At 60.2% G+C, this 57,671-nt stretch carries 50 protein-coding genes, 1 tRNA gene and 4 pseudogenes (1 of these 55 running past the window's edge); 32 read left to right on the forward strand and 23 right to left on the reverse strand.

Going from position 1 to position 57,671, the window contains the following annotated elements:
* Positions 1 to 629: 629 nt before the first annotated feature.
* Complete coding sequence (locus JQ575_RS28300) at positions 630 to 866, reverse strand: DUF6894 family protein (protein WP_212036497.1); 237 nt, start codon at positions 864 to 866, stop codon at positions 630 to 632.
* A gap of 960 nt (positions 867 to 1,826) precedes the next feature.
* On the opposite strand from JQ575_RS28300, the gene JQ575_RS28305 reads away from it, so the two are divergent.
* Positions 1,827 to 1,964: a hypothetical protein gene (locus JQ575_RS28305; protein WP_212036498.1), complete on the forward strand. Its 138-nt coding sequence runs from the start codon at positions 1,827 to 1,829 to the stop codon at positions 1,962 to 1,964.
* A 406-nt stretch (positions 1,965 to 2,370) separates the two neighbouring features.
* On the opposite strand, the gene JQ575_RS28310 is transcribed toward JQ575_RS28305, so the two are convergent.
* Positions 2,371 to 2,577: a hypothetical protein gene (locus tag JQ575_RS28310; protein ID WP_212036499.1), complete on the reverse strand. Its 207-nt coding sequence runs from the start codon at positions 2,575 to 2,577 to the stop codon at positions 2,371 to 2,373.
* 620 nt (positions 2,578 to 3,197) lie between these two features.
* On the opposite strand from JQ575_RS28310, the pseudogene JQ575_RS46590 reads away from it, so the two are divergent.
* Positions 3,198 to 3,302, forward strand: a pseudogene (locus tag JQ575_RS46590) (DUF6949 family protein); the annotation flags it as partial.
* Positions 3,303 to 4,179: 877 nt separating this feature from the next.
* Here the strand turns inward: JQ575_RS46590 and JQ575_RS28315 are convergent.
* Entirely contained in the window at positions 4,180 to 4,404 is a 225-nt protein-coding gene (locus JQ575_RS28315) for a hypothetical protein (RefSeq protein WP_212036500.1), read from the reverse strand.
* A 534-nt stretch (positions 4,405 to 4,938) separates the two neighbouring features.
* Positions 4,939 to 5,136, reverse strand: coding sequence for a hypothetical protein (locus JQ575_RS28320; RefSeq protein ID WP_212036501.1), 198 nt, complete (start codon positions 5,134 to 5,136; stop codon positions 4,939 to 4,941).
* 1,637 nt (positions 5,137 to 6,773) lie between these two features.
* On the opposite strand from JQ575_RS28320, the gene JQ575_RS28325 reads away from it, so the two are divergent.
* From JQ575_RS28325 to JQ575_RS28335, 3 genes are all read left to right on the forward strand, one after another.
* Positions 6,774 to 7,541 carry an alpha/beta fold hydrolase gene (locus tag JQ575_RS28325; protein WP_212036502.1) on the forward strand — a complete coding sequence of 256 codons (768 nt, stop codon included), beginning with the start codon at positions 6,774 to 6,776 and terminating at the stop codon, positions 7,539 to 7,541.
* A 179-nt stretch (positions 7,542 to 7,720) separates the two neighbouring features.
* A complete protein-coding gene (locus JQ575_RS28330; protein ID WP_212036503.1) occupies positions 7,721 to 7,894 on the forward strand; it encodes a hypothetical protein in 174 nt (57 codons plus the stop codon).
* Between the two features lie 169 nt (positions 7,895 to 8,063).
* Complete coding sequence (locus JQ575_RS28335) at positions 8,064 to 8,966, forward strand: substrate-binding domain-containing protein (RefSeq protein WP_249166945.1); 903 nt, start codon at positions 8,064 to 8,066, stop codon at positions 8,964 to 8,966.
* Positions 8,967 to 10,653: 1,687 nt separating this feature from the next.
* Here JQ575_RS28335 and JQ575_RS44980 read toward each other — a convergent pair.
* Positions 10,654 to 10,826: pseudogene (locus JQ575_RS44980) on the reverse strand (PilZ domain-containing protein).
* Positions 10,827 to 11,913: 1,087 nt separating this feature from the next.
* Complete coding sequence (locus tag JQ575_RS28340; protein ID WP_212036504.1) at positions 11,914 to 12,186, reverse strand: hypothetical protein; 273 nt, start codon at positions 12,184 to 12,186, stop codon at positions 11,914 to 11,916.
* A 180-nt stretch (positions 12,187 to 12,366) separates the two neighbouring features.
* Between JQ575_RS28340 and JQ575_RS28345 the strand changes: the two are divergent.
* From JQ575_RS28345 to JQ575_RS28400, 12 genes and pseudogenes are all read left to right on the forward strand, one after another.
* Positions 12,367 to 12,727: pseudogene (locus JQ575_RS28345) on the forward strand (transglutaminase-like domain-containing protein); the annotation flags it as partial.
* A 776-nt stretch (positions 12,728 to 13,503) separates the two neighbouring features.
* Positions 13,504 to 13,845: a DUF3489 domain-containing protein gene (locus JQ575_RS28350; protein ID WP_212036505.1), complete on the forward strand. Its 342-nt coding sequence runs from the start codon at positions 13,504 to 13,506 to the stop codon at positions 13,843 to 13,845.
* Positions 13,846 to 13,849: 4 nt separating this feature from the next.
* Entirely contained in the window at positions 13,850 to 14,359 is a 510-nt protein-coding gene (locus JQ575_RS28355; protein ID WP_212036506.1) for a DUF2924 domain-containing protein, read from the forward strand.
* Entirely contained in the window at positions 14,356 to 15,975 is a 1,620-nt protein-coding gene (locus JQ575_RS28360; RefSeq protein ID WP_212036507.1) for a recombinase family protein, read from the forward strand. Before JQ575_RS28355 ends, JQ575_RS28360 begins: the two co-directional genes overlap by 4 nt.
* An 848-nt stretch (positions 15,976 to 16,823) precedes the next feature.
* Positions 16,824 to 17,045 (forward strand): hypothetical protein, encoded by a 222-nt coding sequence (locus tag JQ575_RS28365; protein WP_212036508.1) that lies wholly within the window; start codon positions 16,824 to 16,826, stop codon positions 17,043 to 17,045.
* Entirely contained in the window at positions 17,045 to 17,203 is a 159-nt protein-coding gene (locus JQ575_RS28370; RefSeq protein WP_212036509.1) for a hypothetical protein, read from the forward strand. Before JQ575_RS28365 ends, JQ575_RS28370 begins: the two co-directional genes overlap by 1 nt.
* Positions 17,204 to 17,310: 107 nt before the next feature.
* The gene (locus JQ575_RS28375; protein ID WP_212036510.1) at positions 17,311 to 18,249 is read left to right on the forward strand and encodes a virulence-associated E family protein; all 939 of its coding nucleotides are present in this window, start codon (positions 17,311 to 17,313) and stop codon (positions 18,247 to 18,249) included.
* Positions 18,250 to 18,683: 434 nt separating this feature from the next.
* A complete protein-coding gene (locus JQ575_RS28380; protein ID WP_212036511.1) occupies positions 18,684 to 19,103 on the forward strand; it encodes a hypothetical protein in 420 nt (139 codons plus the stop codon).
* 70 nt (positions 19,104 to 19,173) lie between these two features.
* Positions 19,174 to 19,329, forward strand: coding sequence for a hypothetical protein (locus JQ575_RS28385; protein WP_212036512.1), 156 nt, complete (start codon positions 19,174 to 19,176; stop codon positions 19,327 to 19,329).
* A 33-nt stretch (positions 19,330 to 19,362) separates the two neighbouring features.
* Positions 19,363 to 20,475, forward strand: a complete 1,113-nt coding sequence (locus tag JQ575_RS28390; protein WP_212036513.1) for a phage major capsid protein — start codon at positions 19,363 to 19,365, stop codon at positions 20,473 to 20,475.
* A 44-nt stretch (positions 20,476 to 20,519) separates the two neighbouring features.
* Positions 20,520 to 20,801 carry a hypothetical protein gene (locus tag JQ575_RS28395; protein ID WP_212036514.1) on the forward strand — a complete coding sequence of 94 codons (282 nt, stop codon included), beginning with the start codon at positions 20,520 to 20,522 and terminating at the stop codon, positions 20,799 to 20,801.
* Positions 20,798 to 21,043: a hypothetical protein gene (locus JQ575_RS28400; RefSeq protein WP_212036515.1), complete on the forward strand. Its 246-nt coding sequence runs from the start codon at positions 20,798 to 20,800 to the stop codon at positions 21,041 to 21,043. The genes JQ575_RS28395 and JQ575_RS28400 overlap by 4 nt, the downstream gene beginning before the upstream one ends.
* A gap of 131 nt (positions 21,044 to 21,174) precedes the next feature.
* Here the strand turns inward: JQ575_RS28400 and JQ575_RS28405 are convergent, their stop codons facing one another.
* From JQ575_RS28405 to JQ575_RS28420, 4 genes are all read right to left on the reverse strand, one after another.
* Positions 21,175 to 22,182: an ABC transporter substrate-binding protein gene (locus JQ575_RS28405; protein WP_212036516.1), complete on the reverse strand. Its 1,008-nt coding sequence runs from the start codon at positions 22,180 to 22,182 to the stop codon at positions 21,175 to 21,177.
* 718 nt (positions 22,183 to 22,900) lie between these two features.
* Positions 22,901 to 23,644, reverse strand: a complete 744-nt coding sequence (locus JQ575_RS28410) for a TIGR02391 family protein (RefSeq protein ID WP_212036517.1) — start codon at positions 23,642 to 23,644, stop codon at positions 22,901 to 22,903.
* A gap of 22 nt (positions 23,645 to 23,666) precedes the next feature.
* Positions 23,667 to 24,224 carry a hypothetical protein gene (locus JQ575_RS28415; RefSeq protein ID WP_212036518.1) on the reverse strand — a complete coding sequence of 186 codons (558 nt, stop codon included), beginning with the start codon at positions 24,222 to 24,224 and terminating at the stop codon, positions 23,667 to 23,669.
* Positions 24,225 to 24,241: 17 nt separating this feature from the next.
* Entirely contained in the window at positions 24,242 to 24,448 is a 207-nt protein-coding gene (locus JQ575_RS28420; protein ID WP_212036585.1) for a hypothetical protein, read from the reverse strand.
* A 948-nt stretch (positions 24,449 to 25,396) separates the two neighbouring features.
* Here JQ575_RS28420 and JQ575_RS28425 point away from each other — a divergent pair.
* Positions 25,397 to 25,621: an AlpA family transcriptional regulator gene (locus tag JQ575_RS28425; protein ID WP_212036519.1), complete on the forward strand. Its 225-nt coding sequence runs from the start codon at positions 25,397 to 25,399 to the stop codon at positions 25,619 to 25,621.
* Between the two features lie 204 nt (positions 25,622 to 25,825).
* Positions 25,826 to 27,052 (forward strand): hypothetical protein, encoded by a 1,227-nt coding sequence (locus JQ575_RS28430; RefSeq protein ID WP_212036520.1) that lies wholly within the window; start codon positions 25,826 to 25,828, stop codon positions 27,050 to 27,052.
* Between the two features lie 29 nt (positions 27,053 to 27,081).
* On the opposite strand, the gene JQ575_RS28435 is transcribed toward JQ575_RS28430, so the two are convergent.
* Both JQ575_RS28435 and cpdR read right to left on the reverse strand, forming a co-directional pair.
* Positions 27,082 to 27,156: transfer RNA gene (locus JQ575_RS28435), tRNA-Val, on the reverse strand.
* A gap of 129 nt (positions 27,157 to 27,285) precedes the next feature.
* Positions 27,286 to 27,645, reverse strand: coding sequence for a cell cycle two-component system response regulator CpdR (cpdR, locus tag JQ575_RS28440; protein WP_212036521.1), 360 nt, complete (start codon positions 27,643 to 27,645; stop codon positions 27,286 to 27,288).
* A 353-nt stretch (positions 27,646 to 27,998) separates the two neighbouring features.
* On the opposite strand from cpdR, the gene JQ575_RS28445 reads away from it, so the two are divergent.
* From JQ575_RS28445 to JQ575_RS28465, 5 genes are all read left to right on the forward strand, one after another.
* Complete coding sequence (locus JQ575_RS28445; protein WP_212036522.1) at positions 27,999 to 28,886, forward strand: N-formylglutamate amidohydrolase; 888 nt, start codon at positions 27,999 to 28,001, stop codon at positions 28,884 to 28,886.
* A 562-nt stretch (positions 28,887 to 29,448) separates the two neighbouring features.
* Positions 29,449 to 30,228 (forward strand): histidinol-phosphatase, encoded by a 780-nt coding sequence (gene hisN / locus JQ575_RS28450; RefSeq protein WP_212036523.1) that lies wholly within the window; start codon positions 29,449 to 29,451, stop codon positions 30,226 to 30,228.
* Positions 30,229 to 30,387: 159 nt separating this feature from the next.
* Positions 30,388 to 30,915: an isochorismatase family protein gene (locus tag JQ575_RS28455; protein ID WP_212036524.1), complete on the forward strand. Its 528-nt coding sequence runs from the start codon at positions 30,388 to 30,390 to the stop codon at positions 30,913 to 30,915.
* Positions 30,916 to 31,005: 90 nt separating this feature from the next.
* Positions 31,006 to 31,974, forward strand: a complete 969-nt coding sequence (locus JQ575_RS28460) for a tripartite tricarboxylate transporter substrate binding protein (RefSeq protein ID WP_212036525.1) — start codon at positions 31,006 to 31,008, stop codon at positions 31,972 to 31,974.
* A gap of 557 nt (positions 31,975 to 32,531) precedes the next feature.
* Complete coding sequence (locus JQ575_RS28465; RefSeq protein ID WP_212036526.1) at positions 32,532 to 34,235, forward strand: hypothetical protein; 1,704 nt, start codon at positions 32,532 to 32,534, stop codon at positions 34,233 to 34,235.
* 87 nt (positions 34,236 to 34,322) lie between these two features.
* Here the strand turns inward: JQ575_RS28465 and corA are convergent, their stop codons facing one another.
* The 4 genes from corA to JQ575_RS28480 all read right to left on the reverse strand — a co-directional run bounded on the left by corA (position 34,323) and on the right by JQ575_RS28480 (position 37,051).
* On the reverse strand, positions 34,323 to 35,288 hold the full coding sequence (gene corA / locus JQ575_RS28470; protein ID WP_212036527.1) for a magnesium/cobalt transporter CorA: 966 nt from the start codon (positions 35,286 to 35,288) through the stop codon (positions 34,323 to 34,325).
* A gap of 143 nt (positions 35,289 to 35,431) precedes the next feature.
* Entirely contained in the window at positions 35,432 to 35,791 is a 360-nt protein-coding gene (locus JQ575_RS44985; protein WP_249166948.1) for a glutathione S-transferase C-terminal domain-containing protein, read from the reverse strand.
* Positions 35,792 to 35,887: 96 nt separating this feature from the next.
* A complete protein-coding gene (locus tag JQ575_RS44990) occupies positions 35,888 to 36,079 on the reverse strand; it encodes a glutathione S-transferase N-terminal domain-containing protein (RefSeq protein WP_249166949.1) in 192 nt (63 codons plus the stop codon).
* Between the two features lie 78 nt (positions 36,080 to 36,157).
* Positions 36,158 to 37,051: a LysR substrate-binding domain-containing protein gene (locus JQ575_RS28480; RefSeq protein ID WP_212036528.1), complete on the reverse strand. Its 894-nt coding sequence runs from the start codon at positions 37,049 to 37,051 to the stop codon at positions 36,158 to 36,160.
* 92 nt (positions 37,052 to 37,143) lie between these two features.
* Here JQ575_RS28480 and JQ575_RS28485 point away from each other — a divergent pair, with 92 nt between their 5' ends.
* Positions 37,144 to 37,896: a sulfite exporter TauE/SafE family protein gene (locus tag JQ575_RS28485; protein ID WP_212036529.1), complete on the forward strand. Its 753-nt coding sequence runs from the start codon at positions 37,144 to 37,146 to the stop codon at positions 37,894 to 37,896.
* Positions 37,897 to 37,946: 50 nt separating this feature from the next.
* On the opposite strand, the gene JQ575_RS28490 is transcribed toward JQ575_RS28485, so the two are convergent.
* Positions 37,947 to 39,776, reverse strand: a complete 1,830-nt coding sequence (locus JQ575_RS28490; RefSeq protein WP_212036530.1) for a triacylglycerol lipase — start codon at positions 39,774 to 39,776, stop codon at positions 37,947 to 37,949.
* Positions 39,777 to 40,194: 418 nt separating this feature from the next.
* Complete coding sequence (locus JQ575_RS28495; RefSeq protein WP_212036581.1) at positions 40,195 to 40,830, reverse strand: LysE family translocator; 636 nt, start codon at positions 40,828 to 40,830, stop codon at positions 40,195 to 40,197.
* Positions 40,831 to 41,014: 184 nt separating this feature from the next.
* On the opposite strand from JQ575_RS28495, the gene JQ575_RS28500 reads away from it, so the two are divergent.
* Both JQ575_RS28500 and JQ575_RS28505 read left to right on the forward strand, forming a co-directional pair.
* Positions 41,015 to 42,814, forward strand: a complete 1,800-nt coding sequence (locus JQ575_RS28500) for an adenylate/guanylate cyclase domain-containing protein (protein WP_212036531.1) — start codon at positions 41,015 to 41,017, stop codon at positions 42,812 to 42,814.
* A gap of 201 nt (positions 42,815 to 43,015) precedes the next feature.
* Positions 43,016 to 43,636, forward strand: a pseudogene (locus JQ575_RS28505) (cytochrome C); the annotation flags it as partial.
* Positions 43,637 to 43,675: 39 nt separating this feature from the next.
* Here JQ575_RS28505 and JQ575_RS28510 read toward each other — a convergent pair.
* Positions 43,676 to 44,662, reverse strand: coding sequence for an NAD-dependent epimerase/dehydratase family protein (locus tag JQ575_RS28510; protein ID WP_212036533.1), 987 nt, complete (start codon positions 44,660 to 44,662; stop codon positions 43,676 to 43,678).
* Positions 44,663 to 44,693: 31 nt separating this feature from the next.
* A complete protein-coding gene (locus JQ575_RS28515; protein WP_212036534.1) occupies positions 44,694 to 45,641 on the reverse strand; it encodes an alpha/beta fold hydrolase in 948 nt (315 codons plus the stop codon).
* Positions 45,642 to 45,866: 225 nt separating this feature from the next.
* On the opposite strand from JQ575_RS28515, the gene JQ575_RS28520 reads away from it, so the two are divergent.
* Positions 45,867 to 46,334 (forward strand): Hsp20 family protein, encoded by a 468-nt coding sequence (locus JQ575_RS28520; protein WP_192738159.1) that lies wholly within the window; start codon positions 45,867 to 45,869, stop codon positions 46,332 to 46,334.
* A 180-nt stretch (positions 46,335 to 46,514) separates the two neighbouring features.
* Positions 46,515 to 47,288, forward strand: coding sequence for an alpha/beta fold hydrolase (locus JQ575_RS28525; protein ID WP_212036535.1), 774 nt, complete (start codon positions 46,515 to 46,517; stop codon positions 47,286 to 47,288).
* 166 nt (positions 47,289 to 47,454) lie between these two features.
* Here JQ575_RS28525 and JQ575_RS28530 read toward each other — a convergent pair whose 3' ends face one another.
* On the reverse strand, positions 47,455 to 48,237 hold the full coding sequence (locus JQ575_RS28530) for a hypothetical protein (RefSeq protein ID WP_312016041.1): 783 nt from the start codon (positions 48,235 to 48,237) through the stop codon (positions 47,455 to 47,457).
* A gap of 485 nt (positions 48,238 to 48,722) precedes the next feature.
* On the opposite strand from JQ575_RS28530, the gene gltB reads away from it, so the two are divergent.
* Positions 48,723 to 53,474 carry a glutamate synthase large subunit gene (gltB, locus tag JQ575_RS28535; protein ID WP_212036536.1) on the forward strand — a complete coding sequence of 1,584 codons (4,752 nt, stop codon included), beginning with the start codon at positions 48,723 to 48,725 and terminating at the stop codon, positions 53,472 to 53,474.
* Between the two features lie 153 nt (positions 53,475 to 53,627).
* Positions 53,628 to 55,085, forward strand: coding sequence for a glutamate synthase subunit beta (locus JQ575_RS28540; RefSeq protein WP_212036537.1), 1,458 nt, complete (start codon positions 53,628 to 53,630; stop codon positions 55,083 to 55,085).
* A 115-nt stretch (positions 55,086 to 55,200) separates the two neighbouring features.
* On the opposite strand, the gene JQ575_RS28545 is transcribed toward JQ575_RS28540, so the two are convergent.
* Positions 55,201 to 55,530 (reverse strand): hypothetical protein, encoded by a 330-nt coding sequence (locus tag JQ575_RS28545; RefSeq protein WP_212036538.1) that lies wholly within the window; start codon positions 55,528 to 55,530, stop codon positions 55,201 to 55,203.
* Between the two features lie 144 nt (positions 55,531 to 55,674).
* Complete coding sequence (locus tag JQ575_RS28550; RefSeq protein ID WP_212036539.1) at positions 55,675 to 57,387, reverse strand: outer membrane beta-barrel protein; 1,713 nt, start codon at positions 57,385 to 57,387, stop codon at positions 55,675 to 55,677.
* A gap of 192 nt (positions 57,388 to 57,579) precedes the next feature.
* Here JQ575_RS28550 and JQ575_RS28555 point away from each other — a divergent pair, with 192 nt between their 5' ends.
* Positions 57,580 to 57,671 carry the 5' portion of an SIS domain-containing protein gene (locus tag JQ575_RS28555; RefSeq protein ID WP_192738163.1) on the forward strand. It continues 922 nt past the right edge of the window, so 92 of the gene's 1,014 nt are visible here — the first part of the coding sequence; its start codon is at positions 57,580 to 57,582; the stop codon falls past the right edge of the window.

Raw genomic sequence — 57,671 nt, forward strand, 5'->3', positions numbered from 1 at the left:
GAGTCTGGTTTTCGACGCCAAGGCATCGCTCATCGAAACGCCCCCGGGGCGCTAACGCAAATTTTCAACATCTTGGGGATCGGGAGGGCGGAGAGCCACAGCGCGTCGTGGCAAGTGGATGCATCAGGAAGCGGAACGGTAAGCTTTCTTTTTTCGCTGCGCGCCATGGAACGAGCCCAATCTGGACCCGTTGGCTTATGGGACGAGGGAGGTAAGCATGGCTCAGAAAGCAACTCTCACTCCGGTTGGAAAGCATGATCGCCGGGAAGCCGAGAGGCTCGACCTGGAGATGCATGCGCGATTGGAAGCGGGTTTGATCGATACCCTCCAGCCTCCGGCCCGATCAGCGCCACTCAGCCGGCGCCTACCGTTGAGCATCAACACCGGGAAGGCCTATCGTTCTGGCAGGCGATCAAGACGAGGTTCAAGTAAAAGAGCCGCCGCAGCTATCTGGCAGCGCTCAATCGCGATGCCGGCAGGCGGTCAGGGGGCCTTCCATGATCATGCCCTCATGCGCGGCAAGCACCACGCGCCGCGGGGGTAAGCACCATCAATCGCTGCGCAATAGCGGAGAGGCAAACGAGCACAACGAGAAATTAAGAAGGTTCGCAAGCTTCGCGTCGGGCGCTTCACTGCAGAGACTTCGGGTCCCACTGAAAGATAACCTCGCAAACTGGGCCCTTAGCGGTTCGCACTATTATCGACAAGTTTGCGATTGTCCGCTCTAAGCGCAGATCGTCGCGCGCAATTTCAGCTAACGTTCGGGAAGCCTCGTGTCGAGCCGACCCTATATCAAGAAAGAGTTCACCCTCTTCATCGACCGTTACATCATCATCTATGACGATGTCGAAGTAGTAGCGGATCATCGCGCACTCTCCGGTTCGGCGGGAGCGCTATCGGGTCGCTTGCAAGTCTTACACAGCTAAAACGCAATGAACTTAATTAAGCGCGCTGTTCCTGGCCGGTCTGTTCACTTGTGAACCCTTCGAATTTGATTTCTTTGCCTTTTCAGCGTTCGTTGGCCCAGGGAGCAGCGCAGCCAATCAGGAAGTTAATTGCCTACGCGGGCGATCGGAGCGGGGGTCGCGCTGGCCAGCTATGAGCTTGCTGCTACCAGCGGGGCTTTATTTGTTTGGGCTGGAGCACCGGAGCAAATCGTTCAGAAAATGGCGCTGCCCTGACGTCCCCACGACGGAACTTTTCCTGAATTTCCCCATTTTGGCTTGGGATCAATTAGGAGGACTGGACCAATGCCTCGACCTTGGACGCGCTGGACAGATGAAGATGTTTCAAAGCTCAACACCATGGCAAAGAAATATCCCGCAGATCAAATCGCTCGGGACTTAGGCCGCGGGGTTTCTTCTGTTTATACGAAGGCGCACGAACTCGGCATTTCGCTGCGCCGAGTACCAGCACCGGAGACAAATCCATCGGCTCTAGATCCGACTGGCTAAACAGCCCGGACCCGCGGGCTAAACGGATGTGGCGACAGGGTACGGTGAAGTGGTTCAATGCGAAATAAGGGTCAGTGCTCTACAATTTGCAGCACCCGCCGAGGGGACGGCTTGTAGGAGTCGTGGTTTTAATGGCGACGGAATCACGCGAGGAGCGGGACAGTCCCGGCTAAAGGCCATGCGGCGTAACGCCCGTGTGGTCTTAGTCATATGTATAGAAAGACCGGGAGCACACTTTTGACCTATCAAATGGTCGCAGAACGCGGCGACGCCTCGCAAACGCGGGTTGGGGAACCTTCGATGCCTAAAGCATTTAGTTCAGGGTTGCTGCGCGTAAATCGAAACAAAGCAAGCGCAGTCTTGGAGGACCCCATGAATGTATTTCTTTTCTGCGCACTGATATTCGTTTGCTCGTTTGTAGCCATTTGGGCATTTTGGTTTGTTGAGAAACTGCGCGGCGACAGCGCGCCGCAGGTCGTCGATTTGACTGCGCATCGCGCTCGTCGCTAACTAACGAGCCCCATGGCTCCAGCCCGCCCCCGCGCTGGGCCAATTCCTTTGTGCACCGTTATGAGCAGCCGCCGCATGAGGGTCGCGGTCTGTTTGGTGAGCCGTCTCACCACCAACGATGCTGCCCACATTGCGCGCCCCCCCTTGCTACCAAGTGCCTTCCCTTGCCCGCAGCATGGCGGGACAGGCGGGGTTTTTGATCATCACCGAGTTCGGTGACCGGCCAGGGCGGTATGGTCGATCAAGATTGCAGGCGTGCCGGAATATAGCTCTGGCCCGATCTCGCCGCGCTCGAAGTCGGAAATGAAGATGCAGTCCACACACCGCGCGAGCAGCCGGGCGAGGTTTGTCTTCCGCATGGTGTTGAGAAGGGTCCCGAGCGGATAGCCGCCGCAAACTGAGCGGCTTACTCCTTCGGCTGGGAGACCGCCTGCGGCTTGGTAGTGGAGCTTAAACGTTTGACGAGCCGGTCGCGGCTCCAGAGTTCGATATCCTGGCCGTCTACCAGCTGCTTAGCCCACACGATTGCGTCGGCATCGTTCTCACATACGAAGGCACGCGAGCTTTTGATATGACCGTCGTCACCTATCACGTAGGTGCGGTATTCGTTCATTTGGGCGGCTGCGATTCAGGTGACCTAAGCGATTCCTGCATGCGCGCGGCGGTCTCGGCCTCCCGCGCCCTGCGGATGAGCCTCTCACGCTCAATCCCAAGCGGGATGCCACGGGCCTCAACCCGCAGGCGCTTTGCCTGTTCTACCAGGCGCTGATCTAGTGGGGTATCTTGTTTAATACGGCGTCGCTGCATGGCGCGCTCCAGAGCGCTTCCCATCACCTCGGTGGTGTTGAAATATGATGCTGAAAGCCGTCGGAGTCTGTCCGGTACCAGACTTTCGAGTATGCGACGAAAGGCAAAGGGATGGGTTCAGGAACGATTTCCTGCGTCAGAATCGAATCGTCGCTCCCGGGTGAGAAGCCCCCTTGTGCCCCGACCGGGAGAAAACCCCCATTGGGTTGGCCTTTGATGCAGTGTGGCGTTCTCCCGCACCGGGGCCGTTTGCGCCGCTCCATCAGGGGAGCGCCGGTTTCGAACCGTTATCTTTGACAGGATATTCGAAGGCTACGCCCTCGGGATCGTGATCTAGAAACCAGGCCTCGGCTGCGGCCTCGCTCGCGAATACCTGCAGATGGTTGATATCTCCGACCTGCTTGCTCGTATCGACGTAGGCGCGGCCGCTTCGCGGTCGTGATGATGGCGACCGTGCTCGCGGGCTTCTGGAGCCTGATGTCCGGCACGTTCTTCCTGATGACGCTGCGGGCCGCAGGTCTGTTCGCATGAACGCGCGGTTGCCGACGCGACTAGTTCCAACATGATGGCCGCACGGTGTCCGGTTGCCCTGTCACGCGAATGTTCCTATGCGAACAGCTCGACGCCGGCCGGCGTGAACCTCACATAGGTGCCTCTCTCGTGCAGGCACAGCTAGCCGCGCGAGATCGCGAGATCGAGGTCAATCAGTTTGCGTGCGGCGGGCCTCCGGATCGGCGAATGGGCGGTCGGTGCTGAACTTCATGGGGGCTACGAATCCACGTGTGCTTCGTGAATATGCCGGTCGGTTACCGCTGTGCCGATTGCTGCGCCACAGAAGCACCGCGCCTGTCCACGGGTTGCGTCGGCCAGCGGGAGGCCGGCTTTTTACATAGCGTATTTCCATGCTGTCCACGCGCTCGCTGGCGGCGATGTTCGATGAAGTCGGCCTCGGTGCATCGAGGCAGGTATTCTTTCCAGGCAGCCTCGAAGCCGGCCCGCGCCTCGTCGAAACTTGCTGCATGGCCGACCGCGATGTGTTGCCGGGTAGAAGCCGACGTCCCATCTCCATTGCTGGCCTTGACCGGCAGTCGGAGCGTTCGGGGTGGGGGCGGCGTGTAAGGGAGGGCATGACCCATTAAGCGCGCTCGCGGCGTCTAGCCAAACGACTCAGCGCTAGGGTTCGTATCTGTCGGCATACTCGGGATTGCGCTGTATCTTCAGCCGGAGTTGGACAAGCCGAACTGCTTTGCTCGCTTTCTGTACCGCCGTTGCAATCGAGCATAGACAGCTTGGCGTGTTCGATTCAGTTTAACTGCTATCTCGGCGGCTTCCTTTCCGGCATCGAGAAGCTCATCAAGCTTCTGCTCCTCTTCGGAGGTCCAACGCCGTCTCGCTGGACTCGGATCTGTCATTTCTTCGCCTTGGGTTGGGCTTTTGTGGGCGGTGGCGCTGCAGCCTCGCGCTCCAGCCGCTCGGCCTTGAGACGCTCGCGGTTTTTTGAGAACGCCTTTTGCGCGATCTCGTGCTCGGTCATTGCCTTTTCGGCGTCGACTTGGCGGAATGCCTTACGCGCTTCGCGCTCGGCTTTGCTGATCGGCTTCTGTGGTTCAGCTTTGCCCGGTGTCTTCGTCATTTTCTTAGCCTTCAGCCAAGATCTCGACCAGCCGCAGTTTTCCGCAACCAGTGTGGGCGCGCAAGCGATAAGGCGCCTTACGCGTAGGGTTCAAAAGTGAACAGACGGCCCGGAAACGGACGCGCTCAACTAGATCCATTGCTTTTTAGCTGCGTAATACTTGCGTTCCGCCCGGCATGTTGCCGGGCTTTTCGCATGCCAAGGAGCGGCCCAGCCATCAGGAAATTTGTTGCCTACGCGCTCGACCTTAGCGGGATGGCGCTGGCCCGTTATGACCTCGCCGCTACCGACTCGCAAACCGCGGAGCGGGAGGCCCGCCAATATCTTGAAGACCATCCGACCATCGAGATTTGGTCTCACGACCACCGGCGGGTCGCGCGGCTGGTTCGGAAATAGACGCCAAATGAAACTTAGCCGGGCACGCCATGGATCGCAGCACCCTGTACTTCCGACTCGGGATGATCTGTCTGGCCGTCTTGGTGGCGTTCCTTGGCTTTATGATCTTCGCGTAAGGCCACGCAGGATGCGTTACCGCTAAATTGGGGTGATAAAATCCCTGTGCAATGCCGTTGGTCTGTTGGCTCCGCCGAACAACACGGTAACGCCGGTGTTGCTTTGGCTAACCTCAACAACGATCCCTGTCTGCCCGGCCAGATCCGGGCATCGAGCGGCTCCGAGTTCACTCATCTTAAAGCGAGTGCCGACAACCAATCTCTTGGTTTCGTAATCCATTTTTAAAATTCTTTCGAAGCAAAACCGTCTTGGCCAAAATGCAATGCTTCCACCTGGTAAAATGACCAGGTCTTCACGCAGGGACCGAAATTAAAAATGTGTCCTCGGCCACTGTCCGATAGTCGGAAGTTACCTGCAGAGGAGTGAAGCGACAAGTACAATTTGTAATCACGCGAAGAGCCGCACCGGTGCAGGAGCAGCGTTCGCCCAGCCGACTTGGGATCTTCAAATGCTGGAATTGCAGTGCCGAGATTTTCCGATGGTCCAGCTATCACGATTATTTGGACAGGAGCCAGTTTGAACCAAATCACCCGTCAGGAGATGGAAAAATTAATATGACCAAAGGCCCTTAGCTAACGCTGTGCAGGACGTCGAAGTGGGAGATCCCGTCAACACCAAGCAGCACCGCGTCGCCATCTAAACGCAGGCGGGATACATAGGCGGGCATGCTGGAAATGCGAAGCGATTATGCCGCCTCGCGCCCTAACAGGCGGGGCTTTCTTCTTGAGGTTAGGAACGATCCGGCGCCTTAGGAATCGACTCTGCGCTCCCGGGTAGACTCCTCAACCTTAGACCGGGAGAAAACCCCCACTGGGTTGGCGGCCTGCAGCGTTGCACATTGCGCTGGGGCCGTTTGCGCGTTCGCGGTCCGATAAATGTTCAAAAGTGAACTTATACAGGGCTCGAACGCGGCGCTACGCATCGGTTTTTAGCGAGTGTAAGGTGGATCTCGCCCGGGCCGGACAATACACGGACGACCTCTAATCGCAGAGGCCGAGCGTCCCATGGCCAATCGAAAGATAAGATCTGCCGCTGTCTCGTAATACAAGCAGCCGGCGATCATCTCCTCCCTCCATACGACCTGGGGTTAATTCCAGACGTCGGCCGCCGTTCCCAACGGAGGCAAGCGCCGGAACGAATTCCCGGGTCGAGGTCTTGCCTTGCATGGGTCTATATTTTTTTGACATTCAGATAGGGGACCCGCCGCGTTCTGTTACGCCGCGTTCTGTTGATGAGAAAGGCGAGCGCTTTCCAGCCATGCCGCTCGTGTGGAAGCCGGCTTGGCACTTTGCAACTTGGGGCGGGATTTGATGCAGTCTGGTCAGACGGTATCGCAGATCACGATTTGGGTCAGAGACGAGCTTGTAATGCTTGCCAAGCTGGAGTTCCGAATAAGCCGACTGAATTGACCTAATTCAGGGTGCTGTGGCGATTATACTCTACAGAGCTCGTTTCCATCATCGTCGACCACGACAAGGCAACGAGGAGTTTCCCCGAAGCTATCGCATTCGCAATCAGGCGCGTCTTGGCGAATTCTCGCTGATGGCGGACCGAATTTTTCATGCAGTGGGGGCTCCGAGGGCTTTCCAATCCTGAGCCCCAACTGAACGAAAAAGGAATAGATGGCGGGAACGATGGCGCGGCGTGGTCCGGCGTACGAGTTTTTTCGATCTTCGACATATGAAAGTCCTCTATGATGCAGTGCAACATTCGAGGATCCGTTCCGTTCCTATCAGTCCCTGCGTTTATGTGGATCTAGACAAATTTAGCTCTCCCCGTGTGCAATTTTGCAGGGCGCGGATTGGAACAACGGCTGGTTCAACAGGTTCTCCTTGTGCAACGCAACAAGGAACAAAATGCCAGCTGCAACTCAGTCGTTTCGTCCGCCATCTAAGATTCTTATGATGCTTGAAGGGCGGCGCGCTCTCACCGAATTCGGGGCTTTTCTGGTTGCGCTTCCGATTTTAAACCTGGTCCCAAAGGGGGACGGCCATCCGGTGTTGGTGCTACCCGGCCTCATGGCTGGTGACGACTCGACATTACTGCTGCGCAAATTTTTGGAAGGCCGTGGCTACAGGGTTAGTGGCTGGGGGCAGGGGCTAAACCGAGGTCTTCGTGAAGGCGTCCAGGATCGCCTGCTCGATTTGGTGCGTGAACTTAGCGACCTGCACGGTGGAAAAATCAGCATAGTCGGTTGGAGCCTTGGCGGAATCTATGCGCGGGAACTGGCAAAGTTGTTGCCGGATCGCGTTCGTTCGGTGATTTCGCTGGGAAGTCCATTCGGCGGCAGCCCCAAATCCACAAATGCGTGGCGAGTTTATGAGTTCGCCAGCGGTCAATCCGTCGACGACGCGCAGGATGTTGCGGTTGCGCCACCAGTTCCTACGACAGCGATTTATAGCCGCACGGACGGAGTTTGCGCGTGGCAGGGTTGTGTAGAGCAAACCTCCGCTCAGTCAGAAAGCATTGAGGTGGAAGGAAGCCATTGCGGGCTGGCCGTAAATCCAGCCGCCGTCTACGCGATTGCCGACAGATTGGCCCAGCCGGAGGGAGCGTGGAAACGCTTCGATCGCAGTGGCTTGCGAAGCCTTATCTTCCCCGATCCCTCGCTGGGCGAGAAATGAGGAGCACCTGAGCGAAATCTCAGGGCATCCCTGGAAGCAGACGTATGAATTGGGGACATATTGTTAGAAGCGTCGCCGTCGCGATTGGCATCACGTTCGTTACAGCGGTCGTCGCCTACCTTGCTCTGCGGTTTTTCGCGTCGCTAACTTAGGCCAGGTCAATTCGGAGTGGGAGCAGTATGACCGACGAGCATCAAATAAACGCGATCATCGCCATGGCGATACTCGATAGCTTTAGCAACCATCCCGAGCTCAAGGTAGATTCTGAGGAGGCCAAAATAATTGCGAAGCGCATCCTTGGAGCCCTTAGGGATGCTGGCCTTCAAGTCACAGCGACGGAAGTGCCAGCATAGTAATGGGCTTTAATGAGCGATTGCCATAGGGCCGTCGCCGCTCGCGGCGCTCATCGAGCGTCAGTTCGGTCCATTGAGCTGCCGTTTTTTGCGCGCGGCATACTCCTCTTCCCGACTGCTAATTCCGACAGCGATAAGGGAAGCAAAGCCAGCAACGAAAGGCCTGTTAATGCAATTCGAGGTTCTCATCGTCGGCGGCGGACCCGCTGGACTAAGTGCCGCGCTCATCCTGGGAAGGTGCCACCGCAAGGCGCTGCTCTGCGATGAGGGCCGCCAGAGGAATCTAAGCTCGCACGCCATCCACGGCCTGCTCGGAGGGGAAGGGCGGTCGCCGTCAGATTTCCTCGACGAGGCGCTGGAGGAACTCTCACGCTATAAATCCGTCGAGGTGCGCGGGACACGGGTCACCGATATCGTTCCTGCCAGCGAGGCCTTTAAGTTCGTAGGGGATAGATTGAAAGGGAAGGCGAACGTCGTCTTGCTGACGCACGACAGCCTGCAGTTCCTTGCGCCACGGTTTGTCGCCATGCGCGATTCCCTCAAGGCTATGCCTCGCGTGGCTATCGTTGCCGATATCTCGCCCATCACGGTCAACAAGGAAGGCGGGTTGTCCATGATGCAGACGATAATGCTCGCCCATCCGGACATTGATGTCGTCCTTGGCGCAGACACCGTTGTTCTCGGCGCTTTGGCTGCTGTCAGGCAGGCCGGGAAGATGCGCCCCGATCAGTTTTTTGGCGGCATCGATGGAGAGCCGGAAGCGGTCGATGAAATCAAGCAGAGCGGTCCTTACAAGATAAGTATCAGCCTGGCGTCATCTATTTTTGGTTACGCGATGGGTCAGCATGCGGCGGATTGGCTCGAGGGGCGGAGCATTCCGCAGGCGATGGATATCCTTCCGAGCCCGCTGACATTGAGCAATATCTCTCAATACGAAAGTGATCTGGCGAATCCCGGCGCGGTTTACAACGACCCGGCGCGTCGCGATGCCTACCTCAAAATGTACGGAAACATTTGCTACGACTCTCGCGATCAATACGTCAATTTTCCTTGGTCTTCCGAGCGGAGATAAGATTGGAAGCCCGAGGTCAGGGTGTATATCGGTCCGCAGACTCTTTTCGGATCAGCCATTGAGATTATCGCGGTGACCATCGTCGAATGTATAGGTTTCGGTGAAATTTACTGTGCGGCTACGTTGGTCCCGACAACCTTCGGCAACGGTGCTGGCGCCACTATGAAGCCCCCCCTTTTTACGCTTTCCAGTGCGGCCCATCCTTCGAGTCGGCCATTAGAAATTCTTCTGGCACTCTGGCGTAGTTTCTATTGAAGTCCTGATCGTCATTAATTCATTCCCGCTTTCGGCACAGATACGTTCAAGTGAACGAGCGACCCAAGATTTCCAATCGGCAGCCACTCGATAGGTGACATACCTAGCATTTGATGTTGCGTTAGCGGTTAGGCCAGCCCCAACAACCGCGGGAGCTTCATTACAAGTCGACCAAGGGATCGCATGTAGCAGTGGGCAGTCTCAGAGGAGGGCTCCATGAATCGTTCGTACCAACGTTCCTTTGCATATTTTGGAAACGGCAGTACGGAACTCTCCGGGTGAACCTTCGGTGGGTTTGGTGGAGATTTCAACCGAGGATCGTATCCTCCGACTTTCCATAAGCAGCGACGCGGCCAGAGACCTGCAGATAGACCAGCTCATAAGCAACAAATGAGGGCGAGCCGAACGGGACCACCCGCTGCAATGCTTCTTAACAATGGAACGATTGCTACCCCGATTGCTTGATTCTGCACTGCCGGATGCAACGTCCCCACAGTGCATCCGATGTAAAGAGACGGCCCCGGTCGCTGCCCTGCTACTGGGGTCGTTTTTATTTTCTTAGCTCAAGTTTCTTTTCATCGGCACATAAAGTTCGCCGCCCATTTGTACCCCACCTATCCTCGTTTTTAATGACCATCTTCACCCCGCTATCGCTCTTCGTCCTGCCGATCGGTTGAGTTGCCTCGAAATTTCCGCCATCTCAGTCTTAGGCGCTCCCATTGAGTCTCGGTCCACGCCAGAGCTCTAACTAGGGGACTTTGCAAAAGCGGGACATCCCGAGCAACTAACAGGAGCCCAAGGGGTAGCATCCAGATTCCCAGCACGGGTAAGAAGCTAAAGATGCCACCTAGAATAAGCAGTAAAGCGACCGCCAGTCGAGCGGCGAATGACGACGGTTTGCGCAACCAGCGAATGAACTGAGAGACCCTGGTCGGCACTCGCCGGTTGATCATCTCGAAATACCTGTTCAGCTCCGCTTTTGTGGCTGGCATTTTGCTTCACTAGTTACGTGTCGGGTTTACTATCCGAAACGCTCCTGCTGGCGAAACAGCGGCATCCATTGCAGTTAGTCGGACGGAACTAGGCTCGTTCGTCCGCGCGAACCAGCCGCTCCGACGGGCTGGACGAGGTTTATGATCGCACTGCCTGTCACCATTGCCCGGCAGCAAAAGCGGCCTCAGTGTACTCTTCCCGGAGGCTGGGGGCGTCTTTGAGCACTCGGCTTTGGAACCCTTTGTTCCGGCAGCGATTGTTTCGCAGTACAGGAGGCCGACATGGCTCATTGGCGAAGAATTCCAACGGGGTCCCAATTTGAAGGGAATTTACCCGGGTGGGCGCTCGCGCTAGCAGCGCTGGCCGGGGTGTTGTTGGGGTGTTGTTGGGGTGTTGTTGATGCTCTCGATACACGGCGCGCTTGAGGCTTAGGCGTCCACTAGGCGAAAGTAATGTCGATTTTGTTTTCTTTCCGCCAAACATTTACATGATCCGAATCGACGATCAATTTGAATTCAGATGGGATGCCGACCGGGCTCGCAACCGAAAGAGCCGCACCCGTCTCCGACAAGTTGCGAACTGTGCAGTCTATCGCCCCGCCGCCGACTCAATGGTTCCAGCTTTGAAGAAGCGCTTACGCGACGCATGTTCGCTCTAAACCGCTTTACAATATCCATCGTTGATTGGCCACGAGGCTTCATACAAAGGGACCGCCAAAGCGGCCTCTTGGTGTCTCAGCGAGGTTCGAGTTCGCGATCCTCGACGAGCAAGTGCCATTCCGTGACTGGTCAATGAGGGGATAGTGTGAAGGCGCGTGACTACATCACACTCCTCGCCAGCACCCGCACGCTATTTTGGGGGGCCGCCCGGCTGCACGGGCGTGGGGCCCGGCGGCGTTGGCTTGATCGCGGATTCGGGGATGGTGGGAGCGACGTCTGCGCCCGCTTCCTTCGCGGCATTGAAGGTTGTGCCGGGAGGCGTCTGCCGCGGTCGCAGATCAACGATAAGGGTGGTGTGGTTTACCAGGAGCAGGGTAGCGATACCCAGCACTGCCACAATGATCGCAATGACAACTGGTTTTCGCAAAAGCTTAGCCATGTAGAACAAAGGCTTTGAGGCACGTTAGTTCCGGTTCGTACGGAGTCAGGGATTTTCTTACCCACCATCCATAGAGGCTTACGTGGCCGGACGGATCACAGAGCCTAGAACCGAAGGGGCCTCGGGCGGTCACGGTCGCCAATCTGCCGTTATGCCTTTTCAGCGAGCTGAAGCCGCCTGACTTTCACTTTCTCATGATCTAGTTCGGCTAGGGCGAGGCGACGATATCGAACCTCGGGGTTACTCATGGCAATAACTCTACGAAACAAACAATGATCGAAAGGTAGGAAGCGCGCGGGGAATTTGGAGTCCATAGCAGCGGTGAACACGAACATGACGACAACTTAATGCCATTGACTGAAAATTCTTGGAAACTCTGCCGTATCTCTAATATCGGTAGGTGCGCCGCACCACCGACGCCGGCCGGCGGTTCCATCAATATGGTCGCCCCCACGATGGGGCCGTTGGCCGGGACTTTAGAATCCGTCACCGGCGAGCTTCAAGTGCGAAAAACCGAAACTTCGCCGCGCACACGCATGACGGTTCTCTATAGCGAAACCACGTCGCGAATTGGGTCGCAACGTGGTTGATTGCTACGCTATTACTTTGAGGTGCCGCCTTTATTCATCTGACCCATGCCATCCTTCGAGGCACCGCCCTGGTTCATGCTGTCCTTGGCCATACCGTCCTTGGTCATGCCATCCTTCTGCATGCCTGTGCCGGTGGTACCGGAGTTTTTGTTCATGCTGGTTTCCGGCTTGGTCATGCCGGGCTTATTCATATCTGACTGGCCTGCAGCTGGGGCGCCCGTGCTCTGCGCAAACGCCGAACTACACATCAAAGTCAAAGCAGTCGCGATGAGAATCTTCTTCATAGGATTTCCTTAGATAAGAGGTTAACGCTGCGACAACAGCGCCCGTAACTTCCCGTTCCTAACTCTCATTGAAATTCAGAAAAAATACCGCTCGGAAAGCTGAACGTAGGTCGGCCAGTGCCGACCTACGTTTGGTATTCGTGGCCCGTGTCGTGGTTGCAGTTATCCTCATGCACGAGCCGACCGGACTCGGAAGGGCACGAGGAACGCCGCGGGTATGCAGAGACTTCGCCCATCTCGCGGTGACGCCTTCCCGTTGCATGAATATTCCGGCCCGGTATTGCACCGGCTACCTCGTGACATTGATCCGGGCCCCGATGGATTTCAGTGCCTGGTACGAGTTTTCCTCGATGGTCGCTGGTTCACTTTCGACGCCAGGCACAATCACCCACGGATTGGGCGTATCGTGATTGCAAAGGGGCGTGACGCTGCCGATGTGCTTTTCAACCTCCTTTGGTTCCTCCAAGTGGTCCGGTTCAAGGTAATCACCGACGAGATCAAGGGCGTCGAGCAGGACACGAGACTAGTGGCAGCCGTTTGATGCCCTCCGAGATGCCGAGATTAAAACCGCGAGCGTATCTCGCCGTCATCGGGCGCCGGCATTTGTCTCAGACCGTCTTTACGCGGATCAAGAAGCTGCCGCGCAAGCTGCTCGATATAATCCGCACCTGGATCGCCGATACGGGTAATCCCTAGGCATTACGGGCGCGACCAATACTGCCTTCACGCGCGACGGGCCCGACCTCACCCGCCCACCGCGGCGCGATGCTGTGAGATCATAGTCTGGCTGTTCGCGCACCGGCCTCTGAAGACCGGAGACTTTAGACAGTCGCACAAAAAGCCTATAAAATGCGGTACTTTTAACCAACATGAGTACACTCTCTCTGGTTGAGCGAAGGGATCGAACTTCATCTTCCAAACCGAACAGAAAGCCACTGCCGGTTGGCCATCCTGAGATTTGGCTCGATATAGGAGGCACATTCGCCGCCCGCGGACTCTCTCAGTGGCCTTCCACGTCCCGACCGGCCAAATAGCACGGGGAATAACGGCCCATTCCGGTCTGGCGGACTCTCTATCTAAGATTCGCAGACCCTTTGGCGGAGGAAGGGGGATTCGAACCGTTGATAGGGAAGCGAATTCCAGCCCGATCAAGCAACTATCTTGCTCAGAATTGACTGGCTTTGAGGTTTGATTGGAGCGTTGCTGTTGCGACCGGGCGGGCCAAAGCGCGCTTCGGGGTCCTTGCCCTGCCAGCGGTTGCCTAGGTGGGGCTGAGGTGGTGCGGCCGACAGGGTCGCGCAAACTTCAGAGGATACCATGACCAAGCGCAAGTCCAGGCGGCCAGCCGCGCGGAAAACTGGCGAAATCAGGACTCCCGCCCGATCTGCCGCGGGGTCTCCTAAGAGTGCGGCGCGGCCTGATACCAAGCACGCACGCATCATCGCCATGCTGCGGGGACCCGCCGGCGCGACGATTGCCGCCATGATGACTGCGACAGAATGGCAGCCGCATTCCGTGCGTGGCTTTCTCGCGGGTGTCGTACGCAAAAAGCTCGGCCTCAATCTGATTGCCGAACAGACCGACAAGGGCCGTGTCTACCGCATCAGGGATGGAAAGGCATCATCGGTCGCGGCAGAGCGAGCGAAGAAGGCGGCGTGACTCGATGCGGAGGAATCTTCGCAACGGTCGTACCTCGACCAAAGCATCTATCGAAGACGAGATCGCGCATCTGCGCGGTCTCGATCTCAAAGGCCTCCGTTCACGGTGGCTGAGCGAATTTCAGAGACCGCCGGGCGAACACCTGCCGCGGCATTTGCTTTTCGCGATTATCGCTTATCGGATTCAGGCCGCACGCCTCGGCGATTTAGACCACGCGACGATGCAAGTGCTGGATCAGACCGACCCGAAGGAAAGCGGAGCCGCTATGTCCGCGCGCCTTGTCAGTTTCGACCAGAAGCGGACTGAACTGTCACCGGGTACGGTGCTGGTCCGGGAATGGGACCGTCGGTCACAACGGGTGATGGTGATGGCTGATGGCTTTGCCTGGAATGGCAAGACCTACGACAGTCTCTCCAAAGTGGCATTCGCGATCACCGGTACAAAATGGAATGGTCCGCGCTTCTTTGGCCTCAGGGATAAAGAAGACCGGTTGGTCCTGGGAGCACCGTCGTGAGACCTCAGTCGGTCAAACCCGTCCGCTGCGCCATCTACACCCGCGTCTCCACCGACCATGGTCTTGATCAGGAGTTTAACTCGCTCGATGCCCAATACGACGCCGCATCAGCTTACATCAAGAGCCAGGCCCATGCCGGCTGGACCCTAATACGGTCGCGCTATGACGACGGCGGCTATTCCGGTGGCTCGACCGATCGTCCCGATCTGCAAAGGTTGCTGGAAGATATTCGATCCCGGAAGATCGACGTGATCGTCGTCTACAAGGTGGATCGCTTGACGAGGTCGCTGGCGGACTTCGCGAAGCTCGTCGAACTGTTTGATGCGAACGGGGTGTCGTTCGTCTCGGTCACTCAGCAATTCAATACCACGACTTCCATGGGCCGGTTGACGCTAAACGTGCTTCTGTCCTTTGCGCAGTTCGAGCGGGAGGTCACCTCCGAACGGATTCGCGACAAGATTGCCGCCTCCAAGCGAAAGGGACTCTGGGTGGGTGGTCCCCTCCCCCTCGGCTACCTGATGAAAGACGGCAAGATCGCGGTCGTGGAGGACGAGGCCGAACGGGTGCGACTGATCTTCCGGCGTTACCTCGATCTCGGCGGTGTCAATGCGCTGGTGCGGGACCTTCGCGAGCGGAACATTCGCTCTAAAGCCCGACTGCTGGCGACGGGTGCAACCCGGGGCGGCGTCCTTTTCGGCCGTGGCTCCCTGTTTTATCTATTGCGCAACCGCTTCTATATCGGCGAGGTCAAATACAAAGACGAGATCCTGCCCGGCGAGCAGCCGGCGATCATGGACCGTGCATTGTTCGATGCAGTTCAGCAGAAGCTGACGGATCAATGGAGCACTCGATCCACGATCAGAAACGCGAGTGATCATCTTTTGACGGGGCTTCTGTTCGACGACGATAATCACCGAATGGTCCCGACCCACGCGACCAAGGCCGGCATCCGCTATCGCTATTACGTCTCGTTGCCACTCCTCCATGGCGAGTCCAAATCCGCATCGGTGGGATCGGTCTCACGCATTTCGGCTGCTGACATCGAAGAAACCATCATCAAAACTCTCAATGAATACCTCATTGCTCAAAAAGAAAAGCCAGCCTCTGGCTCCGCGCAGGTTGGAGATCGTAAGTTCGTCCTGGAACATGTCGCGCGCATCGACGTGAACAAGGATTGCCTGATCGTTCGCCTTCGGTCCGAAGACGAAGAGGAAATGGTCGACTCCGCAACCGGACTGTCACTATCAATTCCATGGCGGAAGCCTTCTTCCAAGAAGTCCCGGCAAATCCTTGTCCCGCACGGTGTAGCTCCAAATGAAATTCGTCCGACCAGGATCGAGCGACGGGCACGACTGGTCAACGCGATCGCACGAGGCCGTCGTTGGCTTGATGAGATCGTGTCGGGCTCTGTAACCGACGTTCAACGGATCGGGGCTCGGCAAAAATGCAGCGTGCGCCAGGTCAATATGACGATCTCGCTTGCGTTTCTCGCGCCGGATTTGGTCAGGGCTGCGGTCGAAGGTCGCTTGCCACGCGGCCTCGGGGTCGAGCGACTTCGTGATGGGCCAGCGGAGTGGAGCCGACAGTTTGAAGCCCTCGGACTGAAGCCAGGATAAGTTGCGGGCTGGCCGATTTCGCCTTCCTTAAAGCCCTAGGCTTTGAAGGACACCGAGCGTCTTGGCGTGTGGAATCCCGCCGCCGGGAACGGAATTTTTGAACGCGGAGACGGGAGTCCACAATAGGCCCACGAGACCGCTGGTTTCTCCGGAGACCGAGAAAACCGAACAACGCCGTCGAAAATCCCGGCAGAAACGGCCTCTTTCCTGGCACGGACAGTTTCGCCAGTTTGGGACGACTGGATGGTGGGGACAGTGTGGATCAAACTGCCTGCTCCCCACGCAGAGATCGAACCAGTCTCCGAGCTCGAGTCAGGAACGGATTTTTTCACTGCAGAGACAGACCTCGGAATTCGGCTATTTGGCCTCGATTGCAGGCGCAGAGACTGCACTTGACAATAAACTCGGCGGACATGTCTTTGATAATACGGAGGTAGTGCGAGCGTCTCTTGCTCTACACAACCTCCGAGTGTGGGTGGTGGGCGCGACAGGGATCGAACCTGTGACCCCTACCATGTCAACGAAGCCTCAGAACAGGAAAATGCATCTCGTTCAAGCCGTTACACCTCCGACCGCCTGCGAACGTCGGTAGACCGAACGGCGAACGAAGCAGGTGCAACGCGCAAGGCGCGCGCAAGCCCCCAGCCTTCAGAAATGCGAAGGCCCGCCACGGCAAATGGCAGGCCCGATCGCAAAGTTGATTTCAGCACCATCGATAATGCCACCGACCTAGCCGAGCAGCAAGGGCTCGCAAGCCGACAGGCCCGACGCCTAGTCCGGCTCTACTCCTTGACGGCAGCCGCGGCCGCCACGATCGCGGCCTTGGCGTACCCCGCGCGGTGCCAGCGATGACGCAGATGACTCACCAGAAAATCACCCGCGCAATCGGTGGGACCGTATCTGTCACCAGCATCCGCGACCCGGCCGAGGGCGACACGAAGTACGTCGTTTCCTACCAGAACCGTGGCGGCCTGCAGCCTTGGTTGTCCAAGCACCACTTCTCAGACGTCGCCCAAGCTGATGCTGGCGCGCTGACGTTGGCCGATTTCCTCGGTGCGGAGGTGCGATGATGAGCATCATTGTCAGCCTGCCACCGCCTGATTGGACCAAGGAACTACAGCGGTACGGCAGCGGCGCACCGCACGCTAGCCTAGCCAATGCCTGCGCCATGCTCCGCGGCGACCCCGACCTGCAGGTGATGCTGGCTTTCGACGCAAGACCATGCTAGTATCGGCGGCGCCTTGGGACTTCGACCCGGAGTCGTTCAGTCCCCGCCCATGGTCTCCGCATGATGATCTGCTAGCGACCGAGTACATCCAGCGAGCCGGGATAACTGTGAAGCCACCAACCACCGCGCAGGCGGTTGAACTAGTTGCTCGAGAGCGACCCTATCACCCGGTCAAAGAGTATCTCGAAAACAGTGAATGGGACGGAACGCCGCGGCTGCGCTCAATGTTCGCAACTTATTTCGGTGCCGCGCCTGACAACTACGTCGCCAATGTTGGCAGTAGCTTTATGATTGGTGCTGTCGCGCGTGTTCTAAATCCCGGTTGCAAGCATGATCATGTTCCGATCATTGAAGGGCCACAGGGCATTGGAAAATCCAAGGCGCTAAAGATCCTGTTCGGTTCGTTTTTCTGCGATGAAGTCGGAGACCTTGGTTCGAAGGACGCCGCGATGCAGTTGTCCGGCGTTTGGGGTTTCGAATTGGCCGAGCTCGACGCTTACTCTCGCGCTGATGCGGGGCGGATCAAGGCATGGATATCGCGAACGGTCGATCGGTTCCGACCACCCTACGGAACGCGAGTTATCGAGTGTCCGCGCAGTTGCGTCTTCGTCGGCAGCACGAACGGCGACAACTATTTGAAGGACGAAACCGGGAACCGGAGATTCTGGCCTGTAAAGGCGACGCGGATCGATGCCGCCGGCCTGGCCCGTGACCGCGATCAGCTTTGGGCCGAAGCCTACAGGCTCCATCAGGGCGGCGCGCCTTGGTGGTTCATCAAGCCTGAAGTGGTCGAGCAGGCCCAACGCGAGCAGCGGGACCGCCTGATAGACGATCCATGGTGGGACGTGATCGTCGCCTATCTTGAACCCCGCAACAGCGTGTCGGTCGCGGAGGTGCTCACAGAGGCGGTCTGCATCGACCGCTCGCGCTGGGGACAGGTCGAGCAAAACCGCGTTGCACGCTGCCTGAAGGCCTACGGATGGTGCCGGGTACAGGTCCGCACTGGTGGCAAGCAATCTTGGCGGTACAAGCGATTGGCCGAATGACGGGCAATAGCCACCACTTTGAACCGGTTACCGCGAATAAACCGGTGACACCGAAAATCATTGCGACACAGAGCTTGCCACCACTGTAACCACTGTAACCACTTCATTCTCTCTATCTATTATTACGCGGGAAGGGGTTTCAGCCTTTCGATTGTAACCGGTTGCACTGGTTACGCCCGCCGCGTCGACCAGCGCAGACCCCATGCCCGTGTCGAGTGGTCCCGCCCAGCACCAATCGCCATTGAAAACAAACGGGGGGGCCTCGCGGTCTCACCGCACCACTACCCAGCTCCACCACATGCGGTGTCGCCGGGAGATTTTTTCTCTCCGGGGAAACTCTCTCACCCCTAAATCAAAGGGAAGCAAAGTAAGAGAAACCCCCGTTTTAAGGGCACTTCTCGCTACTATTATTCGAACGGAAAGGTCGAAAATCAATGACGGAATCAAAAAACATCGGCAGGGGTGGGCCCAGGCAGGGCGCAGGCCGCCGGCCGAAAATGGCAACGATCGACTGGAATCAGGTGGGGCTCAGTTACTTCAAAGGCAGTGAATCTCTCGACGATATTCTTGCCTCGTTTAATCTAAGTCATGGCGACCTTTTGGCCTATGCCGCGTCAAATCACTGGATGCGGCGGCCGAATAAGCCGCACCCCGACGACTTGGGTGACCTGGCCAGCGCGCTCGCGATGGAAATGTTTTCGATCGAGAAAGTGGCGGATCGAGGCTCGCGGTTCGTGTCGGCCATGGTCGCGCTTGGCGCACGCGACGCCGACATCGCCGAAGCTCTTAAAATTTCACTGCCGGCGCTGAAAGCTGAGTTCAGCAAAGAGCTCCGACGATTTGCCCAAAACTGATGCCGAACGCCAACGGAAGTCGCGTAAGCGGCGGGAGTGTGGCCGCGCCGTACTGCCGGTGGAAGTCTCCTTGGGTCAGCTAGCTGATGTGCTGGTCGACAGCGGGCTCCTCGACGAATGGGACGCAGAGAACAAGGCCGAAGTCGCGAAGGCCATGGCGCGCGTGATTGACGGGTGGCTCGGCACGGCGTCACCCGTGACCGGGTTTGCTAAGCGCGTTCGCTAGATTCGTCTCCAGCAATTGATTCGCGAGGAGAACATGGTGCAAGCAATCCGAGCCGCAGCAGATATCGAAATTTCGCATCGGGCGACGGCATTTGCGCATTTCGCGGCGCTCACGGGCGCTCACAAAAAAAATATGAGCGATGCGTTAAAGGACTTCGAAATCCGCTTTCAAAGGAGTCGACAACTCGAGGCGGTCCGAGGTTTCGTGGCAAGACAGAAGGCCGCGATCAGCAGCGGCACTACGACTGACACCACATGGGCAGCGCCTCTCGTGGCGCAAAATACGTTAGAACGTGGTTTTATAGAATATTACCGAACGCGAACGGTACTCGACAAAATTCAAGGTTTCCGCAGGGTCCCCTTCAACGTCCGTACCAGCGCCGCAACATCGGGCACCGCTGTTAGTTGGGTCGATGAAAATCAACCGACGCCTGTCTCTGCGATGAGCTTTGAAGGTTTGCAGTTTACGAAATCGAAAATCGGTGGAATCGTTGTGATCACGCAGGAGCTCGCACGCTCGTCTGATCCTGCGGCGCCGGAGCTAATTCGCGATGATCTCGCTGCTGCGATGGCGCAATACAGCGATGAGCAGTTTCTGAATCCGAGCATTGCCGCAACGGGTGCCTCTCCCGCAAGCATCGTGAATGGCGCAACTGAAATCACCTCGAGCGGCACGACGCTTGCCGCATTCACGCAGGACCTGGAAGACCTGTTAGGCGCACTCAGTACAAACCTTACGGCACCGTACATCGTAATGCGCCGCTCCACAGCATTGTGGGTGTGCCGCTTGAAAAACGAATCCGGCAGCGACGCATTCCCGAGCATGGGAGCAATGGGCGGCCAAATTTGGGGCATTCCCGTGATTGTAAGCGATAGCGCGCCTCTCGACTCAGATTCACCAGCGCAGCGAAACATCGTCGCGTTGGACGCTGCAGAGATTTTGGTTGCCGAAGGCGGAGTCGAATTTCGCACGAGCACCGAAGGCACTATCGAAATGGTAGACACTCCGGACTCTCCGACAACAGGCGCTACTGTGCAGACGTCGCTGTGGCAACGAAATCTTATTGCGATCGGCGTGAATCGCTTCATTCGGTGGCAGCGCCGGCGAGACGGCGCCGCTGCGTTTCTATCGAGCGTACCGTTCTGATGGGTCTCCTACGTAAACGCCTTATTAAAAGCGGAGTCGGGCAGATGGACGTAAAATTGATTGAAGGGCTGATGGAAGCGATCGCGCCGCTCATCAAAGAGCATGTTGAGGCGAAGATCGCTCCACTCAACGCGCGTATCGTTGAACTCGAGAAGGGCGGAATCAGATATTTGGGCGTTTTCCAACGCGCGATCGATTACCGAAGAGGATCCGTGGTCACGGACGCGGGCAGCGCGTGGGTTGCATTGACCGACAATCCGCAAAACACGCCAGGGCATTCCAGCGATTGGCAATTGATGGTTAAGGCGGGAAAGGACGCGAAATGACGATCGATCATGCGACCAAGAACGTGGATGATGTTGTCTCGAGAGCCAAGGACTCTGCATTGCGGATCATCAAGGAATCCGAACAGCGTTTCGTTGACAGCGTCGTGGCGCGCGGTGCCATGACTACCGAACAAGCTTTAGACATTCTGGACGAACAGCGCGCCGCGGCGCTGGATGGGCTCGACGAAGCAATGAAACGTCTACGCGCGTGGCTGCTGCGCGGTGGCGTCGATACCCACTAGGGCGTGTACTCATAAATCCAAGGACATCCGTGGGCTTAGCGCTTTACCCCCAATAGCGGACATCCGAGGGCCGGGCTAGAATGTCCGCTTTGTGCCTGCCATAACCGACTCATGCGCCGCAGCAAAGAGCCTCACTGTTCGATGACCTCATCGGCGCGTGCGAGAACATTTGGCGGGATTTCGAGGCCGAGCGTTTTGGCGGTTTTGAGGTTGATGGCGAAGAGGAACTTGGTCGCTTGCTGGTACGGAATTTCGCCCGGCTTGGTTCCGCGCAAAATCTGATCGATTTGCCCGGCCGCGCCTCTATAGGCTTCGGAGAGCTTGATGCCGTAGGCCATCAACCCGCCGGAAGAGACGAACTCCGGATAGGCGTACATCGCCGGCAGGCGGGCGGCCGTTGCCAGCTCGGAGATAAGCCCGCGGTTTGCGATGTTCTCGCTCTGATCGCTCGCGAGGAGCGCTTGCGCGCCTGCATCGGCGATCGCCAGGATGACTCGGCGATACTCCGGCTCCTGAAGAGAACCATGAAGCTGCGGCCCAACAAAGTTCAGGCCATGCCGTTGCGCAGCCTCCCGAAGGGCCGGCCCGTACCACGAGTCCCAAGTCTCGTGGTCCGCAAGGAAGCCTATGCGGGAGAGGCCAGGGATAGCTTCTTTCAACAGTTCGAGACGCTTCCCCCAAACCTCTCGACCAGCGTCGACACTGACTCCCGTAATGTTACCACCAGGCCGCGCCAAGCTCGTCGCAATGCCGGCAGCGACCGGATCGGCCGAAATGCCGACGATCGGCATGGTTAGGGTGGCGGCTTTTAGCAACAAAATCATTTCGTTCTTTCCCGACAGGATCACGTCTGGCCTGCGACCTACAACCTCACGGGCCAGATCGGCATATTGCGCGGTCCGCCCCTCGGCGGAATATCGCTCGACACGTAGGTTTTGGCCTTCGATATAGCCGAGGCGGCGAAGCTCCGCGAAGAACGCGGGGAACCACGGGAGACGGTCGCTCGCCTCGTTCATCTCGGACACGGGGTACGACGGATGGGCAATGGCAATGCGGTAAACCTTGCCCGCCTGCTGCGCCTCAGCGCGGCTGAGCGCGGCGGTGCAAACGAGACCGCCAATGAACGCGCGGCGCCTCATTTGATCCCCTCCTTGGCTCCTGAGCCGGGAGCGTTACATCGCTTTAACTTGCGCTATCTTATCACGTCGGAATGAGGGCGGGCGTGCTAAACTGGATACACCGGCTCACGATCACGGCCGTTCTGGCCGACTGCCAAAAGTCGTTCTCGGATTTGTGAATACACGCCCTACCACGAGCGGGACCATGTAAACCGGCATAATCAAAGTTTGGAACGACGATCGGGGCTTCGGCTTCATCGAGCGCGACGAAGGCCCTGATGTCGTTAGCGCGTTCATCGTGCGTGCCTTCCCACCCGTAACAAGCGAGACCCGTCTAATCAGCCTACGCCCTTTTCGTAGTCGATCACCTCGCCCCAGTTCGGGCGGGGGTCGACCCAGCCCACGCTACCGCATTTCGTGCATTTGAGGTGGGCTAGAATGTCTGGCCATTGCCGGTCTGGCAGGTCGTCTAGGCTTAGAGCCGCCCAGTGCCAGCAACGCGGGCGCTGATCGCCGTAAGGTGGGCCGACGCAATAGATCAGGATGGACTTGAAGCCAGCGGCCTTAGCGGTCGTCGGATTGCCGTCAGGCCAGTAGCGAAGTCGAGAGTCGGGTTTGCGGCGCCAAGGCATCCCCCATCGAAGCGGTCGCGCGGCGCTAAGGCAAATTATCAATCCCTTGGGGATCGGAGTGGCGAGTGACTACAGCGCGTAGCGGGTGTGGAAAGCTGTCTGCAATGCTATGGCGGTGCGATGTTGATAGCTCTTAGTCGTCCGTCGACAATGCGCAACAGATGATTGGCGAGAAGAACTATTTCCATCGCCTCGTCAGGCTCGTTTATATCAACGTCTCGGTGCGAGTGCGGATTTTTGTAGCATCCGATTGCACCAGCAAACAGTGAAGAGCGTGCTTGCCGTTCGCTTTTTTCGGCGGTTTTATCGGTCAAGGGGCCGGTGTCTTCGTGAAATGCACTCCGCATAAGTGCCGTTCCAAGATCGCCGTCACCAAATCCTCCTGCTTCGCGAACGTAAATTTCGACAGCTTTCATCGCCAAGAAGGCCGCCACATCGAACTCTGCTCGAATAAAGGCAGCCCAGACTTTGTCGGCAATCCGCGGGTGAAGTAATTCTTTCGGTATCCTCCTGGCTTTCGCGAATTGCGTTACGTCGACCGCAGATTGGATTTTTTTGGCACGACGACTGAGTATTTTCCAACCGTTCGCTCCATTCGTTCCGGGGGCCGGTATGAGTAAACCTTGCACCTCCAACCAGTTCCAAGCCTCCGCAATGGCCACTTCAACTTCGTCGTTGCGACCATGATATTTGTGACCGCCCTGGTTGGCGTGAAACAGAGTGTTGGTAAAGTTGCTTTGGTGAAGTTGATTCCCGTCAACTTTTGCAGCCATGAGGACGAGGCCGGCGAGTTCCTCTACCTCCATTAAGAGTAGATGTTCGACCGGCACGACTTCAGGAAGTGAACGCATGTTGGTAATTCTCCGAGATGGCTTAATCGCACCAAGGCCTGCTTCGCCTTCGATCCCGCCAGTTTTTGCCAGCCCTCTCGCAGGCGTCCCGAATATACGGGAGTGTACGAATGATATCGCTTCGACGCGCCCAATGACTGCGCCCAAATGAATCATCAAATCCGACGACCTGATAGTCGCCCCGCGCTAAAGTCTCATGGTCCGGGACGAGGTAGACGCTAAAGCTCTCCCCGACGGCAAGCGTCTTCGGAAAACACGCTGTCGGGCCGCCGCCCAAACCCCATTCGTAATCTAGATCAGGGCCCTGTGGTGCACGCGGCAGAACGTTGAGAATGCCGTAGCTTTTATCTTTGAATGGACCACGATTAAATACGATCAAGGCCTTCATGAGCGTTGCCTCGATCGGGCCCATATTGGTCGCAGCCAATTGCAGAACCTCAATGTCCTCTGCGCCCTGCTGCATGATAGTCACCATTGCAAATGAGACGCGGACCACCGGCTTCGGATAGATAAACTTAGACCAGACGTTCCAAAGAAAACTAGCGGTGGCAACGATCGCTGAAAAGATGCTGATGGCCAACGCCCAATCCGCAGTTGTCACTTCTTTGCCTTCAGTCCCAGTTCTACAAGCCGGCGGATGGCTTCGGAGCGGCTTGGCTCATCGGCCTGCTGATCCGCCCAGGCGTCGACCGTTGCAATGAATTCGTCGGACAGCCGGAATGTGCGGGTTGGATCGACGCCGGTTGGCTTCCTGCCGGCACCGGGGCGTTTTCCTCCCCTCGTCTTCCGTATTGCTTTTTTCATTCTATAGTATTACGCTTTTCAAGCTTCAAAAACAAGCGGCCCGCCGCGGTGCTACCAACACCGTGACAGGCCTGGCCCAAACTATGAGGTAAGTCATGGCTCAGGTTGATTCTGAGAATAGCACACCTATGCCAGCCGAAAGCACCGGCGGGCTTTACTTCCCCACAGACACACCGCCGTTGTTCCAAGCCATCGGGCAACTGCGCAAAGACGCGCCTACGTGGCCGTGGAAGCTGATCCAACGCGCACGTCTCTCGAACTTCTGGCGGTCGAACCCCGGAGGGCGAATTGATGGCGACGTAACGGCACGAGCACAGAGTACACGCGATTCTAATCGTGGCGGCCTTACCCATACAGCTGGAGGACGCATTGCTCGTTCTCCGGGCGGCGGAGCGCCTTGTGCGAGGCTTCCTAACCGAGCCAGAGCCGGTTAAGGCGGCGCAGATCGTGAGCATGGTCCGGGATTGCTCGGACCTATCGGCCTAATAAAGCAGCCCGCCATCAGACGTAAACGCAGAGTCTGCGTTTACGTCTTTCCGGTTCACGCCCGGCGGGTTGTCTTTTCGTGATCGACGTCACACCGGCAGCGAATCGCGCGGACACCGGGAGTGAATTGTGGCGTCGCGCACAGCTTTCGAACCGACCTTTGATGGCTCCAAACATAATCCACAGCATTGTAGTGCAAGAAAGCCAATGAAATTGGGCTTTAAACGCTACTTGGGAAAAACATCAGAAAACATCGCTTGCGTAACCGCGCGGGTTAAGGCTTCTTGTCAGGCAGCAGGACAACTGCGCCCGAAGGGCAGTTGTCCAGCTGCCATACCCCGCCCGGCCCTTGGCCGCTTGGCGGGTTTTTTGTGCCCAGAAGCGCACTGCAACCAACACTTAAATCCAGAACAACCCGGTCGGCTCCGTCGACGCGGGCGATCCTGCTTGGAGATTTTCGCTATGAAATTTCTAAACCTGTCGGGACTGAAGGAAAAAGGCATCGTGTATTCGATGCCGACTATCCGAAAGCTTGAGGAGGCGGGGCAGTTCCCCGCTCGGGTTTGGCTCAGCAAGCGCAAGGCTGGTTGGATCGAGAGCCAGATCGATTCCTACTTGCAGAAGCTGGCGAAGCAATCCGACGGCCAGACCGAGAAGGCCCGGCGTGCTGCACAGAAGGCCGCCTGATATGAGCACCGCCAATCCTCTGTCACTCTTCGACGACATGCTCACCGAGGCGCAAGTCTGCGAACGCTACCGTAACCTACTCAGCGCGCGGGAATTGCGGCAAGCGCGTCGAAACGATCAAATCGAATTTATGACCGGCAAGAAGAACATGATCTCTTACCGGCCAATTTGGGTCGCGAACTATTTGGAAAGGAAGGTCACAACATGTCGGCCGCAGTTGCAGTGCGCCTCTGGGAATACGGCGGATACTGGATCGGCCACGTCGCCGGCTCCGACTATCTCTATGCCAACTGGTACGACCAGCGAACAGGACGAACGCACCGCCGAAGCCTTGAGACAAAAGTTTTCGCCGAAGCTCAAGACCGCCTGATCGCTCTGGCCGGCAGCGCCAAGGTCAACGCGAGCCGCTCGCCGGACGCGGTGTTGCTAAGCGCTGCGCTTGATTTCTATTACGAGAACGACGTCAAGCTGAAGCCTTCGGCAAAGCCGGCGTTTCGGGCGATTCAGCTTGTGATCGAATATGCAACGGCAAAAATCGGCCCCACCGCGCGCGTGTCCGCGTTCTCGAAGATACAGCAGCGGGAATTCATGCGTTGGTGCGTCAAGACCTACGATCACAAGGCTGGCACGATCGCGCGCAATCTCTCGGTAGTGTCGGCGGCGTTCGGCTTCGGAACAAGATCACAAATCGTCCGCGACGGTTTCGGCATCGAAAAAGAAGTTCTGCTGCTCGATGAGACGCCGCGCGTGGTCACTCAGATGTCTGAAGTGGTCGCACTCACAGAATTGCCGGAATCGGCGCCGCGAGATTGGCTGCCTAGTTTCGAAGAATTTGGCCGGTTCATCGATGCGATCGACGCTCGGCAAGAGAACCTGTTCCGCTTTGTCGTGATCGCGCTCAATACCTGGGCGCGGCCCGAGGCCATAATCGACTTCCGCCCGAAGGCTCAAGTCGATTGGTCCTTTGGCCTTGTTGACCTCAACCCTCCCGGCCGCCGCCAGAACAAGAAGCGACGACCAAAAATCAAACTGACCGACAACCTGACCGGCTGGCTACAGCACTGGAATACTGACGCGCCCATGACTTGGGACGGCAAGCCGGTGACCACGATGAAGAAGACGTTCAAGCGACATGCGGAAGCCTGCGGGATGCCAAACTTCACCCAGTATACGGTGCGTCATTTCATGGCCACGCACGCGCGCCAGATCAAGCCGCCGGTGTCGAAGGAACAGCGGGACGTCTGGCTCGGCCATGCCGATAGCCGCACCGCCAAATGGTATGAGCATCGGGACCCGGAGTTCCTTGAAGACGCCCGACGCGCAACGGATTCCCTAATCGAAGAACTTCAGCGCTTCACCACGCGAGCGCTATCGACGCGCAAACTACGCGCAAAATCGTCATTCAGCGTGGTTCAAGGAAAGGAAAGGTAGAGAGAAATGCCTTGTTTTACAGTAAAAGATGGTGGGCGCGACAGGGATCGAACCTGTGACCCCTACCATGTCAAGGTAGTGCTCTCCCGCTGAGCTACGCGCCCTAGATTGGGATGACCATCCCGCTCCAGCTTTGTTCGTATTGGGTGCGGTCCGTATATCGGCTCCAAAGCGCCCCCGCAAGGACGCTTCTGGGTAATTTCCGGTGTGATTTCGAGCTAAATAGACCCGAATCAGGCCGCCAGCATCTTGTTCACTTCGCTGACCAATTCGCGAAGATGGACCGGCTTGGCCAGCACCTTGGCGTTTTTCGGGGCTTCCGAATCGGAATTCAGCGCAACGGCCGCAAAGCCGGTGATGAACATGATCTTGATATCAGGATCGAGTTCCGAAGCGCGCCGCGCCAGTTCGATGCCGTCCATTTCGGGCATCACGATATCGGTCAGCAGCATCTCGAACGGCTCCTCGCGCAGCCGCTGATAGGCGGACAGGCCGTTATCATGGGGCGAGACCTGAAATCCGGCGTTTTCCAGCGCGTTGACCAGGAAGCGGCGCATGTCGTTGTCGTCTTCGGCGAGGAGGATTTTGTGCATGGCGGTCTGTCGTCGAATCCGGCTTGGAGGGTCAGTCTGCACACTAAGCCCGACAGACGGTAAAGATCGGGTGAAAGGCAGCAGTGTGCAGGTCACGGAGAGCGGCGCTATTTCTGTACCGGAACGCGCCAGAGATCAATCAAGGCAGGCGTTTTCCGCATTGGAGATGTGTTCCAGCACCATTGCGGCTTTTTTCACTGCTTTTTTGCTTGGCAGAATGATTGTGATTACCGACAATGCGTTCTCATAAAATCTCTGGTTTTCCGGCAGAATCGGTTGCTCTATCGCGAGGCCTGATCGACTGTCTTGATCGACTGCTTGGGAAGCACGGATCCAAGGGACGGCGCCCGACGATGACCCAGTTTGATGGCGAACTGTCGCCTCCGTTCGAGATCGTGGAGCCGGCCACCTGGCGGGCGCCGATCATCTTCAATTCCCCGCATTCCGGCTCGGTCTATCCGCTGGAATTCCTCAACGCGTCCCGGATCGATCTGGCAGCATTGCGCCGCTCCGAGGATTCGTTCATGGACGAACTGATCGCTGATCTGAGCGATCGCGGCTTTCCGACGGTGCGGGTCAATTTTCCACGCTCCTATGTCGACGTGAACCGCGAGCCCTATGAGCTCGATCCGCGCATGTTCACCGGCCGGCTGCCGAGCTTTGCCAATACCCGCTCGATGCGGGTCGCCGGCGGTCTCGGCACCATCCCGCGCGTGGTCGGCGACGGGCAGGAGATTTACCGCGAGCGGCTCAATGTCGATGAGGCGCTGGGGCGGATCGAGGCGCTCTACAAGCCCTACCACCGCGCCTTGCGGCGGCTGATCAACAAGGCCCATCAGGCCTTCGGCACCGTGATCCTGGTGGATTGCCACTCGATGCCGTCGATCGGCGTCTCGCGCGACGAGCCGCGGCGGCCCGATATCGTGATCGGCGACCGCTACGGCACCAGCTGCGCCGCACTGCTGCCCGACGTCGTCGAGGAGGTCATGAGCAGGCTCGGCTATTCGATCGGCCGCAACAAGCCCTATGCCGGCGGATTCATCACCGAGCATTACGGCAACCCGGCAAGCGGATTGCACACCGTGCAGCTCGAACTCAACCGCGCGATCTATATGGATGAACGCCGCCGCGAGCGCTCACCGCGCTTTGCGCAGGTGGCGGCCGATTTCACCGTTCTGGCCGACGCGCTGGCCACCGTGCCGCTCGGCGACCTCGGGCCGTTCCAGGCCGCGGCGGAGTAATTTGATTCAGTCATTCCCCGGTGCGCAATTGCGCACCTGAGGCCTGGTCCTTCGGACCATCCCGGAATGACAACCCCAAAAGAAAAAAGGGCCGCTTGAATGAACAAGCGGCCCAAGTCTAGGGAGGAAACGCCCAAGGAGGGCAGCGATAGGGCGAGGCCCTACCGCACCGCAACAATATGCGGCCGCGCTGCACAAAACGCAAGTCCTTTCGAAACTTTCCCAGCGTAATCCCGGCGAGGCTGGCCGTTATGCAACAGGTCGGTTAAATACAATTTCTCTTTTTATATTCAATATCTTACAGAGAAAATTCCGTGGGAACCCGGTGTTACGGAGCGGCCACAATTCACAAATCTCGATGTTGTGAATGGCCGTGTCACCAAAAATGCATGCCTAAACGAAGCCGATTCGAAACCCCAAAGGGGACCCTGAGTCGGATGAAAAGGGACCCTTAGTCGGATGAGATGGGAATAACATTCCGTTAATCGTGCGCCCATCGCAGGATTGAGCTAGGCAAGAACGCGAACGCTTGAACGCCCCTCCGCCCTTTCAAGGAACTGCCGTGACGGTCATCGATTTCACAGCCTTTATCGGCCGCCTTGCAACCGCCTCCGGCGAAACCATTCTGCCGTTCTTCCGGACCTCGCTTTCGATCGACAACAAGAGCGCCAAGGATTTCGATCCCGTCACCGAGGCCGACCGCGCCGCCGAGGCTGTCATGCGCCGGCTGATCAAGGGCAACTTTCCCCAGCACGGCATCGTCGGCGAGGAATTCGGCAACGAGCAGGAAAACGCCGAATATGTCTGGGTGCTCGATCCGATCGACGGCACCAAATCCTTCATCGCAGGTTTTCCGATCTGGGGCACGCTGATCGCGCTGATGCACCGGGGCACGCCGGTGTTCGGGATGATGCACCAGCCTTATATCGGCGAGCGTTTTTCCGGCGACAGCGGCTCGGCGCATTATTCCGGCCCCTCGGGCGAACGGAAGCTTTCCGTGCGGCGCTGCGCCTCGCTGGCGGACGCGACCTCCTACACGACAAGCCCGCTATTGATGAACGCCGCCGACCGGGCCGCCTTCGGCAGGGTCGAAGAGGCGGTGAAGCTGACGCGCTATGGCGGCGATTGTTATTCCTACTGCATGCTGGCGGCCGGTCATCTCGACCTCGTGGTCGAGACCGAGCTGAAGCCCTATGACATCGCGGCCCTGATCCCGATCATCACCGGCGCCGGCGGCATCGTTACCACCTGGGACGGCAAGCCCGCCCACAGCGGCGGCCGCATCATCGCCGCCGGCGACGCCCGCGTGCATGAAGCGGCGATGAAACTACTCAACAGCTAGCGCATTCTTTAAAGGACGATCTTCGGGCAAACGCCTGATGTTGCCCCCCGGGAAACCGGTTTCACCCCGCATCAAGTGCGGGGCAGGCCCCGTATCAAGCGCGGGCAGGTTCTTTCCTCGGGACAAACGGTTTGCCCGGGAGGCCACGGAAGGCATCGCATGGACGCACTGCTGATCGTGGACATGCAGGTCGGGCTGCGGAGCGGCGATCCCAAGCACGATCTGCCAGCGGTCATCAACCGTATCAACCGGCTCGCCGCCAGCGTGCGCGCGCAGTCCGGCATGGTCATCTTCATTCAGCACTGCGGCGACGCCGGCGACGATTTCGAACCGCAATCGCCGGGCTGGGCGCTGCTTCCCGAACTCATCAGGGATCCCGCCGATGTCGTCGTTCAGAAGAGCATGAACGACCCCTTCGCCGGCGCCGAGTTGCAGGCCCGCCTCGGCAGGATCGCGCCGGACCGCGTCCTGGTGACGGGGTGGGCCACCGATCTGTGCGTCGATGCCACCGTCCGATCCGCCGTCTCGAACCAGCACAACGTCGTCGTGGTGACCGATGCCCACACCTTGAGCGACCGCCCCCACCTCGATGCGGCCAGCATCATGCGGCATCATCATTGGGTCTGGTGCAATCTCATTTCCCCAAAACCCGTCCGGCTCGCGGCCACCGACGAACTCGTGCTTTGACCGCAGCGATAACGTAACCCGCCGGACAAAAATCTGCTATAAGCACGCAACGCGACAGACGCTTTAGACATCTGCGCAGGGAGGGCTTGCATGAGGATTTGGGGGGCGCTGGCGGCCGGATTGTCGCTGCTGCTATGGCCGGCCGCGGGCATGGCACAGGATTTTCCGACCAAACCAATCAAACTGATCGTGCCGTTCCCACCCGGCGGGCCGAACGACATCATCGCCCGCGTGGTCGGCCAGCGCATGTCGGAGCTGGTCAAGCAGCCGATCGTGATCGAAAATCGCAGCGGACAGGCCGGGGTGCTGGGCACCGACGCAATCGCGAAAGCCGCGCCCGACGGCTACACCATCGGCATCACCAGCGCGAGTTCGCTCGTCATCAACCCCTCGCTGGAAAAAATGCCCTACGACGTGCGGAAGGACCTCGCACCGGTCACGCTTGTCGTGACCGTGCCGGAAATGCTGGTCGTGGCCAGCAACGTTCCCGCCAACAACATGGCGGAACTCATTGCCCTCGCCAAGGCGCAGCCCGGCAAGCTTAATTTTGCCTCCGCCGGCGTCGGCGGCCTGCCGCATCTGGCCGGCGAATTGTTCAAGCTGACCGCCAAACTCGACATCGTGCATGTGCCCTATCGCGGCGCGGCGCCTGCGATCAACGACCTGCTCGGCCAGCAGGTGCAGATGACGTTCCTCGATTTGCTGGTGATCCTGCCGCATATCAAGGCGGGCTCGCTGAAGCCAATTGCACTGGGCTCCCCCACCCGCGCCCCGACCGCGCCCGACGTGCCGACCACGGCGGAAGTCGGCATGCCGGATCTGTTGATCGAGAACTGGTACGGCATGATCGCGCCGGGCGGCACACCCGAGAAGATCGTCGCTGAGCTGAACCGCATCGCCAACGAGGCGATGGCCGACGCGAGCGTCAAGGCAAAACTCGCCGATCAGGGCCTCACCGTGGCCGGCGATACCCCGGAGCATTTCCGCGGCTTCATCGACTCTGAAATCAAGAAGTGGTCGAAGGTGATCAAGGACGCGGGCCTCGAGACGGCGAAGTAATTCTCGCCAAGCATGGCGCTGTGCTCACGCCATGCGGCCACTCTCGCTTCTACACGGGAAGCAGAAAAATCACGCCGCGACGAAATCCTCCTGGCGCTCCGCCAACACCGGGCGCTAGCGGCGAGTCATTGCGCGCGGATCAGACACCTGCTCACCTGCTGGTCGCAATAGCGCATGCATTTGTTCTGATGCCCTCGCCAGTCACCGCCCCCGCCAGTCGGGTTGGCACATCTGCCAACGCAATTTGCGGCCCGGTCCTCGCACCGAAAAGGTGACACTGCTTCTGCCTGTGTATTGAGGAGCATTCCGGTGCCTATGAGGGTGATCGCGACGAAAAGCTGCCGTGTCATGGTCTGACCTCCTGAAAAAGGCATGAGACGCTCGCCAGCCTACTCCTTTTGAGAAAGTCGTCTATTGGCCATCAGGTCATTCCCGCTGCAATGCGGAATTTGGCGTCTCCGCCTGCAGCGTGCGACAGCAACGCGCGGACAATGCTTGATGCTTTTGCGGTATGGTTCAGTATTCTGGCCTCCAAACTGGAATGTCGAGGACGTGCCATGGTGTCGCAAACGATCGGCGGGCTGGACTCCAAGGCGCGCCTGGCATCGGACCCGATCGAATCCACGGCCGAATCCACACCATTGGTGCGCACGTTCCACCAGATCCTGCTCTGGCCGCTTCAACTGCTGCCGCTGAAGGAAGGCTCGCAAATCCATCATCACTGGGAGCTTCTCGAGAAGGATGCCGGCCGGATCTGGAAGGAAGTGGATGATGAATTCTGCGCCGATCCCGACGCCTTCCAGGAACGGCATTATCGCGAGTTCGTGACGTTCCTGCCCTATGTGCAGCGTCTGCTCTACGGCGAAGGCGCCAAGCGCCGATCCATGGCCGCCTACGGCGAATCCCCGATAAAAGCTTACCGCCGGACGGACGTGGCAGCGGTGCGGATCCTGTTCCCCGAACGGGACGCACCTGTTGTCTTCGATGTCCGGCATGTCGATCTCTATTTTTTCTATGACGTCGACCTCGTCATTCTTGCCGTCGAAGTGTCCGGCTCCGACCTGCCGCTCGACGTGGTGCAGGACTCCCTGCACCGGTTCGGCCGCGCCTATCCGGCGGGCTGGACGGCAGAGGGAGACGGCATCAACTGCCCCCGCAAGGTGGAATGGCTGGCGGCAGACGGGCGCGTGCTCGCGGTGTCGGACTACGAGGACAGAAAGCAGTATCTGGCATCGGTGTGTCGCGAGCGGGCGCCGCCGCTCGCCGCGCACTGGCAATATCTGCTCACCCCGATGGCGGCGCATCACTCCGATCAGGCGGGAGCGTTGCGGTTCCGCCAACTCGAATATTATCGCATGCCGTTGATGGCGTATCTCGCCGTCGAACATCCGGAGCGGCTGACGCGGGCAGACTTCGCCCGGCTGGCCTACGCGAACGCACCCGGCGACCGGCATGCGCTGCCCTACTCCGAGAAATATCTGACGAGCTTCGAAGAAAACCATTGTTACGACAGGTACTACGACGAAACCCAATCCGACGCCCGGCTGCGCACACGCGTGATGTGCTGCGATCACGCGTTCCTCATCGTCGGCGACGCCGCAAGGCCCGTATTCCTGGATGCGGAGCGCGGCGTTCTTGGCCAGTTCCGTCATCAGTTCTTTCTGCTGGCGCTGATCGCGCACATGCACAAGGGCGCCTTGCTGATGATGTCCGACCGCCTGGTGCACGCTGTGACGCGTCTCAATATCGAGCAGCAGGAAACCGTGCGACGATTCCGCGCCGAGATCAGGAGCCTGCTCGAAATATTCCTTCGCTTCACCCACCGCTACTGGTTCCACGACGTATCGGAGCACGTGCAGACGCGCGAGGTGTTCCATGCCCTGGTCAAACACCTCGGCACCGATCGCCTGTACGTCGATATCAGGGAAGAGCTGAAGGATATGGGCGCCTATCTCGACAGCGATCTTCTGCGTCGCCAGTCGAACATCTTCCTCAGGCTGACCGTCGTGACCATGATCGGCCTGATCGGCACCACCACGACCGGCTTCCTCGGCATGAGCAGCCTGATCGCCGCCACCGACCATCATCTCGCGGCGAAGGCAGTTTACGTAGCCGTAACGGCGGCCGCTTTCGCAGCCCTCACGCTCTATACGCTGGCAAAGTCGCAGCGCATTGCGGGTTTCCTCGATGCGCTGACCAACGAACGATTGCCGCTGCGAACCAAGGCCGACGCATTGCTGGATATCTGGCGCAAGAAGTGATGACTGCTTGCCGCGTGCGCCACGCCAGGTTGGGCGCCGCAGATCAATTGCCGCAGACGCGGTAAAACGGCGAGCAACAAACTCGTATCAGAGCCATCGAGCGCGTTTGAAACGCACATAAAGCACCGCGCACAGCACGGCGATAACGCCGACGACGACAAAGTAGCCGTACTGCGTCTTCAACTCAGGCATGTTTTCGAAGTTCATGCCGTAGATCCCGGCGATCGCGGTGGGCACGGCCAGGATCGCGGCCCACGCGGCCAACTGCCGCGTAATCGCGCTCTGACGCTGCTGCTCCAATAGATTGCTCACTTCGAAAACCGAAGTCAGCACGTCTCGCAACGAGTTCACCATCGCTTCGACGCGCCGCACGTGGTCCAGGACGTCCTGGAAATAGGGCCGGGCGTTGGCATCGAGGCACGGTGTCTCAAGGTGTACGAGCCGGCCACAGACCTCCATCATGGGGCCGATGATTCGCTGAAAGCGGATCAGCTCCTGGCGCAGCCCGAAGAGCCGTTTGACGTCGGCGCGACTGAGAAAGCTGTCAAGGGCGCTTTGCTCCATCTTGAGCACGTGTTCCTCGATCGTCTCGACCACCGGCAGGTATCCATCAACGATGAAGTCGAGGATGGCGTGCAAGACATAATCCGGACCATGTCCCAGCAAGCTGGGGGCCGCTTCGAGTTGGGCGCGCAGTGCGCTGTGCGCCCGAGCCGAGCCATGCCGAACCGTAATGATAAAATTCTTTCCGACAAAAATCGCTGTTTCGCCATGGGCGATGTGATCCTGCTCAAGATGAGCCGTGCGCGTCATGACAAACAGCTGATCGCCGTAGACGTCAATTTTCGGCAGCTGGTTTGCCTTGAACGCATCCTCGATCGCGAGCGGATGAAGCCCGTAGTTCTTCTCGAGTTGCTCAAGCTCTTCTTTCGTAGGCTCGAATAACCCGATCCAGACAAACTCGGACTTGCCCTTGCAATCGATGGGCTCGTCCAGCGAAACGGCTTTGACATTCTTGCCATGACGATACAGGTGGGCTGCCACAACGCTCACAACGAGCTTCCTCCGAACATGATGAGCGGGAGCACACCCTACCACATAAATGGCCCGGATAATTCTTGTGGCAGCGTTGCAGCCTGCATCACGCCCTCGGATTTGGCTTGCGGGCCGAGCGTTAATTTTATGAGTACAGCCCCTCAGTAATCCAGCCGTCCGAACAATTCGCCGAACGGGATCATGATGTGGGTCCGGTACGCGTCCCGCGCTTGCAAGGCGCGGTACCAGCGCTCGACCTGCGGCAATTGTGGCCGGTCGATTTCCAGTTCGAAATAGCGATAGAGCGACGTCCCGGCGGTGATGTCGGCGAGCGACAGGGTCTCGCCGAGCAGGAAGCTGCGTCCTTCCAGCAACCGGTCGAGTTTTTCGAAGTCTCTGGCACAACGCGCCAGTGCTGCGTTGATCGCCGGCCAGTTTCGCTTGTCTTCCGGCGTCCGGTAAAATCCCCAGAACACCCCGGTGAGGAAATCCGGCTGCAGCGCGGTTTGCGACCAGTCCATCCAGCCATCGACGGCGGCGCGGACGACGGGATCATCGGACCAGAAGCGTCCGGCGCCATGGCGTGCCGCCAGATACCGGAGAATCGCATGCGATTCTCACACGACGGCGTCGCCGTCCTTGATGACGGGCATGCGGCCGTGCGGGTTCATCGCCAGAAACGCCGGCGTATCGAGCCCGCCGGCCGAACCGCCGGCGCCGATGTGTTCATGGGCAAGGTCGAGCTCGCCGATCAGCCACATGACTTTCTGGACGTTGAATGAACTGCGGCGTCCCCAGACCTTGAGCATTGAGTTTCCTCCTCCATAGCGTTTTCGAGCGAAGCGGGTACCGGTTCGCGTAAAGAAAACGCGTCAATCAAAGAGCCTTCACTTCGGCGCCATCTTGCGCAGATGTTCCACCAGTTGCTGCGCCGGCTTCGGCAGCGACTTGAAACTGCGGGCGCAGATCGCAAGCCTGCGGTTGGCCCAGGGATCCCTGATCCTGACGACATTGATCTTCATCGACCGCGCGCAGCGCCTGGCCGCCACTTCAGGCATCACGGCGACGCCGATGCCGGCGGAAACCATCTGCCCGATCGCATCGAAATTGTTGAGCCGGGCGCGGAACCGCAAGCGTGCGCCGAGCCGCGCGGCGTGGCCGGTGACATGGGCGTGCAGCGCGCTCGAGGTGATCAGGCCGACGAAATCCCGCTCCACCACCTCGCGAAAATCGACCTGCCGCCGGTTCGACAGTTCGTCCTGGCGCGCGGTGACCAGCACCAGACGATCTTCGCTGTAGGGGATCCGCTCGATGCCGTCGGGCAGCGCGTGTTCGGCGGCCAGCCCGAGATCAGCGGCGCCACTGGCGATGGCGCGCGCGATGTCGGCGCTTTCGCGCTCCTCGACGTCGATCGAGATATGGGGATGCTGGCTCAGGAAGGCGGCCAGCGCCTTTGGCAGATATTCCGACAGGCCTGAGGTGTTGGCGAGGAAGCGGACGGTAGCCTTGACGCCGCGCGAGAAGGCGGCGAGATCGCCGCGCAGCGCGTCCACATTGTGCATGACGATGCGGGCATGATCGAGCAGGCTTTCGCCGGCCGGCGTCAGCTCGACGCCGCGGCGGCCACGCTGCAGCAGTGACACGCCAATTGCGGCTTCCAGGCCCTTGATCCGCGCGCTGGCCGAGGCCAGCGCCAGATGCACGCGGTTCGCGCCATTGGTGATGCTGCGCGTCTCGGCCACCGCGATGAAGAGCTGTAGGTCGACCAGATCGAAGCGCATCACGAATTCCGATATCTGCCTTCGGCCTGGCCGAACGCTGTCTCCGTAATCTCCAGATTGTGCCGGATAGCGCGATCGGTCAATGTGGCGGCATGATCGATTCCATGCTCATTCTCATCGCGGCCGCGTTCCTGCTCGCCGGTTTCATCAAGGGCGTCATCGGGCTCGGGCTGCCGACGGTGTCGATGGGCCTGCTCGCGCTGACGATGGCGCCCGGCCAGGCGATCGCGATCGTGATCGTTCCGGCGATCGTCACCAATATCTGGCAGACCTTCGGCGGCCCTTACTTGCGCGACATCATGCGGCGGCTGTGGCCGCTGATAGTCGGCACCGTGATCGGCATCTGGCTCAACGGCGGGCTCCTGACCGGGCCCTATGCGGCCTATGGCACCGTCATCCTCGGCGTGCTGCTGGTGATCTATGCCATCGTCGGCCTGTGCAAATTCAGCTTCAAGGTCGCGCAACGCGACGAGAAGTGGATCGGCGGCATCGTCGGCCTTGTCACCGGCGTGATCTCGGCCGCAACCGGCGTTCAGGTCATCCCGTCGATGCCGTTCATGCAGGCGATCGGCATGCAGAAGGACGAACTGGTGCAGGCGCTCGGCGTGTTCTTCACGGTCGCCACCGTGGCGCTCGCGTTCAACATCACCGCGGCGGGTCTGCTGACGGCCGCAACCGCGCTGCCGGGCGCGGTGGCGATGGCGGCGTCCTTTGCCGGCATGTTCATCGGCCAGGCGGTGCGAACGCGGATGCAGCCGGACGTGTTCCGCCGCTGGTTCCTGATCGCGATGATTTTCCTCGGGCTCTATCTCGCCGTCGGCGGGTTTCTGAAAATTCACGGCTAGCCAGCAGCGTCTGGTTGCCGGATGGCCGCCCATGGAGTCGGAGCGCGGCGCTATCTGTCGGCGCCAGAAACGGATACGGATTTAGGAAAAACCCGAGCATCAGGCTTCAGGGAAACGTTGACGTAAGGCCAGTCCGGCAAGGCGGCGATCGGCTCTCTGGGAATGTACTTGCTCTTGGCGCCGCTGAGTTGGGTCATTTCAGTGACGTTAAGCCGGATGCGCCCCAGCTGCGCTGCGGCCACGTCCAGATCAACCGGTATCTTGACGTGGAACAAGCGCGCATTTCGACAATCTTTCTCAGCGAACAGCGCCTCCACGGGTACGGCAGAATGACCAAGCTTTACCCACGCTGCGCTTGACGCGGTGCGATCGACCTTTTTTCCTTCTAACACCAGCGACCAGTTGACCACCAGATTCTGGGGAGCCGGCCGCCAGATGTTCTCATTGGCAGGAAGTGCTGCGCACTTCTCGCCCTCATTCCCACTGGCACTGATGCTCAGCTCGCTGATGAGCAAGTTCGACTTGGAGAGATTTTCGAGTACGACCTCAAGCTGGGACTCCGACGCGTTTTTTGAAGATGTCATCTTCAGGAATCTCGCATAGTGAGGAACTACCCAATCAGGATCGTCCATCAGCACCCGCGCGGCGGCTGCACTCCACCAGCCCTTGATATCTTTTCCGCCCTGTTTCCAATCCAATTCGCCGAGGCGGAAGGTCAAGCTCCTCGGGCCAGCTTGCAATTCAATGATATCGGTCGCGCTCGGTTTGTTTGCGGACTGTATCGAGATCCGATAGCGGGCCTCGGTCGGTGGTTGGGCCTTCGGGAGTTTGTCAGCGAGAAGTTTGGCTGCGCTGACGTCGTCGGATCGCTCTCGCGTGACATAGCCCTTATCGTCCGAGGACGGGAGCTGAGTCACTCCAACCGGGTTCAAACCAGACAGATATACATCCTGATTGAAGGCGCTATTCTTGAATGATAATCGGACGTCGAGCCGAAGTTCGTACGGTCGATCGGCATTGAAATTCATGCCCTCGGGAATAGCTTGATTCAACGCGGTCAGCACAACCGCTGGATCGGTTTGTAATGAGGCGCGCTGACGCGTCTGCATGAATGCCGCCTTGAACGCCAGGTAAGGCAGTGAGCGCGGGCCCGACGGCTTGACGATCGAGAAGTGATCAGAGTTGATGGGATCTACCACGTCATCGCAAAGATTGGTGGCGCTGGCTTGCGGAACGACCACGATCCCGTATGTGGCAAGAGTTTCGAAGGCGCAATACGAAGGAAACTTGAACCGGGCGGCCCGCCAATCGAGCTGTGTATTCGCCAAGTCACTCGCCCTTTCCATGGGACGAAGCGCTTTTACCTGAGGGCCCACTTTTGGCACCAGGCCGACAATGGCTGCTATCTCACTCCCGGTCGTCGGGGTCGCAAAGAAATAGCTCATTCGTACGCGGCTCGCGACCTCCCGGTATTTCAGCAGATAGTTGCGCAAGACCAGCCCGCCCATGCTGTGCGCAATGAAGACGATATTGTTGTGCTGGCTCACTCCATCGGCATTGAAAATGAGCCGCATGTTTTCCGCCACTTCGTTCAGCGACATCGTTGACGATACTGACGTCGGGTACTCGTACACATAGATGCTTGCGCCATCGAAGTCCTTGTCGCTTGTAAGCAGCGCCGGCCAGTAGGTATTCCCGTTTGTCCAGGTGTCCTTGCTGTCGCCGATGATGCCGTGAACAAATACGATGACCCAATCGTGGCCTTGAACCTCGCGGATGTACTTTGATTTTTCTTCAGGGCTCGCCGCCAAGCATAATGTGGGGATCCACAGGCCAACAAAGGCGACAAGAATGGAAGCTGCTTTCAATCGATGGAGCATGGCTTCGCCTCGTGCAATGGCTGAACTCAGCCTACCAAGATGCGCCGCGTTTCGCACTAGATATTCTTAATCCATGCAACCGAAGAGCGATCGATGGGAGGCGCCGCCGCAAGGCCGTTAGCGCCCGTTGGCGAAGGCCATCGTACGCTCTCCACCATCTCCAATGACGCCACGCTTGGTATTCAGTTTTGAAGCCAGTGCTCCGAACGCTACGCCGTGGCTTTGTCGGCATCGTCCGTTCATTGCGCCACTTCGCGCAATCCGAAGTCGGCGAAATGGAAGGCGATCAGCTTCCTGATCTTTTCGGGCTTGGACCCGCTTCCGGATCATAACCGGGGTTCCAGCCGTTTTGCGCGACGCGTTCCCTGACGCGGACCGGGCGGCTTCGCCGAAACCGCCCTCACCCAAATGGGGTAGGTCAGCGTGTCTGCAGCATCGCCACGCGAAACCCGAGATAGACGAACATCCCGCCGAGCACGCGGTTGATCCAGGCGATCACGCGCTGGGAGTGCCGGATGCGGGAGGCGGCCTTCGACGCAAACGCCGCGACGCCGAGGCACCACAGCGTGCCGTTGAAGATGAAGATCAGGCCGAGGGCCAGGAAGGCCGCCGTCTTGTGTGGCGAATCAGCGGCCACGAATTGCGGCAGGAACGCCAGGAAAAACAGCGCCACCTTCGGATTGAGCGCGTTGGTCAAGGCCCCCTGCCAGAACACCCGGCGTAGCGGGATGGCATCGTCCTGCACGGCTATGTCGGCGACCGGACTCTGGCGCGACAACAGCATCTGGATGCCGGTGAACACCAGGTAGGCCGCGCCAACCAGCTTCAGGACGGTGAAGGCGGCCGCCGACGTCAGCAGCAGCGCCGACAGCCCGATCGCGGCGCCGAACACGTGAACCAGGCAGCCGCAGCTGATGCCGAGCGCGGCTGCCGCCCCGCCGCGCCACCCCAACTGGACGCTGCGGCCGATGATGTAGGCAGTATCAGGCCCCGGCGTGACGTTGAGCAGCAACCCCGAGAGGATGAACAACCAGAGTTCGTTAATGCCGAGCAGCTCACCCATGATTTTGACCAGTTCCCTCGTGACAATCCATCGGTCCAGCGCATGCCAATCACAATTGGATTGCGTTACTATCACTTCTGGATCGGCCTTCCGCCAGATACAGCGTATTTAATAATCATTGGAATCGCTTGGCCGACCACATAGTGGTATGCAAGCGCGGGAGTTTTAGGGATACATGGAAAGACGGCTAGCCGCCATCGTTTGCGCTGATGTCGCCGGCTATTCCCGCATGATGGGAGCCGACGAGGCGGGCACGCATGCCACCTTCAAGGCCCACCGCACCGCGATCTACCCGATCATCCTCAATCATGGCGGCCGTCTGGTGAAGAACACCGGCGATGGCTTCCTGCTGGAGTTTCCCAGCATCGTCGGTGCCATCGAGGCCGCAGTCGCGATGCAGATGACGATGGCCGAACGAAACCATCATTTGCCCGCCGACCGCATGATGCAATTCCGTATGGGCATCCATATGGGTGACGTGATGGCCGACGAGGACGAGGTGTTCGGCGACGACGTCAACATCGCCGTCCGGCTCGAATCGGTGGCCGCCCCGGGCGGCGTGGCGGTGTCGGGCAAGGCCTATGGCGAGGCCGGCAAGCGCCTCAGCGTGCCCTTCATCGATGCCGGCCCCCACCGGTTCAAGAATATCGAAGAGCCGGTCAGCGTCTGGACCTGGGAGCTTGAAGGCGCCGACCACCGCGGCCGGGAAGCCAGGGGCACTGCGAACCTGCCGGCGCAATACCGGACCGCGATCGTCGGCGTGCTGCCGTTTGCCAATTTGAGCGAGAGCGCCGACGAGTATTTCTCCGACGGCCTCACCGAGGACCTGATCCACGCCTTGTCGCTTCAATCGTTCTACCGGGTGCTGAGCCGCAACTCGACGTTCTCCTTCAAGGGCAAGAACCTGAGCACGCGCCTGATCGCCCGCGAGATCGACGCGACCTACCTGATCCAGGGCTCGGTGCGCCGTGCCGGCAGCAAGATCCGCGTCACCGCCGAGCTGATCGCGCCCGAGAACGGCGAGCAATTATGGACCGGCCGCTACGACCGCGACATGGGCGACCTGTTCGCGATGCAGGACGAGATCACCACCAGCCTGTCGGCGGCGGTCGCGGCCGAGATCTACCGGGCGGAGGCTTCCGCCCCTCCGCGGCCGTCGTCGAACGATCTGACCGCATGGGACCGTTTCCTCAAGGGGCTGTCCTATTATTACCTGCAGACCAAGGCGGATTTCGAAACCTCGATCGGCCTGTTCAAAGAAGCCGTCGCGCTCGATCCGACGCTGTCGATCGCCCGCGCCTATCTTGCCACCATCATGATGCAGAGCATCCAGTTCGGATGGATCAAGAGCACGCGCGAATTGTGGACCACGGCGATGGATCTCGCCGAGAGCAGCGTCAGGCTCGATCCGCGCTCGTCCTTTGCCTTCCAGATCGTCGCCTATCTGCACGCCCTGGAAGGACATCACGAGGTTTCCATGGATGCCGCGAACCGGGCGGTCGGGCTGAACCCCTACGACATGGGCGCCCGCGGTGTTCTCGGCTTTTGCTATTTCTACGCCGGCGAACACCGCAGGGCGATCGAACTGATTTCAATGGCGGCACAGCGCGGCAACTCCGACCCCCGATATCAATGGGAGGCGGTGAACGCGTTCAGCCATTACCTCGTTGGGCAATATGACGCGTCGCTGTCCTGGGCGCGCGAACAGCTGTACCTCAATCCCAATCATCTTCAGGCGCTTGCGATCCGGGCGGCCGCGCTCGCCCAGCTCGGGCGCGCCGAGGAAGCGGCCAACGCCACCGAGGTCCTGCTGCACAATTATCCGACCTTTACCGTCGAACGCCATTTGAGCAATTTCCATTGGAAACGGCCCGAAGACATCGCCCATTACCGCGACGGCCTGCTGAAGGCCGGCGTTCCCTCCACCAGATTGACGCTTGTCGAGTCCGCGCCGAAGCTCGCCGCCGATTCCTGAAAAGGCCGCGTACCTTTGCGCCCAATTGTCGTCCCGGCCGGGCGCGTCTCCGGCCTCCGGTTGACACGGCTTCGAATCCGGCGAAAAATCGTTTGCACCCTGAAGTAGTACACGACCGGCGGATTCTCTTTTTGAATCCATTCCCTTCAGACCGAGGCCGATTGTCTTTTTCATACTCGCTGCCTTTTCAGGATTGGATCCATGCCAGACCAAGCACCGGCCACGCAGATCGCCGTCTCTCCGAATAATCCCTGCCCGTTCCTGCGCGCGCTGGTCGCGAACGGCTATGTCGACGGGCACATCGTGCCGCTGGGCACGCTGACCGAAGACATCGGGCTGGCGAGCGGCAAAACGGGAATCGGTTTGATCCGGGCGAAGGTGCTCACCTACGGAATTGCGATGATCGCAAACGGCCACCCCTTGAGGAGCGTGACATCAGGCGCCATTCTCGATGAATTGCGCAACGGCCCGCTCGACAAGCATGGCGCCGGCTCTCGCATCCTCGAAGTGGATGGACAGGTCAATCTGGAGCAGATCGAACGCTTCGCGAGCTTCGGCCAGGAATACCGTAATCCCGATGGCGGCACCGAGCCCGGGCTGAACGCCAAGCAGATCGAGACCTTCATGGCGGACAATCTGAAGCGCGACGGCGATAAGGCGCGCTGGATCTATCCGATCATGATGAAGGGCGAATGGCCGGTCCTGCTCGACATTCTCGGCAAGGGCGAAGGCGAGACGCGCTACCTCAGCGTCGCCGACGTCCGCACGTTGTTCGTCGAGCGGAAGCTGCCCAAGCGCATCACCGACCGGTTGCCGGCGCCAGCCGGCTAGGCCGTACCGTCATAAAACTGATCACAGTCGTCAGTTGCCAGGGCCCCTCGCATGCCATGCGGCAAGCACTTCCCTTTCTTCGTCGACGGTTAAACCGACAACTGGGCCGTTGGTGGCACGCAGCCAGCCAAGCGTGTCACGTGCGGTCTCCGAGAGAGGCCGCACGGTGAGGCCGGCATGACGCGCCGGCGTCGTGTCGCGCGTGGCAAAGCCGGCAAAGTCGGGCAAAGGGAGCCATAAGGGGAGTGATCGAGGGCCCGCCCAACGTCTGACGTCGTGCTGCTCCAGGAAGGCGCGATTGACCCATGTGAACGTGCAGGATGAACCCAGTGCCGCCGCGCACTCAGCCAGCAACTCGCCGCGGGTGCGCGTTGGTCCAATTGCGTCATAGATACCTGTCAGGCGGGCTTGCGCGGCGTGAACGATCCATTGCGCAAGGTCGCGCACATCGATGAACTGAACGGCATCCTCTGGGCTCCCGGGCGCAAGCACTTCGCCTCCGTGGGCAAGCCGTGCCGGCCAGTAAGTAAACCGACCGGTCGGATCCTCCGGCCCGACAATAAGACCTGCCCTGCAAATGAAGGCGCTTTCGCCCACGACCTGCTCGCACGCGACTTTCGCGGCACCATAGATTTCTTCACTGCTATACTCGACATCAGGGGCGGTGGGTGCCCGCAGCGGGGCCGTGTCCGCCCGCTGCCCGGGCGTGCGATTGTCCTCATAAACGCTTACGGTCGAGACGAAGGTCCAGTGCCCGGCCTGCTGCTTGAGTGCGGCGACCGCGCGGCGCACCTGGCCCGGGTGACGTGATACATCCACGACAGCATCGAACTCCTGGCGCGCAAGCGGCTCAAGCCCGTCTGAAACGTCGCGGTCGACAGCAACAAATTTCGCGCCGGTCGCAATCGGACCCGCAAGCCCCCGTGCGGCACACGTCACGTCATGTCCTGCAGCGCAAGCATGAGCCGCAATCGCGCGCCCAAGAAACTGGCTCCCGCCCAGAATCAGCAGACGCATGAAACGGCCTCCCCTACCAATCGGATTGTAATCACTTGAACAGCGGCGTGCCCGGAACGAAGGCGTCGAACGCGGCCCAGAATTGCGAGCGGTAGCGGTCCTGCTCCTGCAGGATCTCGTGCTTGGACCCGGCAATCACCAGATGCGAGCCGGCGCGCAAATGATAGGCGAATTCCTCGATCGCCGCGGTCGAGACGATGGTGTCGCTGCTGGCGGCCAGCATCAGGATCGGCTGGCGGATTTCGGAAGGATAGTTTGACGCACGAAAGCCGTGCATCGCGCGAAACGCCGTGTCGGCCCAGGCCACCGTCGGCGAGCCGATGCCCAGCGTCGGGTCTTCTTCCAGGATCGCGGCGTTGCGCGCAAAGCGCACGGGATCGCTGGTGAAGGGATTGTTGATGAAGGACTCGGTGCCGGTCAGCGCGTCGCTGCCGCCAGGCACGTAACGGCCGCCCTGGCCTGCGAGCCGCAGCACCCGCAACACTGTGCGCGCCGCAAACGAGGTCCGGCTTCCCGGCAGATCGATCATCGGCGCCGACAGCACCATGCGGTCGAACCAGCGTTTTCCCGCATGCGCGACGCGCAGCATCACGGCGCCGCCCATCGAATGCGCCAGCGCGAAATAGGGCGGCGGGCAATCGGGCAGCACGACCTGCTGCACGAAGGTTTCGACGTCGATCTCGAAATCGGAGAAATCTCGGACATACCCCTTGCGCGGATCGCGCAGGCGCCGCGAGGAATGACCCTGGCCGCGCCAGTCGATCATCGCCACCGCGAACCCGCGATCGCGCAGGTCGCGCACCGTCTCGAAATATTTCTCGATCTGCTCGCTGCGGCCGGTGAAGACGCAGACGGTGCCCTTGCGGCCCGCCGGCGGCGCCCAGCGCGCAAAGCGCAGTTCGGCGCCGTCGGGCGTCTTGATGGTGCCGCTGACGACATCCTCCGGAACCGGATTGGCAGGGATCGAGACGAGCGTCATGGACGGGGAACCGGCTAGGAAAGGAGGAATGGAAATCAAGGCGGGCTGGGCAAAAAGAGGCTCGATTCGGCCCCTCTTGAACGGTGTTCGGCCCCTCCCATATCATTTCTGTGCAGGCCGCTACCAGTGTTTCGGGAACCCGAACATTGAGGTTGCACATGGACGAAAGCCCGGCCCGATGGCGGGCGGGTTAATTGAAACAGTCGCTCAATGGAGGACTACCCTATGCGTACCTACGATCTCGCCCCGTTTTATCGTTCCACCGTCGGCTTCGACCGCTTCTTCTCCCTGCTCGACCAGGCAGCGTCAGACGGCAGCCCCGGTTATCCCCCCTACAACATCGAGCGCACCGGTGAGAACGCCTACCGCATCAGCGTTGCGGTCTCCGGCTTCTCGCAAGGCGAGCTTTCGATCGTCGCCAAGGAAAACACGCTGACGATCAAGGGCGAGAAGTCAGCCAACGAGAACGGCCAGGACAAATCCGAAGTGCTGTACCGCGGCATCGCGGCGCGCGCCTTTGAACGCGCCTTCCAGCTTGCCGATTTCGTGCAGGTCAAGAACGCCTCGCTCGAGCACGGTCTGCTCCACGTCGATCTCGTCCGCGAGATTCCCGAGGCCAAGAAGCCGCGCAGCATTCCGATCAGCAACGGCTCGCAGACCCCGCGGGTCGTCGACAGCTCGGTGGCCGCATAACACAGTCAAGCCTTCAGCAGATATTGGCTGAACGCGAAAACGCCTCGGGAAACCGGGGCGTTTTTTTGTGCGCGATGTTCGTGATTTCACACTGCCGTGAGCGCCGTAACGTCACGCCCCGTGCATCGAAACTCCAATCATGGGCAGCGCATCACGCTGAAAAAATCACGGAGCAGGTCGATGAAGATGGTTCAACTGGTAACGGCGCTCGCGGTCACGGCATTTGCGGGATCGCTTGGCGCACTCCCGGCGCAGGCCGAGGCGGCGACGCCGGTGGCGCGCAATGTCGTGCTGGTGCACGGGGCGTGGGCGGACGGCTCGAGCTGGTCGGAAGTCATTCCCTATCTGCAGGCCGCGGGGCTGAAGGTCACCGCCGTACAGAATCCGCTGACGTCGCTCGCCGATTCCGTCGCCGCCACCCGCCGCGCGCTGGCGATGCAGGACGGGCCGACCGTGCTGGTCGCGCATTCCTGGGGCGGCACCGTGATCAGCGAGACCGGAACAGATCCGAAAGTATCGGCGCTGGTCTATGTCGCCGCGCGCGGCCCTGATGCGGGCGAGGATTTTGTCGCGCTCTCCGGAAAATTCCCGGCCGGGCCGGTGCGCGCCGGCATCCGGGAACATGACGGCTTCACCAGATTGTCGGAGGATTCGTTCCTGAAATATTTCGCCAACGGCGTCGAGCCGAAAAAGGCCGAGGTGCTCTACGCGGTGCAGGAGCCGACCGCCGTTTCCCTGTTTGCGGGACGCACCACCGTGGCCGCCTGGCACTCCAAGCCGTCATGGTATGCGGTCTCGAGGCAGGACCAGACCATCAATCCCGACCTCGAGCGGTTTCTGGCCAAGCGCATGAACGCGACCACGGTCGAACTCGACGCGGGCCACCTGTCGCTGGTGTCGCATCCGAAGGAGATCGCCGACCTGATCCTCGCGGCGGCGGGTCATAAGGAATAGCAGGCCACTCGCCTGATCCCTCCCCGCATGGGGGAGGGATCAGGAAGCGCCGCTGCGGTTAACACCTAGAGCGTTTTCCAGCGAAGTGGACACCGGTTCGCGTCAAGAAAACGCGTCAAATCAAGAATCTAGAGTCCCGTTCCGATTCCATCGGAACGGAAAGGCTCTAGTCCAGCCCCTGCACGTTCGGCATGTCCTGGGTCGGGGCGATCTGCGGTACCGGCCTGGCCTGGACCGCACCTGTCGTCACGGCCGCGGGCGGCGTTTGCGCTTCGGCCGATTTCGGCTGAGCTGCCGCCGATTGCTGCACCGGTTCCACTGCTGCTGCGGGTTTGGCCGCAGGCTCGACGGTGGCCGGCCTGGCCGCCGCGGCTTTTGCGGTCGGCTCGGCGGTAGCCTGCTTGGCGGCGAGCGGGCTCGGCTTTGGCACCGGCACGGTGTGGCTCGCGACCTGCGGGGTCGGCTTCGGCGGCCGGGGCGCACCCCTGGCATGGGTCGGCGGCAGCGGTCCGGGCGGGCCGTAATTCATGGTCAGATCGTCGTTGAAATTATCGCCCATCCGGTGCGCCGGTATGAAGCGGATGATCCGGCCGGTGCGCGCGTCGATGATCAGGCGGCCGTCATCCCCGCCGCGGTCGATCACCGAAATCGTGTAAACGAAGCCGCGTTGCTGCGGGATGCCGAGCGGCGAAAATCCGCTCTCGCGCACCACCGTGTAGACCTCGGTCGCCGGCAGCAGCATCGGCCCCTGCCCATAGCCGTAACGCGGCCCGGGGTATGCCGGCGGCGGCGCATAACGGGGCGGTGCATAATAGGGGTCGCCAATGTCGGATACCGAATAATAAGGCGAGCGTCCGGCCTCGTAAGGCGCCGGTACCTGCGCCTGTGCGGCCGTTGTGGCGAGAACCGTCCCCGCCGCAAAAACCCATCCTGTGAAGAACTTCATCATCCATTGCTCCTGTTAGCCCCTGCCTGGAGCGTGCTCGCTCTCTTGCCCGGCCGTCCCGGAACCAAATTTCATTGTGAAATTCGGCGGTCCTTGGGCCGGATCGCGGCGCGTTTGCCCCAAATCCGGGGCAGTATGTTTCGGCAGGCTGGGACAGTGTGTTTCGACCGCTACAGGCACGGATCAGCCATGCGGGCAGGGACTTTCACGTGCTTGTGTGATAGAGAAAAATTTGGCATGGTCGGGAGTTAGGACAGCATCACTGTCTCAATTGCGGGCATTCCCGGCACAGGGATTGCAACGAAAGTCTGGCGGCTTCGAGCTCCAGGCAAGTACAGGCAAGGCCGTTCCTCAGGGACGTTGAACGCCCAAGCCTGAATTTAGGAAATTTCGGCTCGCGGCGGACGAGCGGTGGCCCGGTGGGTGCCGCAAGCGCCCAAGGTGCGCCGGTGACAGTTAAGGCCCTTGACCTGATTGAGAGGACTAAGATGAGCGGGTCGGAATTCGAGCGCGAAAACATCGTGACAGAAACGCTGTCGGCGACCGCTATCTCGAAACCGGACGACGCCATGTCTCCTACCGAGCCGCAGCGCGAATGGAGCTGGCGCCCGCCGGCCGAAGGACTTTACGATCCTGCCCTCGAAAAGGATTCCTGCGGCGTCGGCTTCATCGCCAACATCAAGGGCCGGAAGTCGCATCAGATCGTCGACGACGCGATCAACATTCTCTGCAACCTCGAACATCGCGGCGCCGTGGGCGCCGATCCGCGCGCCGGCGACGGCGCCGGCATCCTGGTGCAGATCCCGCACGCGTTCTTCGCGCGCAAGGCCGCCGAGATCGGCTTCAAGCTGCCGAAGCCCGGCGAGTACGCTATCGGTGCGCTGTTCCTGCCGAAGGAGACGGCGTGGCGCAAAGTCATCCAGAGCATCATCGCCGACCAGATCAAGAACGAAGGCCTGAAGCTGCTCGGCTGGCGCGACGTGCCGACCGACAATTCCTCGCTCGGCGAAACCGTCAAGCCGACCGAGCCATCCTGCATGCAGGTGTTCATCGGCCGCAACGGCACGACCAAGACCGAGGATGATTTCGAGCGCCGACTCTACATCCTGCGCAAGTCGATCTCGCAGGCGATCTATCAGCGCCGCGACCGCGGCCTTGCCGGCTATTACCCGGTCTCGATGTCGTGCCGGACCGTGATCTACAAGGGCATGTTCCTCGCCGACCAGCTCGGCAAGTATTATCCCGATCTGCACGAGCCGGATTTCGAGAGCGCGCTGGCGCTGGTGCATCAGCGCTTCTCGACCAACACCTTCCCGGCCTGGTCGCTGGCGCATCCCTACCGGATGATCGCCCATAACGGCGAAATCAACACGCTGCGCGGCAACGTCAACTGGATGGCGGCGCGGCAGGCCTCGGTGCATTCCGAACTGTATGGCAAGGACATCTCCAGGCTGTGGCCGATTTCCTATGAGGGCCAGTCCGACACCGCCTGTTTCGACAACGCGCTCGAATTCCTGGTGCAGGGCGGCTACTCGCTGCCGCACGCCGTGATGATGATGATTCCGGAAGCCTGGGCCGGCAATCCCCTGATGGATGAGACGCGCCGCGCCTTCTACGAATATCACGCCGCGATGATGGAGCCGTGGGACGGCCCGGCCGCGATCGCCTTCACCGACGGCCGCCAGATCGGCGCAACGCTGGACCGCAACGGCCTGCGGCCGGCGCGCTATCTCGTTACCAAGGACGATCGCATCGTGATGGCGTCCGAAATGGGCGTGCTCAAGATCCCCGAGGACCAGATCATCACCAAGTGGCGGCTGCAGCCCGGCAAGATGCTGCTGGTCGACCTCGAACAGGGCCGCCTCATTCCCGACGACGAGATCAAGGCTGATCTGGCCAAGAGCCACCCCTACAGCGACTGGCTGCATCGCACCCAGATCCAGCTCGAGGAATTGCCCGACGCATCGAGCAAGGGCATGCGCTCCAACCTGCCGCTGCTCGACCGGCAGCAGGCGTTCGGCTATTCGCAGGAAGACGTCACCATCCTGATGACGCCGATGGCCTCGACCGGCGAAGAGGCCGCAGGTTCGATGGGCAACGACACGCCGATCTCGGCGCTGTCGGACCGGCCGAAGCCGCTGTTCACCTACTTCAAGCAGAACTTCGCGCAGGTCACCAACCCGCCGATCGATCCGATCCGCGAAGAGCTTGTCATGAGCCTGGTCTCGATCATCGGACCGCGGCCGAACCTGTTCGACCTGCAGGGCCTCGCTTCGACCAAGCGTCTCGAAGTGCGCCAGCCGATCCTGACCGACGCGGACCTGGAAAAGATCCGCTCGATTTCCGACGTTGCCGACAGCCATTTCAAGTCGCGCACACTCGACACGACTTTCCATGCCGGCTTCGGCGCGGCGGGACTCGAACAGGTGCTCGACGAACTCTGCGCGCGCGCCGAAGGCGCGGTGCGCGAAGGCGTCAACATCATCATTCTGTCCGACCGCATGGCAGGCTCGGACCGGATTCCAATCCCCTCGCTGCTGGCCTGCGCCGCCGTGCATCATCATCTGATCCGCACCGGCCTGCGCACCTCGGTCGGCCTCGTCGTCGAATCCGGCGAACCGCGCGAAGTGCATCACTTTGCGTGCCTAGCCGGCTACGGCGCCGAAGCGATCAACCCGTATCTGGCGTTCGAAACCATCATCGCGATGAAGGACCGCCTGCCCGGCTCGCTCGACGATTACGAGATCGTCAAGCGCTACATCAAGTCGATCGGCAAGGGCCTCTTGAAGGTGATGTCCAAGATGGGCATCTCGACTTACCAGTCCTATTGCGGCGCGCAGATTTTCGACGCCGTCGGCCTGAAGGCGGACTTCATCGCCAAGTATTTCGCCGGCACCCACACCCGGGTCGAAGGCGTGGGTCTTGCCGAAATCGCCGAGGAGACCTGCCGCCGTCACAGCGATGCGTTCGGCGACGCGCAGGTCTACAAGACCGCGCTCGATGTCGGCGGCGAATATGCCTACCGCACCCGCGGCGAGGACCACGCCTGGACCGCTGAATCGGTTTCGATGCTGCAGCATGCCGCGCGCGGCAACTCGCTGGAGCGCTACAAGGCGTTCGCCAAAATCCTCAACGAGCAATCCGAACGGCTATTGACGCTGCGCGGCCTGTTCCGGATCAAGTCCGCCGAGGACGAGAAGCGCAAGCCGATCAAGCTCGACCAGGTCGAGCCCGCCAAGGACATCGTCAAGCGCTTCGCCACCGGCGCGATGAGCTTCGGCTCGATCTCGCGCGAGGCGCACACCACGCTGGCGATCGCAATGAACCGGATCGGCGGCAAGTCCAACACCGGCGAAGGCGGCGAAGAGGCCGATCGCTTCAAGCCGATGCCGAACGGCGATTCGATGCGCTCGGCGATCAAGCAGGTCGCCTCGGGCCGGTTCGGCGTGACGACGGAGTACCTCGTCAACTCCGACATGATGCAGATCAAGATGGCGCAGGGCGCCAAGCCCGGCGAAGGCGGCCAGTTGCCCGGCCACAAGGTCGACGCCGTGATCGCGCGCGTGCGGCATTCGACGCCGGGCGTCGGCCTGATCTCGCCGCCGCCGCACCACGACATCTATTCGATCGAGGATCTGGCGCAGCTGATCTACGACCTCAAGAACGTCAATCCGGACGGTCAGGTCTCGGTCAAGCTGGTCTCCGAAATCGGTGTCGGCACCGTGGCCGCCGGCGTCGCCAAGGCACGCGCCGACCATGTGACGATCGCAGGCTTCGAAGGCGGCACCGGCGCGTCGCCGCTGACCTCGATCAAGCACGCAGGCTCTCCGTGGGAAATCGGCCTTGCCGAAACCCACCAGACGCTGGTCCGCGAGCGGCTGCGCAGCCGCATCGTGGTCCAGGTCGACGGCGGCTTCCGCACCGGACGTGACGTCGTGATCGGCGCGCTGCTCGGGGCCGACGAATTCGGCTTTGCCACCGCGCCCTTGATCGCGGCCGGCTGCATCATGATGCGCAAGTGCCATCTCAACACCTGCCCGGTCGGCGTCGCGACGCAGGATCCGGTGCTGCGCAAGCGCTTCACCGGCCAGCCCGAGCACGTCATCAACTACTTCTTCTTCGTTGCCGAGGAAGTCCGCGAGATCATGGCCCAGCTCGGCTACCGCACCTTCAACGAGATGGTCGGCCAGACCCAGATGCTCGACCAGTCGACGCTGGTGGCGCACTGGAAGGCCAAGGGCCTCGACTTCTCAAAACTGTTCGTGCGCCAGAAGGAACAGCCCGGCCAGAAGATCTACCACGCCGAGAGGCAGGACCATCATCTGGAAGCTGTTCTCGACCGCCGCCTGATCGAAAAGGCGCAGGCCGCGATCGACCGCGGCGCGCCGGTGAAGATCGACGAGGAGATCAACAACACCGACCGCTCGGCCGGTGCGATGCTGTCGGGCACGCTGGCCAAGATCTACGGTCATGCCGGCCTGCCGCTCGACACCATCCAGGTCAGCCTCAAGGGTACCGCGGGCCAGGCGTTCGGCGCCTGGCTGACGCGCGGCGTCACCTTTGAGCTCGAAGGCGAAGGCAACGACTATGTCGGCAAGGGCCTGTCGGGCGGTCGCATCATCGTCAAGCCGCCGCGCAATTCCGGCATCGTGCCGGAAGAGTCCATCATCGTCGGCAACACCGTGATGTACGGCGCGATCGAGGGTGAATGCTATTTCCGCGGCATCGCCGGCGAGCGCTTCGCGGTGCGTAACTCCGGCGCGGTCGCGGTCGTCGAAGGCGCCGGCGACCATTGCTGCGAATACATGACCGGCGGCATCGTCGTGGTGCTGGGCAAGACCGGGCGCAACTTCGCAGCCGGCATGTCCGGCGGCATCGCCTATGTGCTGGACGAGGCCGGCGACTTCGCCAAGCTGTGCAACATGGCGATGGTCGAGCTCGAGCCGGTGCTCTCGGAAGAGATGATCAACCAGAACACCTACCACCACACCGGCGATCTCGAAGCGCATGGCAGGGTCGACGTGTTCCAGAACCTGCTCGACTCCGACGTCGAGCGACTGCACGTCCTGATCACGCGCCACGCCAAGCTGACCGGTTCGAAGCGGGCCGAAGAGATCCTCGCCGACTGGAAGACCTGGCTGCCGAAATTCCGCAAGGTGATGCCGGTGGAATACCGCCGCGCGCTGAAGGAATTGAAGGCGAATGCCGACGCCGAGCCGAAGATCGCAATCGGGGCGTAATGTTATCCTCATGGTGAGGAGGCGCTTGCGCCGTCTCGAACCATGAGGCCACGGTCGGGCCTTCATCCTTCGAGACGCGGCGAAGACGCCGCTCCTCAGGATGAGGTTCCGGGGAGGAACGACGAAGCTTAAGTTGCAGGAACGTTGGGTTTAATGGGCAAGATCACAGGTTTTCTGGAAATCGACCGGCACGACCGCAAATATGCGCCCGTAGCCGACCGCTTGCAGCACTATCGCGAATTCGTCATTCCGCTGAGCGAGAAAGACACCCGCGACCAGGCCGCGCGCTGCATGAATTGCGGCATTCCCTATTGCCACGGCACCGGCTCGGTTCAGCCGGGTACGCCGGGCTGCCCGGTCAACAACCAGATCCCTGATTTCAACGACCTCGTCTATCAGGACAATTGGGAAGAAGCCTCGCGCAATCTGCACTCCACCAACAATTTCCCGGAGTTCACCGGCCGCATCTGCCCGGCGCCGTGCGAGGCGTCCTGCACGCTCAACATCGACGACAACCCGGTCACCATCAAGACCATCGAATGCGCGATCGTCGACCGCGCCTGGGACAATGGCTGGCTGAAGCCGGAAATCGCCCCCAGCAAGACCGGCAAGAAGGTTGCGATCGTCGGGTCCGGGCCTGCGGGCCTCGCCGCCGCGCAGCAGCTCGCGCGCGCCGGCCATGACGTCCATGTCTACGAGAAGTTCGCCAAGGCCGGCGGCCTGCTCCGCTACGGCATTCCCGATTTCAAGATGGAAAAGCACGTCATCGACCGCCGCGTGGCGCAGATGGAAGCCGAGGGCGTCACCTTCCATTACGGTGTCCATGTCGGCGGAGCTTCGCCGGGCGCGATCGATCCGCGCGAGTTGCACCGGCAATACGACGCGGTGGCCCTGACCGGCGGCGCCGAAGCCGGCCGCGATCTGCCGATCCCCGGCCGCGACCTCGACGGCATCCACTTCGCGATGGATTTCCTGCCGCAACAAAACCGCCGCGTCTCCTCCGAGCCGCTCGGGGCGGCCGCGGACATCCTCGCTGACGGCAAGCATGTCGTCGTGATCGGCGGTGGCGACACCGGTTCGGACTGCATCGGCACGTCGTTCCGGCAGGGCGCGAAGTCCGTGACCCAGCTCGAAATCATGCCGGCGCCGCCCGAGCACGAAAACAAGGGCCTGACCTGGCCGAACTGGCCGTTGAAGATGCGAACGTCATCGAGCCAGGCCGAAGGCGCCCGCCGCGAATTCGCGGTGCTGACGCAGAAATTCTCCGGCGTCGACGGCAAGGTGCAGAAGCTGCATTGCGTGCAGGTCAACGAAAAATTCCAGCCGATCGCCGGCACCGAATTCGAACTCGACGCGCAGCTGGTGCTGCTGGCGATGGGCTTCGTGCATCCGGTCCATGACGGCATGCTGAAGACGCTCGGCGTCGATCTCGACCAGCGCGGCAACGTTCGCGCCAACCTGACCGACTACCAGACGTCCGTGCCGAACGTGTTCTCCGCCGGCGACATGCGCCGCGGCCAGTCGCTGGTGGTGTGGGCGATCCGCGAGGGCCGCCTCTGCGCCCGCGCCATCGACCAGTATCTGATGGGATCGACCACGCTGCCGCGCTGAACGCAGCCGGCCGCAATTGAACCGTAGAAAATCAAAACTGGTGCAGCGCGCCCTCGCGTGCTGCACCAGTTTTTCGTATCCATTCTTGTAGATGTCAGTCCTACGGAATGTCGTCTTACGGACAGACCCGTACGCCGGCAACATAGTAGCAGGCAGCATAGCCGCCGCCATAACCGTAGCCGCGACCATAGCCGCCGCCGCGATAATAGCCACGACCACCGCCGCGGTAATAACCGCGTCCGCCGCCGCGTCCGCGTCCGCCGCCGCGACCGCCGCCACGGCCTCCGCCGCCACGACCACCGCGCTGCGCGTACGCCGCCGTCGTCGATCCTCCAACCATCAGCGCCGTCACACCGACGATGCTGAAACAATAGATGCCAACGAGAATAATCGTAGCCAAAGTACGTGATAAAATGCTGCGGGAGGCAGTTTTGCCCTGGGCCATTGAAACTCCTTCTGTAAGGGCCACTAGAGTGGGGCCGCTTTGCTCCGCGGTCAAGCGCTAGTGGGTGTGACAGCGTCACACAACCGTTAGCGGTGTGTCACAATCGCCTCCCTTGCCTTGAGCACACAAGCGAGGCGATGAAGTTCAGTGCTGCAGGCGCACGCCGAGCATGACGACGGTGGCGGCGGTGCTGTTGCCGGGGAGGTTTGAATCCAGCCAATCGCGGCGGACCGTGCCCTTGACCCAGAGATTGCGGTTCATCTTGTAGATCAGGTCGCCAGACACCGTGTAGATCTTGTCCTTGCGGTTGTCGCCCTGGTAGTCGAGCGTGCCCCAGGTGAACTTGCCGATCGCGGTCAGCCAGCGGCGGAAATCATGATCGACTTCAACGGTGTAGATGTGCGTCAGCACGCCGGATACGCCGGGCAGCGTGGTCTCGGTGATCGTGGTGTCGGAATAGAACTTGGCCGTGGTCAGCGGTGTCGCCGTCCAGGTCAATGAAGCCGAGGTCAGCAGGCCTTCGAGGCGGTTGAGGCGGCTGTCGACATAGTCGCGCGCGGCGTAACCGACCGCGATTTCACCGGCGAGCAGCCGCGAGAATTCGAAATTCGTGCCGCCCTTGACGTAGCCGCCGGTGGAATCGCGCGCGAAGCCGCTGCGGTCGAGTCTCAAATCATGCACGCGGCTGTCGGCCTGCGCTTCCACGAACGGCTTCAAGCCCGGCATCAGATCGTAGCTGACGCGGCCGACGCCGCCGAACTGGTTGAAGTTGCGGTCGTCGTTGCTGGTCGAGGTGCCGTCGGTGAGCTTGGAATAGGTGTAGGCGGTGCGATCGACGGTGGCGCCGCCGGAAACCTGCAGGCGGTTGAAATTCTGGTCGAAGCCGAAGGTGCCGCCGAACGTGGCGTAGACCGGATATCTTTGCAGGCCGGCCTGAATGTTCGGGCTGCCCGGATTGTCGGTGGCGAGACGCAGCCGCGCCTGCGCGAGCAGCCGCGTGTCGCGCGAGACGTCGAGACGGCCGTCGACGTGGCCGGTGAAATCCGGACGATCGACCACGACCGGCGCCGGCGAAACCGTGCCGTCGGCCGGCGGCGGAAAGGTGTTGCCGTAGCCGGTGAACGATCCGCGCAGATCCGCGACGACAGCGTGGCGCTCCCAGTCGGACATGACGAGCAGTTCCGGCGCGATCACATAGAACGGCGAGCCCTTCTCATCGACGGTGCGGCGCGGGTTGGTGTTGTAGCCGCCCGAGAGTTCGAGCGCCGATTTGATCAGGAAGCTGCCGGCGTAATCGCCGACCGGGCCGAACGGATCGTCATCGATCTTGAGGCGCTTGCGTGCGGGCTGGCCCACCACCGTGCCGGCCATCGCCGGCGGGATCGGGGCCTTGTTTGCGGTTTGCGACGGCGGAATCGAAAGCCGCAGCGGCGTATTCGACAGCAGCGGCGGCCGGCTGCCGGGTCCCGGCGGCGGTTTCGGCCGGACCTGTCCCGGATAATATTTCGGCTTCTGAAGCTTGCGGTTGAGCGAGTCGTAACCGGAGCTGGAAGCGCCGCTGGCGGCGGGCAGGCCATAGCGCGGGATCGCCCCGATGCGCGACGGCGCGGGCTTCTCCTTGTCGCGAACCCGGGCGTCGTTGGCCTCGTCGCTGGTTTTATCGTTGGCCTCGGCACTGGTCCGGCGCAGCGGCGAATCCACCGGCATCAACTGGCTGCTGCGGGTCGGGCTGAACAGGTCAGGCGTGACGGTCTGGGCCTGCGCAATGGTCCCGGTCAGGGCAATCAGCGCAAGGCATGGCAATACCGCGCGGAACACTGTCGCGCGCCTGCTTTGGCCCCTTACTGGACCTGCCATCACGATGAAAATACTCCAACAACGTCAGCTACTTATTCGACGTGCTCCAAGCGCGCGGGAAAACGTCGTTAATGGAGTTAAAACAATTATGGTTAATGACCCGTTGAGAGCCGGCGGCCCGCGTCGCATCGCCAAATCGGCCGTGCTAAGGAGGGGTCCGGGGGCTTTGTCCCTCTTCCCTGGATTTGAGACATGGCCAAGCCGAAACCGCTGATGGCAAAATCATCCGGCACCGATCACGCCAACGCCGCCATCGAGTCGGCCCTGCGCACGCTCGATGTCGA

Origin of the sequence: Bradyrhizobium sp. JYMT SZCCT0428 (genome assembly GCF_018131075.1) — a bacterium.
In the GTDB taxonomy this organism is placed as follows: domain Bacteria; phylum Pseudomonadota; class Alphaproteobacteria; order Rhizobiales; family Xanthobacteraceae; genus Bradyrhizobium.

Bases quoted from the DNA above. Each gene is read 5' to 3' on its own strand.
- JQ575_RS28510 (WP_212036533.1), bottom strand. From the start codon at position 44,662: ATGCGTCTGCTGATTCTGGGCGGGAGCCAGTTTCTTGGGCGCGCGATT.
- JQ575_RS28525 (WP_212036535.1), top strand. From the start codon at position 46,515: ATGAAGATGGTTCAACTGGTAACGGCGCTCGCGGTCACGGCATTTGCG.
- JQ575_RS28390 (WP_212036513.1), top strand. From the start codon at position 19,363: ATGGTGCAAGCAATCCGAGCCGCAGCAGATATCGAAATTTCGCATCGG.
- gltB (WP_212036536.1), top strand. From the start codon at position 48,723: ATGAGCGGGTCGGAATTCGAGCGCGAAAACATCGTGACAGAAACGCTG.
- JQ575_RS28410 (WP_212036517.1), bottom strand. From the start codon at position 23,644: ATGCGTTCACTTCCTGAAGTCGTGCCGGTCGAACATCTACTCTTAATG.
- JQ575_RS28320 (WP_212036501.1), bottom strand. From the start codon at position 5,136: ATGGATTACGAAACCAAGAGATTGGTTGTCGGCACTCGCTTTAAGATG.
- JQ575_RS28370 (WP_212036509.1), top strand. From the start codon at position 17,045: ATGAGCATCATTGTCAGCCTGCCACCGCCTGATTGGACCAAGGAACTA.
- JQ575_RS44990 (WP_249166949.1), bottom strand. From the start codon at position 36,079: ATGCTCAAGGTCTGGGGACGCCGCAGTTCATTCAACGTCCAGAAAGTC.
- JQ575_RS28350 (WP_212036505.1), top strand. From the start codon at position 13,504: ATGACCAAGCGCAAGTCCAGGCGGCCAGCCGCGCGGAAAACTGGCGAA.
- JQ575_RS28550 (WP_212036539.1), bottom strand. From the start codon at position 57,387: ATGGCAGGTCCAGTAAGGGGCCAAAGCAGGCGCGCGACAGTGTTCCGC.
- JQ575_RS44985 (WP_249166948.1), bottom strand. From the start codon at position 35,791: ATGGACTGGTCGCAAACCGCGCTGCAGCCGGATTTCCTCACCGGGGTG.
- cpdR (WP_212036521.1), bottom strand. From the start codon at position 27,645: ATGCACAAAATCCTCCTCGCCGAAGACGACAACGACATGCGCCGCTTC.
- JQ575_RS28500 (WP_212036531.1), top strand. From the start codon at position 41,015: ATGGAAAGACGGCTAGCCGCCATCGTTTGCGCTGATGTCGCCGGCTAT.
- JQ575_RS28515 (WP_212036534.1), bottom strand. From the start codon at position 45,641: ATGACGCTCGTCTCGATCCCTGCCAATCCGGTTCCGGAGGATGTCGTC.
- JQ575_RS28335 (WP_249166945.1), top strand. From the start codon at position 8,064: ATGCAATTCGAGGTTCTCATCGTCGGCGGCGGACCCGCTGGACTAAGT.
- JQ575_RS28445 (WP_212036522.1), top strand. From the start codon at position 27,999: ATGACCCAGTTTGATGGCGAACTGTCGCCTCCGTTCGAGATCGTGGAG.
- JQ575_RS28400 (WP_212036515.1), top strand. From the start codon at position 20,798: ATGACGATCGATCATGCGACCAAGAACGTGGATGATGTTGTCTCGAGA.
- JQ575_RS28355 (WP_212036506.1), top strand. From the start codon at position 13,850: ATGCGGAGGAATCTTCGCAACGGTCGTACCTCGACCAAAGCATCTATC.
- JQ575_RS28395 (WP_212036514.1), top strand. From the start codon at position 20,520: ATGGACGTAAAATTGATTGAAGGGCTGATGGAAGCGATCGCGCCGCTC.
- JQ575_RS28310 (WP_212036499.1), bottom strand. From the start codon at position 2,577: ATGAACGAATACCGCACCTACGTGATAGGTGACGACGGTCATATCAAA.
- JQ575_RS28480 (WP_212036528.1), bottom strand. From the start codon at position 37,051: ATGCGCTTCGATCTGGTCGACCTACAGCTCTTCATCGCGGTGGCCGAG.
- JQ575_RS28380 (WP_212036511.1), top strand. From the start codon at position 18,684: ATGACGGAATCAAAAAACATCGGCAGGGGTGGGCCCAGGCAGGGCGCA.
- JQ575_RS28460 (WP_212036525.1), top strand. From the start codon at position 31,006: ATGAGGATTTGGGGGGCGCTGGCGGCCGGATTGTCGCTGCTGCTATGG.
- JQ575_RS28420 (WP_212036585.1), bottom strand. From the start codon at position 24,448: ATGAAAAAAGCAATACGGAAGACGAGGGGAGGAAAACGCCCCGGTGCC.
- JQ575_RS28520 (WP_192738159.1), top strand. From the start codon at position 45,867: ATGCGTACCTACGATCTCGCCCCGTTTTATCGTTCCACCGTCGGCTTC.
- JQ575_RS28455 (WP_212036524.1), top strand. From the start codon at position 30,388: ATGGACGCACTGCTGATCGTGGACATGCAGGTCGGGCTGCGGAGCGGC.
- JQ575_RS28300 (WP_212036497.1), bottom strand. From the start codon at position 866: ATGATCCGCTACTACTTCGACATCGTCATAGATGATGATGTAACGGTC.
- JQ575_RS28325 (WP_212036502.1), top strand. From the start codon at position 6,774: ATGCCAGCTGCAACTCAGTCGTTTCGTCCGCCATCTAAGATTCTTATG.
- JQ575_RS28545 (WP_212036538.1), bottom strand. From the start codon at position 55,530: ATGGCCCAGGGCAAAACTGCCTCCCGCAGCATTTTATCACGTACTTTG.
- JQ575_RS28465 (WP_212036526.1), top strand. From the start codon at position 32,532: ATGGTGTCGCAAACGATCGGCGGGCTGGACTCCAAGGCGCGCCTGGCA.
- JQ575_RS28365 (WP_212036508.1), top strand. From the start codon at position 16,824: ATGACGCAGATGACTCACCAGAAAATCACCCGCGCAATCGGTGGGACC.
- JQ575_RS28425 (WP_212036519.1), top strand. From the start codon at position 25,397: ATGAAATTTCTAAACCTGTCGGGACTGAAGGAAAAAGGCATCGTGTAT.
- JQ575_RS28315 (WP_212036500.1), bottom strand. From the start codon at position 4,404: ATGACGAAGACACCGGGCAAAGCTGAACCACAGAAGCCGATCAGCAAA.
- JQ575_RS28340 (WP_212036504.1), bottom strand. From the start codon at position 12,186: ATGAAGAAGATTCTCATCGCGACTGCTTTGACTTTGATGTGTAGTTCG.
- JQ575_RS28530 (WP_312016041.1), bottom strand. From the start codon at position 48,237: ATGATGAAGTTCTTCACAGGATGGGTTTTTGCGGCGGGGACGGTTCTC.
- JQ575_RS28540 (WP_212036537.1), top strand. From the start codon at position 53,628: ATGGGCAAGATCACAGGTTTTCTGGAAATCGACCGGCACGACCGCAAA.
- JQ575_RS28305 (WP_212036498.1), top strand. From the start codon at position 1,827: ATGAATGTATTTCTTTTCTGCGCACTGATATTCGTTTGCTCGTTTGTA.
- JQ575_RS28330 (WP_212036503.1), top strand. From the start codon at position 7,721: ATGACCGACGAGCATCAAATAAACGCGATCATCGCCATGGCGATACTC.
- JQ575_RS28405 (WP_212036516.1), bottom strand. From the start codon at position 22,182: ATGAGGCGCCGCGCGTTCATTGGCGGTCTCGTTTGCACCGCCGCGCTC.
- JQ575_RS28430 (WP_212036520.1), top strand. From the start codon at position 25,826: ATGTCGGCCGCAGTTGCAGTGCGCCTCTGGGAATACGGCGGATACTGG.
- JQ575_RS28485 (WP_212036529.1), top strand. From the start codon at position 37,144: ATGATCGATTCCATGCTCATTCTCATCGCGGCCGCGTTCCTGCTCGCC.
- JQ575_RS28490 (WP_212036530.1), bottom strand. From the start codon at position 39,776: ATGCTCCATCGATTGAAAGCAGCTTCCATTCTTGTCGCCTTTGTTGGC.